This is a genomic window from Bilifractor sp. HCP3S3_D3, assembly GCF_052063915.1.
In the GTDB taxonomy this organism is placed as follows: domain Bacteria; phylum Bacillota; class Clostridia; order Lachnospirales; family Lachnospiraceae; genus Bilifractor.
Map to the genome: position 1 here is coordinate 1 of NZ_JBQHWP010000019.1, position 57,671 is coordinate 57,671.

Sequence of the window (57,671 nt, forward strand, 5' to 3'; positions counted from 1 at the left end):
TTAGCCACGGCCTATCAGTCTGTGCACGTCAACTATTGAAAGCGCCGTATACCGAACGGTACGTACGGTGTTGTGAGAGGACGGCGGTTAGTCACCGCCTCCTACTCGATTGCAGACAGCAGGAAAAGACTTGAAAGCAGAAGATCCTTCTCTTTGAGAAAAGGTAAAGTGAGAAGTATTCATTGTCCTCCTGGGCGCTTTATGGTATGTTCGACTTGCAGGCGCAGTCGCTTGAGGCCGCAAATTGCGACCTCAAGTTTTGAGAGATTGCAAGACCGTGATCACGAGCGTGGTACATGATACATAGTCAGTGTAAGTGAATAGAAAATCAGGGGGTAAATGAATATGTCGTTAAAGGAATCATGCATAATCCTGGACCTGGTAATGGCTGCCATTTTCTTTTTGATTGGGTTCTTGTTTTACAGATCAAACGGGAAAGCAGCGAACTTCTTAACAGGCTATAATATGAAGTCCGCTGAAGAACGCAAAAAATATGATGAGAAGAAAATGTGTAAGGATTACGGAAAGCATATGATGCTATGGTCGATTCCCTTTTTCATTGGAGCTGTTATTGACTTCATTTTTCCTATAAAGGGAACATTGATCGCATGGGTTATATGGTCAGGCATGTTTATCCTTTTACTGATCGAAAGACATAGAAGAGAAAGATAAATCGCAATTTGTCCGGGAGGCCGATGCGATTGTGCAAATGCTTCCCGGGTCTTTTGTCGTCTCCGGTATCATGGTAAACTGAAAAAACAGATAAAAAAATATACATTTGCCAGGCCGGCATTTTTTCCTCTGGGGAAACGGCTCTTGAATGTCCGCAGGATTTGTTTGGTGACCAAGTCACCTGAAAATTACCGCCTGGGGAAAAATCGGTCTCTGATATTTGAAAAAGTTCGGTCGGTGTAATTTTTAAGGCGGGGAAACACAGACAGATGTATAATGGTTGCAGGATCGATCTTTCCTGCAGCCATTTTCTGATGAGCTGACCCGGAAGGATGACAGAACAAGAAAAGGCGTAAGTTTCAATAAAAAAAGGAGGCGCGCAGTGGGAAAACATTTATCAGAAAGCATCCGTGTTCCAATTGAGGCAGACAATCCTGCCATCCGCCGCATAGAAAATCTCTGTATTAAGTGTGGTCAGTGCAGAGACATCTGCCGGGATTATATCAGCGTGCTCGGCTATTATGACCTGTCAAAGACCAACGACACTGCCGTCTGTATCCATTGCGGCCAGTGCGCGAATGTCTGTCCGGTCAGCTCGATAACAGAGACACCGGAGATGGACGCCGTAATAGCCGCAGCAAAGGATCCGGATAAGGTTCTTATCGTCAGTACATCACCATCCGTCAGGGTTTCCCTGGGCGAAGCTTTCGGAATGCAAAGAGGAAGCTTTGTCGAAGGAAAGATGATTGCACTCCTCCGGAAACTGGGCGCAGATTATGTGCTCGACACAAATTTCGCGGCAGATATGACGATTGTGGAGGAGGCCAGCGAACTTGTGGAGAGGCTTACAACGCACAATAAGCCACTTCCTCAGTTCACATCCTGCTGTCCGGCCTGGGTGAAGTTTGCCGAGATCTATTACCCCGAGCTTTTGCCGAATATTTCGTCCGCAAAGAGCCCTATAGGGATGCAGGGCCCTACGATCAAGACCTATTTTGCAAAGAAAATGGGGATAGATCCAAAGAAAATTGTAAATGTGGCGCTGACGCCCTGTACCGCTAAGAAATTCGAGATCCGCCGCGGAGAAATGAATGCTTCCGCCAGGTATCTGGATCTTCCCGGTCTCAGAGATATGGATCATGTCATCACAACGCGTGAGCTCGCAGACTGGGCGAAAAAGGCTGACATTGATTTTTCAACGCTGGAGGATTCAAAATTCGACAAGCTGATGGGAGAGGCCTCCGGCGCAGGCGTAATCTTCGGCAACACAGGCGGCGTCATGGAGGCTGCCGTCCGCACTGCCTACGAATTTGTCACACATGAACCTGCTCCAAAGGAACTGTACACACTCGAGCCCGTCCGCGGCATGCAGGAAATCCGTGAAGCGGCCGTAGAAATCGGAACACTGCGCCTTCAGCTGGCCGTGATCTATGGCACATCGAATGTCCGCAGATTCCTTTCCATGGCAAAGGAATCCGGAAAACATTATGATTTTATTGAGGTCATGACCTGTCCGGGAGGATGCATTGGCGGCGGAGGACAGCCGAAAGCCGATGTGGAAGAGCGCAGAACTATGGTGGATTCCCGTATTGAAAGTCTTTACAAGCGGGATGCGCAGATGAAGCTGCGAAAGAGTCATGAGAATCCAGAGCTGAAGCAGCTGTACGAAGAGTTTTACAGAAAGCCTCTCTCGCCGATCGCTGAAGAAATGCTCCATACATCCTACACGGACAGGAGTGGGCTGCTCGGTGAAGATGCCGGAAAATATAAGACACTACTGACATTTGACGTAGATGGAGCAGAAGCGAAAAACGGTGCAGCAGCCTTTTTCGGAGAAGAAACAGGCAAAAATGCAAGGTCAGAACGCACCGGCAATTATAATTATGAGGAAGTGACAACGCCCGGATCTGCAACACGAAAATGGAAATGTCGTGTCTGCGGTTATATCTATGAAGGAGATAATCCGCCGGCTGAGTGTCCGATTTGTCATATGGACAGCTCCTACTTCGATCCTGTTAAGAAGTGGAAGTGCCGCATTTGTGGTTATATCTGCGAGGACGTCAATCCACCGGCTGATTGTCCGATCTGTCACAAGGACAGCTCCTACTTCGATGAGATCGAATGACACCGTGACCGGCGCGCAGTCACCAGCGCGCCGGTCACAATGTGGTGAATCAACAATGAGGATGACAAAAGAAATGGTCCAGGCAGATTTGGATGCCCTGCCGGAATCTTACAGAACAAAAGCAGTACAGCTCAGGAAGGAAGACGTATGACGGCTTTTTATCATCTGCCTGGTCTCTTCGAGTTTTACGAATTCTATCGTCAATTCCTGCCGCTGTATCTCCATCACAGAGATTGGTTTTATAACTGGTGTGAAATTGGATCCATATACGGGGCGCCATCAGACTGTCTTTGGGCCGGCGGTCGAGTGGAAGAGAGCGGCACGGATCCTCAGAAGGTGCTGACACTGACGAGGCAGTATGGCATTTCTGCACGACTTACTTTCAGTAATGCACTGCTCCGGGAGGAACATTTGTCCGATCACAGATGCAACGCGCTAAGCCGGCTCTTTCACGAACCTGGAAATGGCATCATCATTACTTCGGATCTCCTCCTCTCCTATATGACGAAGGAGTATCCGGATTTTTATTATGTCTCCTCTACAACAAAAGTTCTGACAGAATTTGAAGCGCTGAAAAAAGAATTGGATCGAAAGGAATTCCTTTATGTCGTTCCTGATTTTCGGCTCAATAAGGCATTTTCCAGACTGGCAGCGCTGTCACAGACCGAAAAGAATAAGGTTGAATTCCTCTGCAATGAGTGCTGCTGGATTGGATGCAAAGACAGAAAGCGCTGTTACGAAGCCGTAAGCTTTAGGAATCTTGGAGAAGATGCCCATCCAGGAGAGGACTATTCTGCCTTTCACTGCAATGCACCGGAGGCAGAAAAAGGCTACCGGTTCTTTGCGGCAATGAAAAATCCTGCCTTCATCAGCATAGAGGGCATCCAACAAATTTACCTTCCAATGGGCTTTTCCAATTTCAAGATCGAGGGACGCGGACTTGGCAGTGCTCTTCTCTTGGAATTCATTCTTTATTACATGACAAAACCGGAATACCAGATCGCTGTGCGGGAAGAACTCTATCTGGATAACACGCTGGACCTCTTCTGATTTAAGAATTTTAAATGTTCATTCTCGATTACATATTCTGATTCTTTGCTGAATGCAGTATATCCGGCTCTTCAAGATTGATCATGCATTCAAGGATTATTCTCAATATTATTTTATCAAGGGAGCCTTAAACACAACTATGGGTAAATTTTATTTCGTCCGGCACGGCCAGACAGTATGGAACGTTGAAAATAAGATCTGCGGCGCAACAGACAGTCCCCTGACAGAGCTGGGGCATGAGCAGGCCAGAGAGACAGGAAGAATCCTGAAGCTGAAGATGGATGCCGGAGAAATCACCATCGATGAAATCCTGACATCACCGCTCAGCCGTGCCTATGACACGGCAAAGGAAATTTCTGTGATGACCGGTGTGTCGATGCGGATCGAGCAAAGGCTCATTGAACAGAATTTCGGCAAATGGGAGGGAACCGCCCGAGACGGAAAAGAGTTTGCCAGAGCAAAGCAGAACTTCTGTGACAGCTTTGACGGCGGCGAATCCATGATGCGAATGGCACAGCGCATCTACAATCTGATCGATGATCTGAAAAGGGATCCGGAGAAGACATATCTGCTCGTTGCACACAACGGCATTTCCAGAATTATCGAGTCATATTTTCATGACATGACGAACGAGGAGTTCGCTTCATTCGGTATCCGCAATGCGCAAGTGCGGGAATATGATTTCTGATGCCTTTATCCGTTCAGTTGTCTCGAAAATCAGCAGATTGCAGATAAGTTGTGCAGAATTGAAATGGTATGTGCACAGTGGATTTCAGAGGTATGCAATGATTATCAACACAGGAAGCCGAACGGATATTCCAGCCTTCTTTTCGGACTGGTTCTATAACCGCATTCGCGAGAGATATGCCCTTGTCAGGAACCCATACAATCCGGTCTCCGTGACAAAATACAGGTTGGACCCGTCAGTTGTGGATGTCATCTCTTTTTGCACAAAAAATCCAATTCCTATGCTGAACAGGATCCATGAACTGGACGCATTCCGCACTTTCTTCATGGTGACCATCACTCCTTACGGGACGGAGATAGAGCCGCATGTTCCGGAAAAGAAGAAGGTTATGAAGGCCTTTGCAGCTCTTTCCCGTTACGCCGGCCGAAGGAGTGTCATCTGGAGGTACGATCCGGTCTTTATTTTCGGAAAATATACGGTTGATTTCCACAAACGGACATTCGCTGAGATGGCTGGGAAATTAAAGCCCTATACCGATCAGTGTGTAGTGAGCTTCCTTGATCTGTATGAAAAGACAAAGCGCAATTTTCCAGAGGCATCGGCAGTTCCGCTGTCCGTACAGAATGAGCTGATCGATTCTTTCAATATGACCGCCGAAAGGCTGGGTATGCAGATTCACCTGTGTCTGGAAGACAGATCCCTTGTCAGAAGCCATGTGGATGCAGAAGGGTGTTTTTCTAAGAAGGTCATTGAAAATGCCATAGGAAAGAGACTTCTCGTGCCAACCCATTCCCCTGCACGGCAGGGGTGTTCCTGTCTCCTTGGCGCTGATATTGGCGAGTACAACACCTGCGGACACGGCTGCCTTTATTGCTATGCCAACTACGACCAATCCGTTGTTCTCCATAATATGAGTCAGCATGATCCTTCGTCTCCGCTGTTAATCGGACATCTCACAGAGCATGATATTGTACACACTGCCAAACAGGCGTCCTGGATTGACAGACAGATGAGCATCTTTGACCTTCTCTAGAGCTCCCTCCACACAGCAAAATGATCGTAGATGTAGAGCATTAAACATTGATTATGTTAGCGCCGGGTGATTTCAGCCATTTTGGGTCGGGTTATTCCAGCCCAAAAACGGGGGGACAGATATGCCAATTACTTTAGACCGATTGCTTTTCAACAAGAAAGGCGTCGGTCATTTTTTATGCCAAGGGAAGGGGAGGAGAGAAAATGGCAAAGAGTGAACAGGAGCAGACAACGGATATTATTCCTGCTATAACGGAAATCAAAGAAATTAAGAGCCTGATTTATGTTGTTCGAGGGCAGCAAGTTGGGGTGTTACACTGTAAATGGCTGAAACTGATAATCAAAACGCAGCTGCAAAGTATTCATTTCAATTTTTATCTTCGTCATTTAGATCAAAATGACGAAGAGACGACTTGACAATGATGCAGAGTGACGGTACATTATAGTTGAGTCAATATCTTTGAAATGACGAAGCAGATGCTGCGTATGGAGAAGCATGCATGAGAAATTATGACTATAGAGAAAAATGGAAAAAGTTGCTGACGCCGGAAATTATTTCGCTGCTCACCTCAATTCATGAATATAAAGGAGAGCAACGTCTGATTGCCGAACGTTATGCGGATGTACTGACAGATCTGGTGGATATCGCCAGAATCCAAAGTACAGAAAGCTCCAATAAAATCGAAGGTATTTATACCTCAGACGAAAGGCTGAAAAAGATCGTTCTCGACAAGACGATGCCCCGAAATCGAAATGAGCAGGAAATAGCCGGTTACAGGGATGTTCTGAATACTATTCATGAGAATTACGATTTCATTCCGATTCGTGCAACTCTGCTCCTTCAGCTCCACAGAGATCTTTATAAGTTTCAGGGTGCCGGAACCGGTGGAGTCTTCAAAAATGTAGATAATACGATTGAAGAGGTGGAGGAAAACGGAAATGCAAAAACCAGATTCCAACCGGTTTCCGCCTGGGAGACACCGGAAGCCGTGGATCAGCTCTGTGCTGCTTATAATCAGGTTCTGAAAGAGCCAGCCGTGGATCCGCTTCTGATCATGCCGATGTTCATTCTTGATTTTCTGTGTATTCATCCTTTCCGTGATGGTAATGGAAGGATGAGCCGACTCCTGACGCTTTTGCTCCTCTATCAGGGAGGCTATTATGTCGGTAAGTATATCAGTATTGAAAAGCTGATTGAACGGACAAAGGACTCCTATTACGAGGATCTTCAGGCGAGCTCCACTGGATGGCACGAAGAGATCAACGACTATGCCCCATTTGTGAAATATCTTCTGGGTGTTGTAGTTGCGTCCTATCGTGAATTCTTTGAACGAACCAAGCTGATCACGTCCGTAAAGATGTCTAAGCCGGAGCGGATTGCCCAGGAGATAAAAAATCATATCGGGACAATCACAAAGGCACAGCTGGTGGAGCAGGTGCCGGATGTCAGCCAGACAACTGTCCAGAGGACACTTACTGAACTGACTAAACAGGGCAAGATCATCAAACTCGGCGCAGGCCGCTATATCAAATACAGATGGAACTGGGATCAGGAGGATGAACAGTAATGATTACAGGTGAACTGAAAAACAAGATCGACAGCATTTGGGAGATCTTCTGGACCGGTGGCCTTACAAATCCGCTGGATGTCATTGAACAGATGACTTATATGATGTTCATTCATGACCTGGATGACTCGGATAATCTCCGGGCAAAGGAAGCAGCTATGCTGGGCCTTCCTTATCAAAGTATCTTTGCAGATGAAGTCCAGATTGGCGATCGGACAATCGCCGGAAACCAGCTGAAATGGAGTATCTTTCATGATTTCCCAGCGGCTAAAATGTATAGCGTGGTTCAGGAATGGGTATTTCCGTTTATTAAAAATCTGCATGGAGATAAGGACAGTGCCTATGCAAAATATATGGGAGATGCGATCTTCAAAATTCCGACGCCCCTGATGCTGGATAAAATCGTCACTTCCATGGATACCCTTTATGCTCAAATGGCACAGGTAAAATCTTCAGATATCCGTGGGGATGTATACGAATACCTTCTCTCTAAGCTTTCCACGGCCGGCGTGAACGGACAGTTCCGCACTCCAAGACACATCATCCGTATGATGGTCGATCTGATGGAACCGGAACCGGATGAAGTAATCTGTGAAAATAAGACTGCGTATTTAATACAATTTAATGAAGCCTGTGCGTAGGGGTTTCGTTTCACACTTAGGGGTTTCGTTTTTACGCTCGGCTGCTTTGGCAGTCTAATTTTATATAAGGGAGAAATCACATGCACAGCATTTCGAATAAACAATACGAGGAATACCAACAGTATCTTTACGATAAAGATCACAGTCGGATCATTACGCCAGACTTCATACGGTTTTTGTGTCAGGCAAACAACTTCGAGCCTGAAGCTATCGGTAAGCAGATCCTGGAATACTATGGCAAATACCGGGCAGAAGGGTATTATGATCTGAGAAAGTAATCTATCGAAAATGATAAAATTTCGAACCAATACTTGACAGGGAGATTGTCCCCTTTTGATATAGTGTGATCGAAAGGAGGTGCTGACTATGATACAGGCAAAAGAGCTGTGCGAAAACTGCGGTATTTCATATGAAAACTTAAAATATTTTAAGAAGAAAAAGATATTCTGGCCCGAAGAGGGTAGAAAAGGATATACAGAGAATGACGTTGAAAATCTTAAGCGCATTGTTGTACTAAGGAAAGCGGGCCTTACCTGTGACGACATTAAGAGTGTTCAAGATGGCAAAATGTCCCTCGCTGAGTGTATTGAAAACCGCCGTGAGATATTAAAACAGAAAGACAAACAGATAAACGGTGCCTTGAATTTGTCAGCGAAGATGATGGAAAACCACATTCAATTTGACACAAAGGAGATGTTACGATAACCATCAGCACGGAATAGGTTCCTTTCCCCCTTCAGAACCTCAAGGACGAGAGCAGATTTGAACTTGGCACTAAAGTTTCTTCTTGTACGAGACATGTGCAACTTTCGTGACAGGTTCACACGCTGCCGCTGCTCTTTCAGTGTGATGGTTCGCATCATTTTTCCTTGATCAGCTCCTCACAGATCCTCCGGTATTGACCGGCATAGATACTGCCTTTTTCCCAGATAAAGTCGAGGTCATGCTGCATGGAAAAATCCCGAAGCTTTATTTCGCGCAGCCTGCCGTTTTGGAGCTCTTCCTTAACGGCAATTTTATACAGGAATGAAATCCCGCAGTCCTCTTTCAGCAGGGCTGTGATCGTATGCATATTTTCCACTTCGATGAAATGAGAGAAGTCATGCAGCCGGATGCCCCGGGCGGACAGGCTGCGCTCCATGATTTCTCTGGTACCGGAACCCTTTTCCCGGATCAGTAGCCTCTCCCCCTGAAGATCTCTCAGAGAGGCCGGCGTCCCATTCCTGAAAACATGCTCGGCTGCACATACCGCGATGTAATCCTCTGTGTTGTAAGTCAGATTCTCATACTGATCCCCGGGATAATATCCTTCTACAAGTGCAAGGTGGATCTTGCCATCTTCGAGCAGATGGATCAACTGCTCGGTATTTCCAAATTTCAGGTGTATATTCATATCCGGATGCCGTTTCAGAAACCCGGCCAGCGGATTTACAACCGCATATTCACCGACAGTCATGGTAACGCCGAAGGACAGACATTTTATCCCGGTGTCCTCCGGACGAAGTTCCTGTTTGAGCTGTACCTCGTCATTCTGCATGGTCTGCAGGCGTTCCTTAAGAATTTCCCCCTGCCGGGTCAGATACAGTTTTTTATTCCGGTATAGAAAAAGCGATGTGCCGTAATAATCCTCCAGATAATGGATATGGGAAGATACCGCCGGCTGCGTAATGTTCAGCTGCGCAGCGGCTTTGGTGTAATTCATGGTCTGGCAGACGCACAGAAACGTATTGATTCGAAAGTCCAGCATAAGACACACTTATCAATAAAAAAATAATATCGTAAACAAGAAATAAATAATTTTACATTTTGAATTTACCATTCTATGATGATCCCTGTCAATGAAATTAAACAGAGGGAGGACATATCTATCATGTCATTTATAAGAAAAAACGGCGCGGGAATTCTTCTGTGTCTTGCAATTGCCATTCCGTCATGGATCATCGGACAGCGCTTCCCGGTTGTCGGCGGAGCCGTCATCGGTATTCTGGCGGGAATGGCCGTAACTGTGTTCTGGAAAAACAAAGGACCTGCGGAAGGCGGGATCCGATGGACTTCTAAATATATCCTGCAGACAGCCGTGGTTCTGCTTGGATTCGGGATGGACCTCGGGGTGATCGCCGAAACCGGAAAGCAGTCCCTGCCGATCATCATTTGTACAATCAGCACTTCGCTGATCATCGCATGGCTGCTGCACCAGCTGATGCATGTCCCGGGGAACATCTCCACACTGGTAGGTGTGGGTTCCTCGATTTGCGGAGGTTCTGCGATTGCAGCGACCGCCCCGGTCATTGGTGCGGATGACGATGAGGTGGCGCAGGCAATCTCTGTAATCTTCTTTTTCAACGTCCTTGCGGCGGTTTTCTTCCCGATCCTGGGGCGTGCCATCGGCTTTGATACTACCAGCGGAGACGCCTTCGGAATCTTTGCCGGGACGGCCGTTAATGATACTTCCTCGGTGACCGCAGCGGCATCCACTTGGGACAGCATGTGGGGCCTCGGGAACCAGACGCTGGATAAAGCGGTCACAGTTAAGCTGACACGTACTCTGGCCATCATCCCGATTACGCTGGTTCTTTCGATCGTTCGTGCAAAACAGTCGGAGAAAAACAGCACTGCCCCGAATAGTGAAGCTTTCAGCCTGCGCAGGGCGTTTCCCGTGTTTATCCTGTATTTTGTTTTGGCTTCGGTGATCACGACGGTCTGTGTACAGGCAGGCGTCAGCACGGAGGTGTTCGTACCACTCAAGAACCTGTCGAAGTTTTTCATCGTCATGGCGATGGCTGCGATCGGTTTGAACAGCGACATCGTGAAACTGATCCGGACCGGCGGGAAGCCGATCGTCATCGGCGCGGCCTGCTGGGCGGGAATTACGCTTGTCAGCCTTGGCATGCAGCATGTTATGCGGATCTGGTGATATATCGAATTTAATACGCCAGTTTGACTATAAAAGAAGGCAGGTACTTTTGTCGGAGTACCTGCCTTCTTTATTTACGCGAACAGCGAGCCGCAGCCGAATGCGAAGTATTCGTGTGCGGCGAGCGTCGCGATAGCGAGATAAAACTCGATCCTCAATAATTTCTGATCTTTGTATTTACGCCCTTAAGGGCTGTCTGTAGTTTGGTAGTATCGCCGCCAACCTCAACGGTGATACCCTAGATCCGTCCAGCCATCCATCTCCCTCCTTCCTGATTTTGGGTAAAAGAAAACACCGATCATTTCTGACCGATGTTCTCAAAAACTATGTTTTACTACTTCTTACTTCATTGCCTGTATCTTATCATTCATCTTCTTTGCTTCTGCACGATAATATCTCATGAAAAGGAACCAGATAAGAAACGCAACAGCCAGCTGAATCGCCAAAATTATAATTCCCTGACCGATGGTTGCAGACCCACCTGTCCATCCGACTGCATAAGCAACGATTGTATAAATCACGCAACCAATACCCATGTGTATCAACACTCTAATCGGCATTGGAAGATTTTCCTTCCTGTACACAATGGTCGGAACTCCAAATCCAAGGCCAACCAAAACGCAACCGACAACCATTTTTGTAAACCTGTAATGCTCAAGGCTGAAATTCCCTTTGTATCTTACATCAAATACAATTCCACCCAGACAGAAAATAGCCATTGCCATTCCAATACTGATTACCGTGCTCTTTGCTAAATCTTTTATTGTCTCTTTCATTGCTTTCGCCTCCTATAATCCAAGATATTTTTTGAACTCCGGCAGATATGTTCTCGAAACGTAATCCTTGCATCCGTTCTTCAGCTTCAGCAAAAGTGTTCCGCTGAAGCCCGGCTCGATACTGTCCATATAAGACAGATTGATCAGTGTGGATTTTGATATCTGCATGAACTGTTTTCCTAACTGCTGACCAATCTCATATAGCCTTTTCCGTGAACGATATTTTTGTTTTTCACCATAAATAATCGTATCTCCATCCTCTACTCTGACCATGTATATTTCCTTAGGCTGCAGAACGATAATATCCTCTTCATTCTGCAGAGCAGTTATGGGAGTTTCGTTTGTGCTGAATAGATCAAGCATTCGCTGTATCTGATGTGTCACCTTGTCAGTGTAGATCACTGCATATGGTTCTTTATATTCAGCAGAAATATCAACACTTATCTTCATGCTCCGTTTTCCTTTCTCTTTGATGATGTAATCATACAATATATCGAAAGCTCTGTCCTGACATTTGAGGTAAGTGACAAAAAACAAGAGGTGAAATGCATAAGCTTCAGAGGTTTCCTTTTACTTAAAAAAGGTAACGATTATCAATCATGAGTGTTGCGTAATTAGATAGGCGCAATTAGTAGAGGGGGTGTGGAGATCGAGTGAAAATAGAATTTACATTCTTGCTTATAATTTGTACAATTATAAGCAAAAATGTAAATAAGGTGGTGGCTACATGATCCCTTCACAACAGATTCTGAAACTTGCAGTGAGTTGCAGCTTGAAGCGGAAACCTGGGATAGGGATCCGTATGATTCAAATCGTGACAAAGGGGTTCTCATGAACTGGGCCGTTGATGAAAAGTACGATGGATTATTCCCATATCATCCGCTTTCAGAAATGAGAAGGTTTATAGATTACGTAGTAGAGAACAACTGATGACCTTGGTTTTTAAGGAGTGATCAAGATATGATCGGAGCAATCATAGGCGATATTGCCGGTTCAAGGTATGAAAGAATAAATCACAAATCGAAGGAGTTTGAGCTGTTCGATAAAAAATGCCGGCCGACAGATGACAGCGTGATGTCTCTTGCTGTGGCAAAGGCCATTCTTGATTGTGAGGAGGATGTAGATTCTTTAGGAAAAACGGCAATATCTGCCATGCAGGAGTTGGGCAGAATTTATAAGAACGCTGGTTATGGTGGCACATTTATTAAGTGGCTCTGGGCTGAAGATCCGCAGCCGTATAACAGCTTTGGGAACGGCGCCGCTATGAGAGTAGGGCCGTGTGGGTTTGCTGCAAAAGATCTGGATGAGGCCAGACTGCTATCTGCGAAGGTTACGGAGATAAGTCATAATCATCCGGAAGGAATGAAAGGCGCTGAAGCTATAGCAGTGGCGGTTTATCTTGCAAGAAACGGTAAGAGCAAAGAAGAAATCAGAAATTATATTACTTCAAACTATTATGAAATTGGGTTTTCGCTTGATCAGATCAGAAAATCTTATAAGTTTGATGTCTCATGCCAGGGCTCTGTCCCGGTAGCGCTTGAAGCCTTTTTTGAGGCAGTAGATTTTGAAGATGCCATAAGGAATGCAATCTCAGTCGGTGGAGACAGCGATACAATTGCTGCAATGGCCGGCGCTGTTGCAGAAGCGTATTTCGGTGTTCCGGAAGGTATTATAGACAGTGCGATAAACTACCTCGATGCCAGACAGATGGAGATCCTTTATTATTTTGAGAAGAGATATCCGTCTAAAGCTCTGGATGAGGATGGGGAGGCCACAAGAACTGTCTTTGAAGTCCTTGATGATTCTGTAGATAAAGTGATTCCGGCAGGGGCAGCAGTTGAAGTCGATGGCGAATATCCCGGTGGCGCTGTTCATGCATGGGTTGATCACGAAGCGATGCTGCCGGATCTGTTGTAGGCGGAGGAATGGTGGCAGGCGTTTTTGTGCTTGCTGCGAAGAATAAAAATATTTCTGCTCATTAACCTGACGGCAGTTGTTCTGTCTGCAGCTGGTATACTGACATTTGTTACTGGAGCATTGTGGCATAATTGTGGATCTGTATTTGCGGTAGTCAATGCAGCACTTTTGCTACGACTGGAAGACGAATGATGATTAAGAATATTACAGACAAAGGAGGGCTCACTACTGGCACATCTGCCGGTGATGGGCGCCTCTCTTTTTTTCTTTTTACATCAAGGCGATTTCAAACTTGAATTCCATAACCCAGGCAATGCACTGCTATAAGGTTTCCGGGAAGATGCTCAGTGTTATTATCCTCATCTTATGAAAGGCGTCCTAAAAAGGGCGTCTTTTTATTTACGCGAACAGTGAGCCGCAGCCGAATGCGAAGTATTCGTGTGTGGCGAGCGTCGCGATAGCGAGATAAAACTCGCGCAGCGTGTTTTATCTCGCTTTACCTGAGCAGGCAGAGGATTTCTGGCCGCACCGGAAACGAAACCGGTGCGGCCAATTTTGTCGTAAAAATTTCATCCCCCGAGGGGGCTTCTGTAAAAGGAAAATTTTTGTTACACCAATAATACCGGCCGTTAATTCATCAGGCAAGAAAAGGGGAAGCCAATGATTTCTTATGGTGAATTGTCGGAGGAAGGATGGAAATATGGATGTGAAAATAGAAGAACGTGTGAAGAAATACTGGACACAGCGTTCCCACGATTTTGGAACCGTGCGTAAGAACGAGCTAAGAAATGAAATGGGGCAAAGGTGGCTCCATGAGATCGAACGGTTCCTGCCGGAGCGGAGAAAGCTGGACATTCTGGACGTGGGCACCGGCGTTGGTTTTTTCGCTGTGCTTCTGGCGGAGCAGGGGCATCGTGTGGAGGGAATTGATCTTACCCCTGCCATGCTGGAGGAAGCCCGGATTCTGGCAAAACAGCGGAATCTCGATATCACTTTCCGGGAAATGGACGCTCAGAATTTGGATTATCCCAATGATTCTTTTGATGTGGTCATCAGCCGGAATCTTACATGGACGCTTCCTGATCCGGACAGCGCCTATGCCGAGTGGTTTAGAGTGTTGAAACCCGACGGGGTGCTTTTGAATTTTGATGCGGACTACGCTTCTCATGTGCGCAGCCATAGCATTCAGAACCGAAAGGTTGCCCCGGACAGCCCGTATGGTCATGTGGGTATGACGGATGTCTTACAGAAGGAAAATGACGACATTACGCTTTCGATGGACATTGGGAAATCCCGACCGGCGTGGGATGCGCAGCTTTTGAGAAGAACGGGTTTTGTTAAATGTCAGACGGACACACACGTTGGTCAGCGTCTGTTGGGAGAACTGGATCTGACTGCCGCCCCCATGTTTGGAATTGTAGCTCAGAAATAAGAAATCGGAGGCACTTTTGCCATGAAACAGTTTGCAACCTATGAAGAAGAAAATATCCACTACTGGACAAACAGGGCTTCCGGTTACTCCGGGGTCAATCAGGAGGAGCTGGCAACCAGCCAGAAAACGGTATGGCGAGGGCTGATCTCCCGGCGCATTGCCGCCCGGTTTCCCAATACCAACCCGAAGCGGATCCGCGTGCTGGATGTAGGCACCGGCCCGGGTTTCTTCGCCATTATTCTGGCGGAGCTGGGCTATCAGGTGACAGCGGTGGACTATACCGCCTCCATGCTGGAGGAAGCGAAGCGCAACGCAGGGATGTTGGCTGAGAAGATCGATTTCCGGCAGATGAATGCCGAGGAACTGTCCTTCCGGGCGGCTTCCTTTGATGTGCTGGTGACCCGGAACGTCACATGGAATCTGCCAAACCCGGAGAAAGCCTATGCCCATTGGATGCGGGTGCTGAAACCCGGCGGGCTGCTCCTGAATTTTGACGCTAACTGGTACCGCTACCTCTGGGACGAGAATGACCAGGCAGCACACGCACTGGACAGGAAGAACCTTCAGGATTCAGATGTCCGGGACGAAACTGCCGGAACGGATGTGGATGCCATGGAAGCCATCGCCCGTCAGACCCCGCTTTCCAGGATTCATCGCCCTGCGTGGGATCTGGATGTGCTTCGGGGGATGGGAATGCAGGCAAATGCCGATACGGAAATCTGGAAGCAGGTCTGGACGAGAGAAGAACGGATCAACAATGCCTCCACACCTATGTTCCTGGTGGAGGGCTGTAAAGTGGGGGCTGCAATTTGAAGAAATACGTTTTACGCAGATTCTTACAATTGATACCTGTCCTAATTGGCATCACTTTTCTGTCTTTTGCTATGATGCGCGCGGCCGGCAGCGATGCTATTACCGAGCTCTATGGCGACAAGGGTGCGGTATCACAGGAGATCATTGACGCGAAGCGGGCGGAGCTTGGTCTGGATAAGCCCTTTCTCGTCCAGTACCTTGCCTGGGTGGGCGGTATGATGCGGGGCGATATGGGCGTGAGCTATATATCCGGGAAGGATGTATTTCAGACGTTTATTTCAAAGCTCCCGGCGACGCTGCTCCTTACCGCGCTGTCTATAGCCATGACGGTGGTCATTTCCATTCCGCTGGGGGTTCTGACGGCGGTGCGCCATGATAAGCTGACAGACTACGTTCTGCGTTTTTTCAGCTTCGTGGGAAATTCCCTTCCCAACTTCTTCGTGGCGCTGCTTCTCATGCAGATTTTCTCCATCAAACTGAGAATACTTCCCGTTATTTCCAAGGGACTGAGTATCCAGAGCGCCATGCTGCCTACCCTGACTCTTGCCATTGCCATGTCTGCCAAGTACATGCGGCAGGTGCGGGCTGCGGTGCTGGAGGAACTGAACAAGGATTACGTCATCGGCGCAAAGGCGAGAGGTGTCCGCAGTTCCGTTATCCTCTGGAAAAGCGTGCTGAAATCCTCCATGCTCACCATCATCACGCTGCTGGCTCTGTCCATCGGAAGTCTTCTGGGCGGTACGGCGATTATTGAGAGTATTTTTATGTGGGATGGCGTGGGGAAGCTGGCGGTGGATGCCATCACCATGCGTGACTATCCCATGATTCAGGCTTATGTGGTCTGGATGGCAATCATCTACGTATTGGTCAATCTGATCACAGACCTGCTTTACCATGCCCTTGATCCGAGAATCCGACTGGGGGTGCGTGCGGATGCGTGAAGTTACCATACGGAAGCAGAAAATCAAAAAAGGCAGCGTAAAAATACGTCTTATCGTCTTCGGCACACTCGCTGCGCTGTTAATTGTCTGCTCCCTTTTCTCGGAGTATCTCGCTCCCTATGACCCTTATTTGCAGAATTTGAGCATCGCCAAACAGCCGCCCTGTGCGGAGCATCTTCTGGGCACGGACCGCTACGGACGGGATATGCTGTCCCGGGTTATAGTGGGCAGCCGAACCAGTATTTTTTCCACCCTTTTGCTGGTTGCGATCATCACCGCTTTAGGAACCGCTGTGGGCGTGGTCTGCGGCTGGTACGGCAAAGCATTGGATACGGTGCTTATGCGGATTTCCGATCTGTTTCTTGCTTTCCCCGGACTGGTGTTCGCACTGGCGGTAGCGGGTGTGCTGGGAGGTGGATTACAAAATGCCATTATCGCTCTGGCGGTGATTTCCTGGCCCAAATATGCCCGGATCGCCCGGAGCCAGACCCTTGCCCGGAAGGAAACAGTCTGGATGAAGGCGGCAAAGCTCTCCGGCAGCAGCACGGGCAAGATCATTTTCAAGCACATCCTTCCCAACATCATCGGTCCGATTCTGGTGACGTCCGTGCTGGATATTGGCACCATGATGATCGAGCTGGCGGCACTGAGTTTCTTAGGGCTGGGTGCGAAACCGCCCATTGCGGAGTGGGGAAGCATGATGAGCGACACCCGGGGCCTGATGACCACCTCTCCCTGGATTACCTTTTCTCCCGGTATCGCGATCTTCCTTTCTGTTATGATTTTCAACCTGCTGGGCGACACAATCCGGGACTACGCAGATCCCAAGGGGAGGTAACGGTATGGCAGAATTGTTGCGATATGACCATGTAGGTATCTCCTATAATGGCTTTCTGGCTGTAAAGGATGTGAGCTTCACCCTGGAGCCCGGTGAAATTCTTGGCATTGCAGGCGAAAGCGGCTGCGGAAAATCCACCCTGATTAAAGCCGCCATGGGTCTGTTGGGCGATGCCGGAATGGTGACCCGGGGCGACATCTGGTACAAGGGAAAAAATCTTCCTGATCTGCCCGCTAAAGAACTTCGCAAACTCAACGGACCGGAATTGGGCATGATCTTCCAGAGCGCGGGCAGCTCCTTCTGCCCGATTCGCACCATCGGCGCACAGCTCTACGAGACGATGACCGAGCATGGAAAGATTTCAAAACAAGAATTTCACCGGCGTGCCATGGAACTGATGGGAAAGCTGGGCTTTGAAGACGGAGAACGGGTGCTGGAGAGCTTCCCCTTTGAGCTGTCCGGCGGAATGCAGCAGCGGGTGGGCATTGCGGCGGCAATGCTCTTAAATCCCGGCATATTGTTCGCGGACGAGCCGACTTCCGCGTTGGATGTGACGGTGCAAAAACAGGTATTGGACGAGATGCTGCTGGTGAGAAAGACTTACGGTACGGCCATGATTTTGGTGACCCACAACATAGGGGTTATCAGGGCCATGGCAGATAAGATACTGGTGATGAAGAACGGGGAAGCCGTAGAGTATGGCGACACCCGTCAGGTACTTGGGAGCCCACAGGCAGAGTATACCCGACAGCTTCTTTCCGCAGTGCCGAGACTACGGAGGAAATGAGATGGAACCGATTTTAAAAGTTGAAAATCTCACAAAGATCTTCTCCCGCAGCGGGCAGGAGAATTTTACTGCGGTTAACGGGATTGACTTTGAACTCAGTCCTGGTGAGTGCTTAGGTATTATCGGTGAAAGCGGAAGCGGCAAGACGACTGCAGTGAATTTGATCACCAGGCTGCTGGATGTCACAGAAGGGAGGATTCTGCTGGAGGGTGCGGAGATTACCCATCTGAAAGGCAAGGAACTTCGTAAGGTCTACCGGAAAATGCAGATGGTGTTCCAGACTCCCACAGATTCCTTTGACCCTCGCCGGACTCTGGGCGACGGCATTGGGGAGAGTCTGCGGAATATCGGAATGTCCCGTAAGGAAACACGCAAGGAAGTGGAGCGGCTTCTGGGGAAGTGCGGGCTTTCTGCTGACTTTGCGGATCGCTATCCCCATCAGGTCAGCGGAGGACAATGCCAGAGAGCGGCCATCGCCCGAGCTCTTGCTGTGAAGCCGGGGATTCTCATCTGTGATGAAGCCACCTCCGCGCTGGATGTGACTGTTCAGAAGGAAATATTGGAACTGCTGAATGAGCTTCGTTCCCAACAGGGAAACAGCCTGTCCATCCTGTTCATCTGCCACGACATCTCTCTTGTGCAGCAGTTCTGTGACCGGGTGCTGGTGATGTATCACGGCGGCATTGTGGAGGAGGGTACCCCCAACGAGGTCATTCAACATCCCAGGAATGCTTACACGCAACGTTTGATCGACAGTGTTCTGTAATATCATCCATTGGTACCGGTCCGGTTGACTGGCTTCCATATATTGCACTTGAAGAAAGGAACTATAAAATGAAAAAGCCGTTTTCCCTGATTATGGCTGCCTGTCTTGTCGTTTCTCTGCTGACTGGCTGCGGCAGTAGCGCTCCGGCGCAGGCACCTGCTGCTGACAGTGGCAGCAATGCTTCCTGGCAGAAAGCCTCCGCAGACAGGAAAGTTATGACCATCGGCGACACCACCTTCAACTCTGAAAACTGGGAGGAAACCGTCGATCCTCATCGCACCTACAACGGCTGGGCCTGCATCCGCTATGGTATCGGTGAGACGCTGGTGCATTACACCGACACCATGGAGCTGGAACCCTGGCTGGCAAAGTCATGGGAAAATGACGGTAACTGCACCTGGACCATAACCTTGCAGGATAACGTTACCTTCTCCAACGGACGGAAAATGGACGGCAATGCGGTGAAGCAGTGCCTTGAACATTTACTTGCGAACCACGATCGCGCTCCCAGCGACACAAAGATCACGGATATCAAGGCGGACGGTCAGGTATTGACCATTATCACCAGCGAACCCAACCCCGCCCTTATGAACTATCTTGGCGATCCCTACGGCTGCATCATCGATGTGGATGCCAGCGACTTTGATAAAGGAATCGTTATTGGCACCGGTCCCTATGTGGTGAAGGATATGGTCACGGACGATCACCTGACACTGACCAAGAACGAAAACTACTGGAACGGCACCCCCAAGATCGACGAGCTGACCATTCGCACTCTGTCCGACGGCGATACCCTGTCCGCCGCTTTACAGGCTGGAGACATCGACGCCGCCTACGGTATGGCATACGAGGCTTACCCCAATTTTGAAAACGACGACTATCAGTTCTCCTCCATTCAGACCTCACGGGCGTTTTTTGCCTCCATGAACATGACCAGCCCCATCATTCAGGACGCGGCCGTTCGGAAAGCCATTGCCATGGGCATCAACAAGGAAGGCTTTGTGAAGACCTTGCTGGATGGCCACGGCGTTCCCGCCAATGGCGCATTCCCCAACGGCTTCTCAAATTTTGGCGGGGAGAAGGTTACTACAGAAAACTACGATCCTGAAGGAGCAAAGGAAGTTCTGGAAAAAGCCGGCTGGGTGGACAACGACGGCGACGGCATCCGGGAGAAGGACGGCGTGAAGCTGTCCATTCGATGGCTGACCTATCCCAGCCGTCAGGAGCTGCCTCTGCTTGCCGAATCTGTTCAGGCTGCCCTGAAGGAGATCGGCATGGATGTGGACATCAACTGTACTGCCAACCGTCGGGAGTTCCTTGCTGATATGAACAGCTGGGACATTTATGCCTCCGCTCTGGTCACCGCCCCGTCCGGTGATCCTCAGTATTTCTTTACCACCAGCTGCATGCCCGGTATGAGCTACAACTTTGGCGCCTATGAGAACAAGGAAGTCAGTGCTATGATTGAAGAATTGTCAACCGAGTTCGACACCGCCAAACGGGGTGAGCTGGCCGTACGCCTGCAGCAGGCGATTCTCGATGACAACGCCTTTGTCTTCTGCTCCTTTCTGCAAATGAACATGATTTCCAAGAGCAATGTGACGGGTTATACCGCTCACGCCAGCGATTACTATCAGGTCACTGCGGATCTGGATATCAACTAATTGCGTTTCGTTTGCAGGTGGTGCAAAACGTCAATTTATATAAGATGGACAAAAATGCGGAATCCGCATTTTTGTATCATTATATTTCTGTCCTCTTCCATCGGCTCTCTGACGAATCCAAGCAAGCTGTGTGCAACTTTTAAGAGCGTAAAACATACGACTATCAGTAAGATGACGATCAAACGCTATATCGATTATCTTGAAGACGCTTTCCTGATTGACAGTGCAATTCGCTACGATATAAAAGGTAAGAAATATATTGATACACCATCCAAGTATTATTTCACGGACCTGGGTCTTCGAAATGCCAGATTAAATTTCCGACAGGTCGAAGAAACACACGCGATGGAGAATATCATTTTCAACGAACTGAAAGTCAGAGGATATAACGTCGATGTAGGCGTCGTTGTGATGAATGAAACAGATCAGACAGGTAAAAAAATAAGAAAGCAACTAGAGATTGATTTTGTCTGCAATAAAGGTTCCAAACGTTACTATATTCAGTCGGCATTTGCTATGCATGATGAAAAGAAAATGCAGCAGGAACAACGCTCTCTGGTCAATACAGGCGATGGGTTCAAGAAAATCATAATCACAAAAGATGCCATAGCACCGCTTTACAATGAAGAAGGTGTGTTGGTGATGAGTGTTTTTGACTTCCTGTTGAATCCTGACAGCATGGATTTATAATCAGGCGAAACAAAGCGAGAGTCATAGTCCCGGATTGGTCAACAAAAACCTTCATGTCAGAAATTCTGACACGAAAGTGTTCGGTATTTCCCGTTCGGTCTCTTATAATCAGATATGAAGGTATTTCGCATAATTGGGTTCATATTTCTGTTGATATTCCGAATCATCCTTCTTCCAGTTCGCGCTCTGGTTAGTCTGCTCAGATGGCAGACGATCATGTGGATGCTTCAATTCATGACAGAACTACCGGAATTACGGTGGAGTGTAATTTGACAGATATGCTGAAAGAGGTTCAGAGAGGAGGCAGTTTCGACGATATTGTTTCTCCCGCAGAAAGAGCTGAGCGATGTAGTGCGGAAGATGATCCGGGCAACAAAGGATGACGGCTACATGTATACTTCATTTACGTACGGAGAATTCCATGGATATAGAAACGGAAGATATTTTACAGATTTTACAAGTGAAGGTTTTGCGAAATTCATGATACAATAAGATCCATGAGAAATGGACATTGTTATGGGGGAATTCACATGATTGATAAGATCGCATATCTATATTTGTCAGATGGAAAAATTTTAAGCTCAAGGTCGAAGGGCAAGGACACATGGTATATTCCGGGAGGAAAACGTGAGGGCACCGAGACGGATATAGAAACGTTGGTTAGAGAAATCAAGGAAGAGTTGTCAGTGAACATCAAGCCTGAAACAGCAAAACTCTACGGAGTATTTGAAGCACAGGCCCATGGACATGCCGAGGGAGTAGTTGTTCGCATGACTTGTTACACGGCAGAATTCAAGGGAGAATTAAAAGCAGCTTCAGAAATAGAAGAACTGCGATGGTTGACCAGTTCTGATCAAGACATAATTTCTCCGGTTGATAAGTTGATTTTTTCAGATTTGAAATCAAAAGGATTACTTATGTAACCATCGAGATGCGCAGGCGGTCAATGACTGCGAACTCGGGTAATGGAAAATCCCTCCGACAAGAATCAGAACGGAGGGATTTTCAGCGGCAAATATAGTGGTGAACAGGCGACAGATAACTTGGAATTTCGCTTTAATGCCTGATCATTTTTCCTTTCATGTGGATTCCTGGCTGGCCAGGGCAGATAGGCAGTTTCAGGAGCAGTAAGCTGACTTTATTATGCAATAGGAGGAATGTAAGATGTTGAATATTGGAACAGAAGCACCGGATTTTACTCTGCCGGACCAGAATGGAGAGATGCACAGCCTTTCGGACTATCGTGGAGAGAAGGTAATTCTGTATTTTTACCCGAAAGATATGACGGCAGGCTGTACCAGGCAGGCCTGCGGGTTTGGCGAGCTGTATCCGCAGTTTCGGGAGAAGGGCGCCGTCGTTCTCGGCGTCAGCAAGGACAGTGTTGCTTCGCATAAGAAATTTGAGGAGAAGTACGGCCTGCCGTTCACTCTGCTTTCGGACCCCGAAAAAGAAGTGATCCAGGCGTACGATGTCTGGAAAGAGAAGAAGAACTACGGCAAGGTCTCGATGGGTGTTGTCCGGACGACCTACTTGATCGATGAGAATGGCATCATTGTGAAAGCCTTCGGTAAGGTGAAGGCTGCCGACAATCCTGCACAGATGCTGGACGAATTGTCATGAGGATCATCATCTCTCCGGCGAAGCAGATGCGGGTGGACACGGATTCCTTTACGTGTACAGAGCTTCCGCCGTTTCTTGAGAAAACAGAAAGACTAATGGTCTGGATCAGGGGTCTTTCCTATGAGCAGCAGAAGGTACTTTGGACCTGTAACGATAAGATCGCCCTTCAGAACTCCGAGCGGTTTCATCATATGGATCTGCGGCAGAATCTTACGCCTGCGATTCTTGCTTATGACGGGATTCAGTACACTTATATGGCACCTGCTGTATTCGAAGATGGTCAGTATGCGTATGTACAGGAGCATCTGCGCATCCTGTCCGGCTTTTATGGTGTCATAAAGCCTCTGGACGGTGTGGTACCGTACCGTTTGGAAATGAAGGCAAAGGTATCATTTGACCAATATAAGAATCTGTATGACTTCTGGGGTGACAGTCTTTATCGGGAAGTGCGGGACGAGAGCGGGATCATCATTAATCTGGCTTCGAAGGAATATTCCAGGTGCCTGGAAAAATATCTGAAGCCTGAGGACCGGTTTATTACCTGTGTTTTCGGTGAGCCGGAGGGAGGCAAGATTGTCCAGAAGGGCGTATATGCTAAAATGGCCAGGGGCGAAATGGTTCGATTTATGGCAGGCATCCATGCCGAAGCCCCGGAGCAGATGAAAGCATTTAACTGGAGCGGCTACCATTTTGATCCTGACCGCTCGTCGGATACAGAATTTGTTTTCGTGCGCACAGAAATTCCCGGAAAGAAAGCAGCTAAGAACCATGCAGCTGACAGGGGACACTAGAAATATATCGAAGAGATGCAAACTGTTACCGGATGTTTTACAAATAGACCATACCCAGCATGTTCTGGATGCTGCAAAATCCATATGTCTTCCGGATGATCAGCTTGATCTTGTTGTTGGTTGCTTCGCTCCTTGCGTGGCTCCTGCCAAGCCGTATGGTGTTCAATCTATGGCAAAATACGAGACAAAAGGAAAACGGAAACAGCCTGACGGAAAAAATGGAAAGCCCGTATCGGGTCAATCCTTTACGGAGAAAAGAGGTTAAAATGAGTATACGTGAATCACTGAAGGAAAGAAGAACCGTTTATGCACTGAAAAAAGAGCTTCCCGTATCTGCAGATGAGATAAAAAAACTTGTCGCGGAAACGACGGAACTTGTGCCGGATGCGTTTAATATGCACAGCCAGAGAGTCGTGCTTGTGCTGGGTGAGAAACAGGACAAGCTTTGGGACAGAATTTATGATGTATTTGAAGGAAAGGTGCCGAGGGAGAAAATAGATGGATTCCGCGCGGGAGCCGGAACCGTTCTGTTCTTTTATGATGAGGCGGTGGTAAAGGGCTTGCAGGAGCAGTTCCCTCTCTATGCGCCCAATTTCCCGGTATGGGCAAATCAATCCAATGGTATGCTGCAGCTGGCTGTATGGGCGGGTCTCAGAGAACTGGGAGTAGGAGCTAATATCCAGCATTACAATCCGGTTATTGATGATGCTGTGCGCGAGATGTTCCATCTGCCGGACAGCTATAAGCTGGTTGCGCAGATGCCTTTCGGTGGTATTGCGGAACTTCCGGGGCCCAAGGATCCGGAAGATATTTCAAAGAGAGTATTTTTTGAAGAATAAAAATCCGGTGAAGATGCGGAGAATCGGTTACCCTGTACTTTGCTGACATTTAATCTTTAATAAAAGCGGGCTTTTTTCGAAAGAGGTCAAAAGATCTTTCGAAAACAGCCCGCTATTTTGTTATTTGTTTTGAAGGTTTTGCCGGAATGGAATCTCTGCTCCTCTTCCCGGCGTCCGCATTCAAGAGACAAATCCTGACATGGGCTGCATCAGGGCGCTCGGAAGCAGCGTGGAAAAATTAATGATTTTGCAGGCGATTTGATGTGAAAATGGATTGATATTTTTTGGGTGATACACCTGCGGTACGTTTGAACACAGTAATGAAATAGTTATAATCCTTATATCCACACTGAGAGGCGATTTCAGCCAGAGGAAGACTTCTGTCTTCCAGAAGCTGTTTCGCCTTTTCCATTCTTAAGATCCGGATATGTTCTGCAATCCCTGTACCATAATTCTGTTTTGCAATCTCATATAATTGCGTTCTGCCAATTCCAAATTTCTCAGCGATATCCTTAGCCGTCAGGTCTTCCAGAAAATGAGCCTGAATATATTCGTCAATTTGTACGGGAAGTTCCTGCTTGCGCAGGCTCGCCATGCGCTCCAGACAGAGGTAACTTGCAACTGCCTCGAGAATGTGGGAGGCAGAGGTAATATAAGCCTCTGAGTGAAGCGGCATGGAAAAGCACTCTTTTTTCAGAAGTTCTTTATCCACCTTGTAATTCCTGCACTGTTCTTCGATTATTTTCCATCCCGTTTCATGGGAGGGATAAGCAAACACATGACCAAACAGAAGGTAGCCGATGATAATGTTTCCGAGATATAGCGGTGTGATGCTTTCCGTGAGGCCCGCATGGCAGCGGTAGGTGTATGGGGATCGCTGCTTCGCGGCGCGCAGGCAGGCTTGTCTGTCACATTTTTTACAGTTCTCATATCCTTCTTTATCCGTGCGGATGATCTGGCAGAACGGCGCAATGTGCTCCGGGTAGGAGGCCAGCTCTGTAAACTGATCATCAAAGACGGTAATACGGATTGGCGTGAGCCGGTAAAAATCCTGGAGAAGGGAATTCAGCTTTGTCCGATTGAAAGTAGAAATCATGCTTTCCTTAACCTCGCTTTTCATAACAGATATCATTTATCAATTGAATATTTTGGATATCGGCGAACTTATTTTATTATATCAGCGAACAAATTCAAAGTAAAATGAACAGACTTCTATATAAAACCGGCGCCGGAAAAGCTATGATGAGGATAACAAACCACAGAAAAAAGTTTACAGGAGGAGGTTCTCATGTTAGCAACATTAAATGATGTAATGAAAATAGCAGAAGAAAAAGAAATTGCTGTCGGCTCTTTTAATACACCGAATCTTGAGGCGTTACAGGCAGTGACAGAAGCGGCAGAGGAGCTTGATCTTCCGGTCATCATTCAGTTCGCGCAGTGCCATGAACCGTGGATCCCATTAGACCTGATCGGACCGATTATGATAGAAGTGGCGAAGAAATCCAAAGTTCCGGTGTGTGTGCATCTGGATCATGGTGAGACTCTGGAATATCTGCAGCAGGCGCTTGATCTGGGCTTTTCTTCCATCATGTATGACGGCTCGACGCTTCCATATGAGGAAAATCTGAAGAATACGAAAAAGGCAGTAGCCATGGCAGCCAGGACAGGCGCATCCGTAGAAGCTGAACTTGGGTCCATGGGAAGGAGAGAGTCCGGAGCAGGAGATGATACGGGAGAAGCGGATGAAACCAAGATTTATACCGACCCGGAACAGGCGAAGATATTTGTGGAGGAAAGCGGAATTGATGCGCTGGCATGCTCTTTCGGTACCACACACGGCATTTATCTGACAGAGCCGAAGCTGGACTTTGATGTTGTGAAAAATGTCAGAGCTCTTACGAACAACATTCCGGTAGTCATGCACGGCGGCTCCGGGGTGAGCAGGGAAGATTACGGAAAGGCAGTAAAAGCCGGCGTAAGAAAAGTAAATTATTTCACATACATGGATAAATCCGGCGGAAGCGCGGCCGCGGCCTATCTGAAAACACTGAAATCGGATGAACCGATTTTCTTCTCATCCATCAGCATGGCAGGACGGGATGCCATGAAGGAAAACGTAAAGGCCGCAATGAAAATGTTCGCGTTGATGGATTAAAGAGCTGACCGATGAAAAGGTTAGCAGATTAAAGGCTTAAACGCTAAAGGTTAAGGATGAAAGTATTCATGGATGAAAGGGTTCATGGATTGAAGGTTAATGAATGTAATGGAGGACAGAGTGATGGGAAAAAAGATGACATTTGCGCTGGCGTTCTGTAACAGAGGTTTCATGCCGGGAGAGTTAATCTACGGCGCAAGAGAGGATATGATCAAAGCTGTCACAGACGCGGGTTATGACTATATCGCGATGGATGCCGGACTTACCCGGTTCGGCGGTATTGAGACAAGAGACGAGGGAATGCTTTATGCAAAATGGTTAAAGGAGCATGAGGGAGAGTACGACGGAGTGATCTTCTCTATGCCGATCTTTGCGGATGAGAACGGGGCGATCACTGCGCTGCGGGATGCCGGAGTGCCAATCTTAATGCAGGCATATCCGGATGAGATCGGGAAAATGGATTTTGCCCACCGAAGAGACGCGTTCTGCGGAAAATTCTCAGTTACCGATGTATTCACGCAGTATCAGGTACCGTTTACCGTATTGAAGCCACATGTCGTTCATCCGCTTTCTGAAAAGTTCCAGGAGAATTTACGTGACTTTGCCGCGATCTGCCGTGTGGTGAATGGAATGAAAAGATTCACGATCGGATGCATCGGGGCGAGAACCACTGCCTTCAAGACAACCAGATTTGATGAGATCGGTTTGCAGAAAAACGGCATTACTGTAGAGTGCTTTGATCTTTCAGAACTGATATATAAAGTAAATAACAAATCCGATACGGATGCTGCCGTTCTGGCTAAGAAAGAAAGCCTGATGAAATATGCGGACTTCAGCAAAGTTCCGGAGAAAAACAAGAATACTCTGGCTAAGATATCGGTTGTCATTGATGAATACATCAAAGAGTATCATCTGGATGCGCTGGCGATTCGCTGCTGGAATGAGATGGAGACAATTCTTCGTGTTTGTCCGTGTGTACTCCTTTCGGAGCTGAATGACCGCGGCATCGTGACCTCCTGTGAGATTGATCTGACTTCCGCGATATCCATGCGGGCAATGGCTCTCGCAAGTGAGCAGCCTACGGCAGTCCTTGACTGGAACAATAACTACGGAGATGATGAGAACAAGGTAATTCTGTTCCACTGCGGATCGACTGCCCAGAGCCTTATGGTAAAGAAAGGTACGGTTACCGAACACAAGATGTTTGCGAAAGGGGATCCGGGATCCGGATGGGGAACAAACGAAGGCCGTATCCGTCCGATGAAAACAACGCTTTCCAACTGCTTAACCGTGGATGGAAAGGTGGTTATCTACGCCACAGAGGCAGAATTCACCGATGATCCGATCGAGGATGCATACTTCGGATGCGCGGGCGTCTGTGCCATAGATAATATGCAGGATAAAATGATTAAGCTTGCGAAGGGCGGCTTCAAGCACCATACCTGTGTAGGTGTCGGCCATATGAAGGAGATCTTAAAAGAGGCTTTCACTACATATCTCGGTTATGAGTGGGTTGACATTGATCAGTAAATCGCATCCGGTCTCTTACGCGCGCTTCGCGCGCGACGAGCCCTGTCTGCGTTTTCGAAGAGGTTATCAACCCCATATAATAAATGGTGACATATACTGTATAAGCTACGGATTGCTCCGTGCTTCGCACTCCCGCAATCCTACAGGCATTCGGATTTCGCGCATTCGCGCTTCATCCTCATACCTGTTGCCTTCGAAATCGCATCCGGTCTCTTACGCGCGCTTCGCGTGCGACGAGCCCCGTCTGCGTTTTCGAAGAGCTTATACAGTATTTTGAGTGAGGAAATCGTATGAAGATAGCAGGATTAGACATCGGAACGACCGGATGCAAGTGTACGGTATTCGATGATCAGGGAAAGTATCTGGCGAAAGCTTATCGCGATTACCCGGTGACGCGCGCGGTCACCGGTCATGAGATTGACGCTTCGGCCATTATGGGCGCCGTGTATGCATCCATTCGGGAGATGGCTGAAAAGTACCCGGATATTGCGGGAATCGGTGTGACAAGCTTTGGAGAGACGTTTGTCTGCGTGGATGAGGCGGGAAATCCGCTTCATCCGGCAATGCTGTATACAGATCCGAGAGGGCAGGAAGAGTGCCGGGAACTGATCGAGAAGCTTGGCGGGCATAATATTGCGCATATTACAGGACTGAGACCGCATGAGATGTATAGCATTTCCAAGATAATGTGGATCAAAAAACACTGTCCGGAGATTTACGCTTCAACCAGGAGAATCTTTCTGATGGGAGACTATGTGGTTTATCATCTGACCGGAAAGGCGCAGATTGACTATTCTCTTGCCACCCGCACGATGGCCTTCGATATAAAAAATCTCTGCTGGAGCAGGGATATATTTGAGGCGGCAGACATTGACAGCAATCTGATGTCTGAACCGGTACCTTCGGGCACCATAGCAGGAGTGATTACACAGAAATCCGCACAGATGACGGGCTTGTCGACGGATACGAAAATCGTATCCGTCAGCCATGATCAGGTGGCTGCGGCAGTCGGAGCAGGAGCATTTGACGGGACGGTTGCGGTTGACGGAGCCGGAACGGTAGAGTGTCTGACTCCGATTTACGATGAGCTGCCGGACATTGATGTGATGTATGAGGGATATTTTTCCGTTGTACCGTATGTCATACCGGGAAAATATGTGGCTTATGCATTTTCGTATACCGGCGGTGCGCTGATGCAGTGGTGTGTAGAGACCATTGCGAAAGAGGAGAAGAAGCTGGCAGGGGAACAGGGAATTTCGGTAAATGAATACCTTGAAAAAATGTATGACGGCCTTCATCATGAGGAACCGAGCGGACTGCTGGTTCTGCCGCATTTTGCGGGAGCCGCGACACCATATATGGACACGGGTTCAAAGGGCGCGGTATTGGGGCTCACAACGGCCACTACCGCAGCGGACATCTACCGCGGCTGTATGGAGGGTGTAGTTTATGAAATGTACCTGAACCTGCAGGCACTGAAGCATTCCGGAATTCATTTTCAGAAATTACATGCGACAGGCGGCGGCGCGCACTCTGCTGTCTGGATGCAGATGAAGGCGGATATGCTGAACCTTCCGATGACGGCATTGAAAACTGCAGATGCGGGAACAGTTGGAAGCGCCATGCTGACAGGAGTGGCGATCGGCCTGTTTTCTGATCTTGCGGATGCGGCTGCTCACATGGTAGAAGAAACTGTGACTTATGTGCCGAGAAAAGAGATGCATGAGAGATATCAGAAGATATATGAGAGATATCGACAGGTATATCATGCAGTCAGACCATTGATGTAGGAGCGGATAAGAATGAATCCATATATCGGACATGATTCCCAGCTATATGGGATTGAAGAACACCGTCTGTCAGGCGGAAAGGGCGATGGAATGCGCCTGTTTGAGGTGAATAACGGAAAGGGACTGGAGCTTGTCATTTCTCCGGACCGAAATGGGGATATTACAAGACTCCGCTTCAAAGGAATTAATATGAGTTATATGTCTCCGTGCGGCTATGTGGCACCGGCCTACTATGACCGTACAGGCAGTAACTGGCTGTCCTCTTTTACTGCCGGATTTCTTACCACCTGCGGGCTGCAGGCGGTAGGGAGTCCGTGTACGGACGAGGGAGAAGAACTGCCTCTGCACGGGTCCATTGCGAATTGCCCCTGCGAACAGGCATATTTTTTTGAAAAAGGCGGAGAGTTGGTTGTTCATACGGTGACAAAGGATGAGCAGATTTTCGGCAGAAAACTGAGACTGGAACGGGAGATCCACGTGTCCACGGAAACGAATGAGTTTGAGATCTGCGATAGTATCACAAATACCGGTGACAGGGTGGAGCCGATGGAAGTTCTGTATCATATGAACATGGGTTATCCGCTTCTGGACGAGGACAGTGTGATTACAATTCCATCTGTGGAAGTGAAGCCGAGGGACGCTCATGCAGCGGATGATATTGCAAACTGGATGCATATGGAGAAGCCGACAGCAGGGTATCAGGAGCGCTGTTATTATCACAAATTTTCAGATGAGAACGGAATCGCGGAAATCTACCAGCCAAAATTGCATGCGGGACTCCGCATCAGCTTTGACGCATCGGAGCTTGACGGCTTTGTAGAGTGGAAAATGATGGGCGTCAGAGATTATGTGCTTGGCCTGGAATGCGGAAACTGCTATCCGGATGGCAGAGATGTCATGAGAAAAAATGGGATGCTGAAATTCCTGCAGCCGGGCGAGAAGAAAATCTACCATGTGAAGGTTCGCATGATTGAAGATTAAAAGATGAAAAGGCAAAAAGCTGTTGTGAAGGATTATTGTGAATGCCATATTGTATATTGCGACGAACAATGTGAGGGTGCTGAACATAGAAGGAAAAGCTGAAGGAAAAATAGAAGGTATCGAATGACAGGAAACGAGGTCCCGGAAAGCAGAAAACTACTTTCCGGGGCTTTTTCTGTATTCCTTAGGTGGGGAGATAATATAAAAAATTTTGGTTGACAAGTAAGCTTCTTTCCTGTATTTTAAATTTAGAATAATTCTAATTCAGAACGATTTCTGATTCAGGAGAATTCTAATTCAGAATAATTCTGATTTGGAATAATTCTAGGATTCTGATTCAGGAGGGTGTTTTGGCCAGATATATGAAGAGTATCCTGGAAATTGTGTGTTCCGCCGGGAAACACATGACAGCAGAGCAGATTTTCTTCCTGCTGAGGGAAAAATATCCATCCGTGGTCATTGCAACGGTCTACAACAACCTTAACGCCCTTACGGCGAAGGGCCTGATCCGGAAGATCAGTGTGGAGGGATTCCCGGACCGCTATGATACGAGTGCAAGACATGACCATCTGGTCTGCATGAATTGCGGAAGGCTTACTGACCTGACACTGCCGGACATGACGGGATGGCTCTCGGAAAAGGCAGGGATCCCGGTCTCCGCTTACGATCTGAAACTTTATCATCTGTGCGATGCGTGCAGGAGCAGACAGGAGACGCCGCAGAAAGCACAGGATCCGCAACACTTATAATTTGTATTGAATCAGGCAGGTGTCTGAGACATCTGCCTTTCAATAAAAGCAATAGTTAGACAAAACTAATAATTTTTAGATCGATATTACAAAGGAGGAAACACACATGTCATTAATCAACAAGGAAGTAGCCGATTTCTCTGTACAGGCGTATGTGAATGGAGAATTCAAAACCGTCACGAAAAAAGATATTATGGGAAAATGGAGCGTATTCTTCTTTTATCCGGCAGATTTTACATTTGTCTGCCCGACGGAACTTGAGGACCTTGAAAACAGATATGCGGATTTTAAGGCGGCTGGCTGCGAAATCTATTCTGTTTCCTGCGATACCCATTTTGTACATAAGGCATGGCACGATCATTCTGATCGGATCGGAAAAATCACCTATCCGATGCTGGCGGATCCGACGCATGCTCTTGCGAAGGATTTTGATGTATTGATTGAAGCGGATGGAATGGCAGAGCGTGGCAGTTTTATCGTTAATCCGGAGGGAAAAATCGTTGTCTATGAGGTAAATGCCGGGAATGTCGGACGTAATGCGGATGAACTTCTCCGCCGTCTGCAGGCGAGCCAGTTTGTTGCGGAGCACGGAGATCAGGTATGCCCCGCAAAATGGCAGCCGGGAGCGAAGACTCTCAAACCGACCCTTGACCTGGTTGGAGCATTGTAAAGGAGGCGGATGCCTGTGGAAAAGAAAAACTTTTATGATGCGGTTGTAATCGGCGGAGGGCCTGCGGGCCTGACCGCCGGCCTTTATCTGGCACGTGCCTGTTATCGGGTTCTTGTAGTGGAAAAAGAGACCTTCGGCGGACAGATCACGATAACGTCAGAGGTCGTTAATTTTCCGGGAAGCGGACCGGTAAGCGGAAGGGAACTGACAGAGCGCATGCGAAAACAGGCGGAGGCCTTTGGATGTGAGTTCATGAGCGCGGAAGTGACATCCCTCAATTTTTCAAGCAAAATCCGCAAGGTGGAGACGGATAAGGGAACGCTGGAATGTCTTGGTGTAATTCTGGCCACGGGTGCGCACCCGAGAATGATCGGCTTCCGTGGTGAAGCTGAGTACAAGGGACATGGTGTCGCATACTGTGCGACATGCGATGGTGAATTCTTCAGCGGGAAGGAGATCTTCGTGATTGGAGGCGGCTTTGCTGCCGCAGAAGAATCTGTATTCCTGACTAAATACGCTTCGCATGTAACAATATTGATCCGTGAGGATGATTTTACCTGCGCAAAATCTGCAGCGGATACGGCACGCAGCAACAACAAGATCACCGTCCTCACAAATACGGAAGTGGAAAGCGTGACGGGAGATTCGGTTCTGCGAACCATTAGCTGGAAGAATATAAAAAACGGTAAGAGAACTGTCTATACGCCGGAAAACGGGGATACTTTCGGTGTGTTTGTGTTTGCCGGATACCTGCCGTCCACAGAATTAATCCGGAATCTTGCCGAGCTCAATGAACAGGGATATGTCGTAACCGACAGAAACCAGAAAACAAGTGCAGAAGGTCTGTATGCGGCGGGAGATGTCTGCATCAAACCGCTGCGGCAGGTTGTGACGGCCACCGGAGATGGTGCTCTGGCAGCAACCGAGCTTGAGAAGTATATCTCAGTCATGCAGCAGAAAACCGGAAGAAAGGCAGAACGCCCGGCGGCAAGAGCCTCCGTGCATAAGGTTGTCGATTCCGGCACAGATTCCGGGGAAGGCAGCGGGGTTTCAAGGCAGACTGGACTTTTATCCGATGAGATCAGACAGCAGCTTTCAAGTGTCTTTGCCAAAATGGAGAAACCACTGATTCTGGAGCTCCATTCAGACAATCGTCCGGTTTCTGAAGAGCTGAAATCCTATATGGACGAGCTTGCAGGTCAGACGGATAAGCTGTCGGTGATCGTATCGGATGAAAAATCAGAAGACACCCCGTTTGTCCGGATTCTGCAGGAGGATCATTCCCCGACCGGTCTTGCATTCCATGGCGTCCCGGGCGGACATGAGTTCACCTCTTTTGTTCTCGGGCTCTACAATGCATCCGGGCCGGGACAGGCAATCGATCCGGAGCTTCGGGAAAAGATCGCCGGGATAAAACGTGACATACACATGCAGATCCTGGTGTCTCTCTCCTGCACCATGTGCCCGGAACTGGTAACTGCTGCGCAGCGGATCGCGTCGCTTAACCCGCTTGTCAGTGCCGAAGTGTATGATCTCAATCACTTCGGAGAGTTAAAGCAAAAATATAATGTGATGAGCGTCCCCTGCCTTGTCATAAATGGTGGAGAGAAGATTCTCTTCGGTAAGAAAAACATTCCGCAGCTGCTGAATGAGCTGTAGAAATCGTTCTTTGAGAGTGCTTTGTCGGGCAGCTGCTGTGCCCCGGTTCCAGCGGTGCACAGGCTGTCCGGGCTCTATTCCATGTCCGGGCCCTATTCCATAGGAAACAACTCCTTTACACTCCGCTGATAATAGTCCGAGAGACGCATCGCGGTATAGACATTCGGGCATTGTGTTCCGTTTTCATACCGGTAGAGCGTTTTCGGGTCAAGCTGGAGATCCTCAGCGGCCCTGGTTCGGGAAAGACCGGTGGATTTTCGGGCTTCCAACAGGTTGTTCGGTTTTTTGAGCATAATGCAACACCTCATTCTTGAAATTCTGACGGATTAATCCTTTTGGCAGAGTGCCGCGTCCATAGCATGTGAAGCGGCACATGCATGCGGATGAATGCTGAAACGGACCCGGCTTTTCCCCTTTCGGTGTGTCATGTTACCGGATGGCACGGCAGACCCTTCCGAAGATGCGGAAGGAATCACGGTCAAGATGAACCGGAATCGGCTCGTACTTCTGGTTCAGGGAAATCAGGAAGGTCCCCTCATCGTCGTTCTTCAGCTTCTTGATATAGGCATTGTCGTTCAGCGAGAAGATCCCGATTTCTCCATCCGTCAGCGTTTCCTGCCGGTGCACGTAAACCATGTCGTGATCATGGAAAACCGGTTCCATACTATCCCCGTGGATCGTAACGGCAAAGTCTGCATCCCCCGCTTCCGTGGCGGGTACCTCGATGGTCGTGTAATAATCGGAATCGAGAAAATCTCCGCGACCGGCGGACACCCTTGCGTCGTAGAGGCGCAGCCGGATCATGGAAAGGCTGTCGGAAGGAGCCGGCGGGTACGGTATTACATTTGATTTCCTGGCGTAGCTGACCGGATGAGTCAGAAGATCAATGTAGGAGAGCGCCTTCTGCTTTCCCTCGTCGTTCAGCATGGTCAGTGGGTTATTCGGATTGCTGCCGAAGTATTCCTCGAGACAGTCCGGAATCTTCAGGATCCGGCACACATGCAGGAAAATCCGCGCGGAGATCTCATTCCTTCCGGTTTCCCAGGCGGAAATACTTTTGGAGCTGACATCGATGCCGTCTTCCTGAAGTCTGTCCGCAAGTTCAATCTGTGACATGTGCGCTTTCTTCCGGTAGGAAGTGATGATTGCGCCGATATTTTCCATGTGACACCTCTTTCTTTTGCTTTCCCGGTTCTGAAATCTGTCAGTTTATCGCGGAGACTGCCGACAGACAGTCTGTTTCGTATGTCTACATAGTATCACCATTCCCCACATATAGCAAGCAAAAATCTATTCATAAAAGAAAAACGGGCCGAAACGACCATTTATTTCCGCTCAAAATAGTGCTATATTGGCTGTGCAGGGCAACAGGTATGCCGTTATATTGGATGTACAGAGAAAAAGCGATGCTATTATACGGATCGGTAGTTTTCTTTCCCGGTAACAGGACCGGGAAAAGACAGGGGGGAGTGAGAAAAGGTGTCAGATCGGATTATTCTGCATGTGGACTGCAATTGTTTTTACGCATCAGTGGAGATGCTGTATCATCCGGAGCTTGCCGGAAAGCCGCTGGCCGTCGGAGGGGATCCGGAGGAGCGGCACGGCATTGTCCTTACCGCAAACTACATCGCGAAGCGGCAGGGAGTGAAGACCGGCATGGCGCTCTGGCAGGCGAGGCAGTGCTGCCCGAATCTTGTCTTTGTTCCGCCGAGAATGTATCTCTATCTTCGTTTTTCCCGGATGGCGAGAGCTATTTATCAGGAATACTCCGACAAGGTGGAGAGTTTTGGACTGGATGAATGCTGGATCGATCTGACAGAGAGCTGTGCGATTCTGGGAGATCACACGAGGACGATTGAAAACGGATACCGGATCGCTCAGGAGATAAGCAGAAGGATTCGCAGGGAACTCGGCATTACGGTCAGCATCGGCGTTTCCTGGAACAAGATTTACGCGAAGCTCGGCAGTGACTACAAGAAGCCGGATGCCATTACGGTTTTTGACCGTGATAATTACAGGAAGCTGATCGATCCTCTCCCGGTGTCGGATCTCCTGTATGTCGGGAGAAGGACCGGTCAGAAGCTCGCAAAGTATGGCATACGCACGATCGGACAGCTTGCAGAAGCAGATCCGCATTATCTTCAGAACTGGTTTGGAAAGATCGGCGCAATGCTTTCTGTATTTGCCCGGGGACAGGATCAGACGCCGGTGAACAATGTCGGGATCGAGGCACCGGTCAAGAGCGTCGGGAACAGCACAACCACGCCCCGGGATCTCGTGAATAATGAGGATGTCCGGCTGGTGCTGTATCTGTTATCGGAGAGCGTATCGGAGCGGCTCCGGAAGAATCATTTTGAGGGACAGGTGGTCTCGGTTTACGTTCGGGATAAGGATCTCTGGGGATACCATCAGCAGAAAAAGCTTGCGGTGCCCACCAATATCTCCGGCGAGATAGAGGAGGCGGCTTTTTTGGTTTTCCAGCGCCTGTACCGCTGGGAGAAGCCGATCCGGAGTATCGGAATCAGCGTCGGTGATCTGAAACCGGAGAACGGGCCGCGTCAGCTCTCCCTGTTTGTGAACGAGAAATCCCGCGAGCGGCAGATGCGGGCGGACCGCATGGTCTCCGATATCCGCAGCCGCTATGGATATGCCGCGGTGCAGCGGGGAATCATGCACGAGGACCGGTATTTGTCTTCATTGGATGCGACTGCAGAGGACCACATGATTCATCCGCATTCGTATTTTGAGAACGGGAACCGGACCGGATATGAAACGGTTCTTGTCGCGGAAGGCAGGTGATCAGAGTGGGTGTTTATGATTATCATCATGATTCGGGGCGCTCGGACCGTCCGAAGGCGCGCTGTGACGTGCCGCTTGCGGAAAATGTGCGGGAAACGTCCGACGTCAGCCCATACAAAGCATACGTTGAGGTTATCGCGGATTTTTCCTCTGACGGGAGAATGAAGCCGCTCCGCATCATATGGGAGGACGGTCACAGATACGATATTGACAGTATTCTCCGTGTGGACCGGTGTGCCAGTCTCAAGGCGGGAGGCGCGGGGATCCGGTATGTCTGCCGGATTCTTGGACAGAGAGTTGAATTGTACTACGAGGAGAACGGCTTCTGGTTTGTGAATCGGAAGACTCCGGGGGTATAGGAAGGTTTTCCGGACTGAGGAAGAGTTCTCTGTCTCTGAACTGGCCCGAATGTCAGGGGAAAATGATATTGGGCTATTTTAGGTTGTCTTTTTCTGCTGCTTTCCATTATAATCAGAAGGTAAGCGTATATAATTAAAGACGGCAGAAAACTACAGGACAGATGTGAAAATAAAATACGGGAGGAAATTGCATGATTGCCTGGATTGTCATTGGTGTGCTTGTATTGATTGTATTAATTATCGTGATCTTTCTGATTGGCACGTATAACGGGCTGGTGAAGAGCAGAAACCAGGTGGAGGAAGCGTTTTCCACCATGGATGTATATCTGAAGAAGAGATATGACCTGATTCCAAATCTCGTTGAGACGGTCAAGGGCTATGCGGCGCATGAGAAGGCAACGCTGGAAAAGGTGATCCAGGCCAGAAACACAGCCGCACGGGCGAAGGATGCGGCAGATGTCATTCGAAGCAATGAAGCATTGGGCCAGAGTCTGCGCGGTATTTTCGCTATCGCGGAGAATTATCCGGATCTTAAGGCCAATGCGAATTTTATGGAGCTGCAGCAGCAGCTCCGGCAGGTGGAGGAGGATATCGCCAACGCCCGCAAGTATTATAACGGGTGTGTAAAGCTTTATAATGATAAGACGATGATGTTCCCGTCCAACCTTGTAGCGGGAATGTTCGGTTTCCGCAAGGCTTCTATGTACGAGGTAGGAAATACCGCAGAGCGTGAGAATGTGAAGGTTTCTTTCTGAGGCGCTGATTGATATGGCATCGTGACAGTGCGGCAGCCTGCTTACTGTGGCATCGCGACAGTGCGGCAGCCTGCTTATTGTGGCAGGACGACAGTGCGGAAACCTGCTTGCTGCGGCATGGCAGGTTTGCCAGGACGCAGGTTCGGCTGTTTTGTCCGGCTGCATGGCAGTCCGATGTATATGCGACAGTCAGATGAGATGACGGAGGGTCAGATTTATGCGTATTCTGTCTGCAATCAGAAAATGGGCACATACCTGGGCTGTGATGCTGGCGGTCTTTGCTTTGCTGTTTGTCCCGGCTGTTCCGGTTCATGCAGAGGAGGAAACATCAGCAGATATCTCCGCGTCATCGGATCATGCCGCGGAGACGTCCGGGGCGTCTGCCGATGCGTCGGAAGATATCATCGCGCAGGAGACGGATTATTATATCAAATCTCTGTTTGTGGATATCACGGTGCGGGAGGACAACGTTTTTGATGTCACAGAGACTTGTGTCTACGATTTTATACAGCCGCATCACGGCCCGGTGAGGGAGATTCCGGAAAATCATTACCGGTATTATGCGGATGGAACGAACTGTTATGTGATTGCGCGCGTTTCGGATTTTCAGGTGACAAGTCCGGACGCGAATACCGACGTCAGCAAAGAGAACGGCGCATATTATATCGGTTCGTCCGATGAGACCTACACGGGAGAGCACACCTATGTGATGAGCTATACCTACAGCATCACGAGTCCGGACCCGCTGGAGGATGCCGATGAGCTGTACTACAATATTGTCGGTACGGGATGGGCATGTCCGATCGAATCGGTTTCCTGGAAGATCACGATGCCGTCTTCTTTTGATGCCGGAAAAATCGGCTATTCTGTCGGAACTTCCGGAAATGCAGGATATAATCCGGATCAGCTGACCTCGTCTGTCAACGGGCTTGTGATCAGCGGTTCGTATGATACGGCGCTGTATCCCTACGAGGGAATTACGATCCGCTGTGAGCTCCCGGAGGGATATTTTGTGTTTCATTCGCACAGAACGGCGGCGTGGACCGCGATCGTGATTCTGCTGCTGATTCCACTGATTGCTGTTCTGCGGAACTGGAAGCGCAGCGGACGGCGCGCGGTGCCGGTTGTGAATTTTTATCCGCCGAAGGGTATGAATCCACTGGATGTCGAAGAAATATGGAACGGCACAACGGAACATAAGGTGGCTCTGATTCCGTATCTGGCTGACCAGGGCTATTTCACGATCGAGGAGCCGAAAAAAGGTAAGGTCCGCTTCAGGCTTCAGAATAATGATTTCACGGCATTGAAAAAAGACGAGAGGGCGTTTCTCGAGGGAATGTTCCCGGGCAAGAGAGAAATCGGGACGGTTTCCTCTGTCAGTGATCTGGAATACAAGTTCAACAGGACGCTGGACAGGGTCGGCGAAATGCACAAAGAAAGTGCTGCAAGGCAGATCCGCGGCAAGAACTTGAGAGGACTGATGTATCTTCTCGCATTCGTCGAGATGACGCTCTGCCCGGCTGTTTACACGGCCTATGTGGTCTATATGGATGACATGGGCAGCGCCGTATGGTTCGGCATGATCGCTGTGGCTGTCATGGTATTCGGCATGATTATTGTGTACCAGAAGGGAAAATACCAGGAGCACCGCAAGAAGAGTGTGGCTGTGATGGCTGTCAGTACAGTGTTTCTGGCCGGCCTTTTTCTCTTTACCCGCCGGCTGTATTCGGTACCTGCCGCACTAATTATGCTGTGTGCAGGATTTCTGAACTTCCTTGCGGCGGACCGCGCGGTGTACCGGACAGAGGAAAACCTGAAGTACTATGGCGACGTGCTCGGCTATCGGAATTTCATTGAGAAAGCGGAGCTTGAGCAGCTGAAGATGCTGAGCCGGGAAAATCCATCGTATTTTTATTTTACGCTGGCTTACGCATATGTGTTCGGTCTGGAGAACAAGTGGATCTCGCAGTTTGAGAAATACAATATTCCGGTTCCGGAGCCGACGTGGTATTACGGATATCATCCTTTCGTTTTTACAACGTTCCGGGAGGATTTCGGTCATGTGATGCAGGCATCATCGACAGCGCTGAGCGCAGCCCCTCCTTCCGAGAGCGGTGTCGGTTCGGGTGGCTTCTCCGGCGGCGGTTTCAGCGGAGGCGGCTTTTCCGGAGGAGGATCCGGAGGCGGAGGCGGCGGAGCGTGGTAAGAGCAGGATCCTGAGAAACGTGGATAATGAGCGCGGTCTGTACGGACGCACAGGAAAGGAATATTTGTATTATGCAAACGAAAAACGAACTGCTTCGCGCATTGCGGAGCATTGATCACCGGGGATATCCGGCGTATAAGTCACTGAGAGGGAGCTACGATTTCGGCAATTATGTGCTGCATATCGTCCATGTGCAGGGAGATCCTTTTGCCAGTCCGTCTGAACTGGCTGTTACGGTGAAGGCGCGGGATGCGCAGTGGCCGGCGGCATTCTGCAGCAGATATGAGACGAGAGTCGCTCTTCAGGATATGATTCTGCGGCGCTTCAGTTCCAGGCTGCGCGAGGTGTCGGGAAAGGCCGGCGGATCGGGAAAAAGCGGAAACATGAGTGCCAGCCGGCCTGGCCAGGAGATTCTGGACAGAAGCGCATGCCAGCTTGGCGGAGATGGCGATGTGACGCTCCGTTTTTATGCGGGATTTCCGGCCGCCGGGCGGACAGTGCTGGCAGGTGAGCTTGAGAAGATGCTTTTTCACTTTCTTCCGGATATTGTCCGGGATACTGCCGTTGCGGACGCATGGCAGGAGAAGATAATCAGAGATGTAATAAATCTTGCGGAAGATCAGGCTTTTCTCAGAAGCGAGCTTGACAGGCTGTCACTGTGTGCCTTTGTCGCAGACGGTGCCGTTCTTCCCAGAGAGAGCGGAATCTCGCAGAAACCGCTGAAGGATGCACTTCCCTTTCGTTCTCCGGAGGAGGACAGGATCACTCTGAATCTTCCCCATCATGGAACAATCAGCGGTATGGCAGTAAAGAGAGGGATCACACTTATCATTGGCGGGGGCTACCACGGAAAATCCACGCTGTTAAAAGCCTTGGAGCGGGGCGTTTACAATCATATCGCGGGAGACGGCCGGGAATATGTTGTGACGGATGAAACAGCGGTTAAGATCCGGGCGGAGGACGGGCGCTGTGTGAACGGCGATGACATCTCGCTGTTTATTAACCGGCTGCCGAATGAAAAGGACACGACTGCATTTTTTACCGAGAATGCCAGCGGAAGCACTTCTCAGGCGGCTTCCGTTGTAGAGGCTATGGAGTGCGGATCGAGAACGCTGCTGATGGATGAGGATACCTGTGCGACGAATTTTATGGTGCGGGATGCTTTGATGCAGAAAATTGTTTCAGCAGACGAGGAGCCGATCACACCGTTCTCTGACAGGATGCGTGCGCTGTATGAGAATGCCGGCATCAGCACGGTTCTGGTAGCGGGCAGCTCCGGCGCGTTTTTCAGTCGTGCAGACACGATCATTCAGATGGACCGCTACGAGCCGAAGGACGTGACAGAAAAGGTGCGGAGAATTGTTCCATGCTTCTCCGGTTCTTCTCGTGAAGAAAAGGATCGTGGATCTGGCGCCGCTTATCGTCCGGATCAAAGCAGACGTTTTCCGCGTCCGGGCAGTGATTTCCAGGAGCAGAGAGGCCGTGTAAAGCATAAAAATCTTGGGACGGAAGGGTTTGTGATCGGACGAGGGGAGACGGACCTGAGGCTGGTGGAGCAGCTGGCGGACCGGGAACAGAGCGAATGCCTTGCCCGGACATTTTTGCTGATGGCAAAAGGAGATATGAACGGACGTGTGAATGTGCGTTCGCTTGTAAATGACTGGGAAGAAACCTTCCGGAAAGAAGGCTTCGGGATGTATGGAGAACACGGTCAGGTTTCCGGAGACATGGCGAAGCCCAGGAAAGAAGAACTGGCGGAGGCAATCAGTCGCTGCAGAGGGCTGGTGTGGAGGTAATCCGGCCGGGCGGATGGACTGGTATGGAGAAATTCCGGCCGGGCGGATGGACCGGAACGGAGATAATTTGCCGGGCAGATGGACTGGTATGGAGATAATGTGTCCGGGCGGATTGAGCCGCCCGGATCGAGCATGAAGTTTTCACGCTTCTTCAGCCGCCCAGCTCGATCATGTGATCGATGCATTTCCGCGCGTTGCGGATGGTCTGAGCAGTGAGAGTAATTTCGTCACCGCCGATTCCTTCGACGGCATGGAGCACATCCGGAAGAGTGGTCATCTTCATGTTGTGGCAGACACATTGCTTTGAGAGCAGATAGAAACGCTTTTCGGGACAGGAAAACTGCAGGTGCGAGACTATGCTGCTCTCTGTACCGATGATGAATTCATTGGCATCGGAGGATTCGGCATATTTCATGATGCCGGTAGTGCTGCCGACGTAGTCGGCGAGATCCACGACCTCCTTCCGGCATTCAGGATGAACCAGAAGCAGAGCCTTCGGGTGTGCGGCGCGGGCGGCCAGCACATCCTGTCTGGTCATTCGCATGTGAGTCGGGCAGCCGCCCTGAATCATATGCAGTTTTTTGTCCGGGAGCTGTTCGGCAATCCATCCGCCCAGGTTGCAGTCCGGAATGAAAAGCATTTCCTTTTCAGGCATGCGCCCAATGATCTTCACAGCGGATGACGAGGTGACGACGACATCACAGACTGTTTTCAAACTGGCTGTGGTGTTTATATAGGCTACGAGAGGAAGTCCGGGATTCGCAGCTTTCAGCTGGAGAGCCTGGTCGCGGTTCATCTGCATCGCCATGGGGCAGCCGGCCATCGGATTCGCCAGCAGGACTTTTTTGTCCGGAGAAAGTATCTTACAGGTCTCTGCCATAAAACGGACTCCGCACATCAGAAGAGTGCTTTGCGGCGCTTTTGCTGCCTGCACACTCAGACCATAGGAGTCGCCGATGAAATCTGCTACCTCCCAGATATCATGACTCTGGTACGCGTGTGCCAGAATACAGACATCCTTTTCGCGCTTCAATTCTATAATCCTGTCCTGCATTTCTCTCGTTGTCATGATAACTATCCTTTCTCATTAATATACTGTATAAGCTCTTTGAAAACGCAGACAGGATCGTCACGCGCGAAGCGTGTGTAAGAGACTGTATGCGATTTCGAAGGCAACAGGTATGAGGATGAAGCGCGAACGCGCGAAATCCGAATACCTGTAGGATTGCGGGAGTGCGAAGCACGGAGCAATCCGTAGCTTATACAGTATGTGTCACGACTTATCGTACGAGGTGTACTGTATAAGTCCAGTCGCAATGTTCTTGGCCCACGGGGAGCCTGCTCACCACAGTCCTTCTTGAAGCTTTAAGCTTTATAGTTTTCTGAAGTTACAAGTCAGGGAAGTTTCCTGCCCGCAAGTATAACACGATCTGAAAATGTGTCAAGACATATGTAAATATATGACTTGTCATGTGTAAAATCAAGTGCTATACTCCTCTGCGAATAGTTTGACAGAGAATCGCGGCTGACTGCCGCAGAAAGAAGAGACTATGAAGAAGACAGACATACTGATCGTCGGCAGTGGCTGCGCAGCCCTGTATTTTGCACTGCAGGTTCCGGAGAACCGGAAGGTAATGCTCATAACAAAGGCGGATTTTGAAAGCAGCGATTCCTATCTGGCGCAGGGCGGAATCTGCATGCTACGCGATGAGGCAGATTATCAGTCGTATTTTGAGGATACGATGCGGGCGGGACATAACGAGAACGATCCGGTATCAGTGGATATCATGATCCGTTCATCTCAGGATGTGATTCGTGATCTGATCGGATACGGAGTCCGTTTCGCCAGGGATGAGAATGGAGCTCTGGCGTTCACGAGAGAGGGCGCTCACAGCCGGAAGCGTATCCTGTTCCATGAGGATATCACGGGAAAGGAAATTACGAGCCATCTCATGGAGGCAGTGCGCCGCCTGCCGAATGTGACGATGATGGAGTATACAACCATGGTGGATATTGTAACAGACGACGATCCCCATGGTGCATCAGGGCATCAGAAGGAAGACGCGGCGGGCAGATGCCGGGGCGCGGTCGTTCGCTATCCGGACGGAAAACTGGGGATCATTGAGGCAGATTACACAATCTTTGCGACGGGCGGTATCGGCGGGCTCTACAGTCATTCGACGAATTTCCGTCAGCTGACGGGCGATGCGGTTGCAATTGCGCTGAAGCATGGCATTGAGACGGAGCATGTGAACTATATCCAGGTGCATCCGACAACCTTTTACTCGGGACACGAGGAGGACCGGAGCTTCCTGATTTCTGAATCTGTCCGCGGCGAGGGAGCGAAGCTCTATGGGAAGAATATGCAGCGCTTTACGAATGAGCTTCTTCCGCGGGATCTTCTGACACAGGAGATTCTGAAGCAGATGAAAAAAGACGGGACGAAGTTTGTCTGGGAGGATCTCAGGACGATTCCCCATGAAGAACTCCTCCGTCATTTTCCGAATATTGTTCAGCATTGCGCGGAGAACGGCTATGACGTGACGAAGGAATGCATACCGGTGGTTCCGGCACAGCATTATTTCATGGGCGGGGTAAAGGTGAACCATGAATCCGGGACGAGTATGCCGCATCTCTATGCGGTCGGAGAATGTGCCTGCAACGGAGTTCACGGAAAAAACAGGCTGGCATCCAATTCTCTTCTGGAGTCCCTTGTCTTTGCAAAGCGGGCTGCGCGGGACATGATGAATGACTACGAGGGAATCCGTGACAGTATGCCGGATGTATCCCTTGCGGAATACCGGGATCCGTTGTCTGTTGAGAGGCGTTACGCAGCCATGATCCGGAAGGAGATTGAAGCGGAGGGAGGACCCTCTTCCGTCAGGATCGCTTATCGTGACAAGTTCGCAGCGGAACCTGGAGCGGAAGCCGTATAATTGCCGTACCAGGTGATGCGTCGTATACCGTTGCAGAAATTGCCGCGCGAGTCGATGAGGCGCATGGCGGTGCAGATGCTGTGTTGTACAGATGAAACCGGTTAATATGAATGAACCCGGTCATGCGAATGAATATAGTTATACGGATGAAGCCAATCCTACGAAGAATTGAGTAGGTGAAAAGCACATACATATCCTGTGGATGAAATTGCAAAAGCATTGAGCATGGAGTAAAATTCTATAATACGGCAGTGAAAACGGTGCGGCACGGGGATATGACATTATTGTGCGACAGTCAATAGTGGAGGAAAAGGAAATGTTGGATCCGATTACAATGAAACTGCAGGTCGATCCGCTGATCGAGAGCGCGCTCAGAGAGGATATCACAAGCGAGGATGTCAGCACCAACTGTGTGATGCCGGAGGCAAAGATCGGAGAGGTGGATCTGATTGCGAAGGAGAAGGGAATCATCTGCGGACTTCCCGTTTTTGAGCGGGTGTTCACGCTTCTGGACCCGAAGACTGAGGTGGAATTCTTCGTTCGGGATGGGGACGAGGTGAGAGAGGGAATGCAGATGGCGAAGGTGCGGGGAGATATCCGCGTGCTGCTTTCCGGCGAACGGACGGCCCTTAATTATCTTCAGAGAATGAGTGGTATCGCGACCTGTACCCGTCAGACCGCTGCACTTCTTGAGGGCACGGATATCTGGCTTCTCGACACACGGAAAACCACGCCGAACAACCGTATCTTCGAAAAATACGCGGTTCGCGTGGGAGGAGGTCACAATCACAGGTATAACCTGTCAGATGGCGTTCTTCTGAAGGATAATCATATCGGCGCAGCGGGAGGCGTCAGACAGGCTGTTGAGATGGCCCGCGCCTATGCGCCTTTTGTGCGGAAGATCGAGATTGAGGTGGAGAATCTGGATCAGGTCCGGGAGGCTGTCGATGCCGGCGCTGATATTATTATGCTTGATAATATGAGTCACGATCTCATGGCTGAGGCAATGCGGATCATTGCCGGAAGAGCTGAGGTTGAGGTTTCAGGCAATGTGACCCGGGAGAAAATCGCTTCGCTGACGGATCTCGGAGTCAATTACATATCGAGCGGCGCACTGACACACTCCGCTCCGATTCTGGACATTTCCATGAAGCATCTGCATGCAGTCTGAAGCTCTGACGTACAGAAATACAAAGATGATGGAATTTTTCATGCTGAAGGCATCTGCATGCGGTCTGAACCTCTGACGTACAGAAACGGCGATCCGATAGTTGTACTTCAGAATGGATCAGAAGCAATTTATATGCGGAGAAGCGAGAAAATTTTTTCAGAAGCAATGGAACAGGATATATATTTTTCCAGATGCGATGGAACAGGATATTTTTTCAGATACGATGTAAGAGGATATATACTCTCTCATATGCAATGAGCAGGTAAGGCAGGTGAAACATGTTGACGGGTACAGAGCGCCGTGAGGCTATTCTGGATATTTTGAAAAAAAACGAAGGGCAGGTTTCCGGAGGTGCGCTTGCAAGACGATTTTCTGTGAGCAGGCAGGTGATCGTACAGGACATAGCTCTGCTCAGAGCAGAGGGACAGCCAATTCTTTCTGCCGCGCGGGGCTATGTCCTTGACCGGAAGGAAAAGTCGAAGCTGAGCCGCGTATTCAAGGTTTGTCACACGCCGGAGCAGGCGTGCGAGGAGATGAATCTGATCGTTGACTGCGGTGGAAGAATCGAGGATGTCTTCGTTTATCACAGGGTGTACGGGATCATTCGTGCCGCCATGCATATCCGTTCGCGTCTGGATGTGAAAAAGTATGAGGAGGAACTTTCCGGAGGAAAAAGTTCACCGCTGTCCGGCATCACATCCGGGTACCATTATCATACCGTGACTGCGGACAGCGAGGAGACGCTGGATATTATCCAGAGGGAACTTGCGGATCACGGATTTCTGGCAAAGCTGCAGGACTACGAGCCGGTGGATTTCTGGTCTAAAAGGAGTTAGAATATTCTCCAACACAGAAAAAATTATCCGGGAGGTACGATATGGCAGAGAAACGACCGAAGATCAGGATCACAGTGATTGACCGACGGGGAAAGATGGGATGCCACCGCGGACATCATGTGGGTGAGGTGTTTGATTTTGACGAGGACAGAGGGAGGATCTGTCCGATGGCTATGCACTGTGCCTTCCCATATATCGACATCCTTCGCTACGGCGGAAGCATTCCCGGACAGCCTGCGGGGACCGCGGAATTCTGCTGCTCTGACGCAGATACCATCATGGTCTTCCGGGCAGAGATTGCAGAGACGGGTGAAGGGGAGAATTGAATGAATGAGAAGAAACAGAGACGGCAGCTGATTGTGACCGGTGTACTGATTCTGCTGGCAGGGTTGGGAATACTCATCAACGAAGCAGATTTCATGGGCAGCAGTCACACGAAGGTGCTTCAGTATCTGGAGGTATACAGCGCATTTCTTCCGCTTCTGATATATATTGTACCCTTTGGGATTTTTGTGAAACAGATCGGTGCAAAGGGCGAGATGAGCAGCCGGGAACTGCTGATGGCGGTTTTCTGTGGAGCATTCATTACAAGTCCGTTTGCCGGAGAAGTGAACGACAGCTTTGATAATCTGATGAAATCCATGATGGGACATTCCTATTCCGAGGCGTGGATGGGCTCACTCGAAGCGGGAATTGCAGAGGAGCTTCTGAAACTGGGCACAACAGCACTGCTGGTGTATGTGTGGAACAGAAAAACGTTCAGACAGTACCTTCTTATTGGAATGTGCGTGGGCATGGGCTTTCAGATCGAGGAAGATATCTCGTACATTACAGAAAGCGGATTCAAAAATGTAAACGACGCGTTTCCGACGGCACTGGATCGAATCTCCGGCGCGCTTGGGTCGCACTGGTGCTATGCCGCAGTGACCGCAGCCGGACTCTATCTGATTGTCAGAGCCAGCGGAAGAAACCACAGAAGAAAGGGTATCGGCTGGATTCTCCTCGTTATGGCAGACCACTTTCTGTATGATTCTCCGATCGGAAATATAAATTTGTTCAATGCGGTTTTGACAGCGGCGGTCGTACTGCCTGTGGTCATTTTTTTCAGAAGTCCGGAAGTGTATGCAGCCAGAGCATCAGAGACTGGAGAAAGTGGGAAGATGAATAGTTACACAATGGTGAAGATCAGAAGAGCCGAGGATAAGGACATACCGGCATTGCTGAGGCTGCTGAACCAGGTGCTGGAGATCCATGCCGGTATCCGGCCGGATATTTTTATTCCGGGAACGACGAAGTACACGGTGGATGAACTGAGAGAAATTTTGAAGGATGACAAAAAACCGGTTTACGTGGCGGCTGACGGGCAGGATCATTGCGTTGGCTATGCATTCTGCCAGATGAGGGAGCAGCCGTTCTCCAACAATATGGTTCCATTTACCTCACTGTTCATCGATGATCTGTGCGTGGATCAGAGCGCGCGGGGCAGACACGTGGGCGAGGCGCTTTTTGAGCATGTGAAGCAGGAAGCGAAAAAAATGGGCTGCTACGAGGTGACCCTGAATGTATGGGCAGGCAACACTTCCGCGGAGAAGTTCTATGAAAAAATGGGGATGAAGACCAAGGAAAGTCAGCTGGAGTATATCCTGTAATGTGAAGCAGGAAGAAGGACAGCTGCAAGAAGAGGATCTCCGGCTAAAGGCCAGGCCAGAAGATTCTGCCGGCTGCAGGAAGTAAAGCCGATAGATTCTGCCGATTACTGGAAGGACAGCCGGGAGACTCTACCGGTTACAGGAGGCAAAAGACCGGCGCAGTGCTGCTCTTCTCCGCTTTTTCCAGTCAGATAGGACATACAGAATCAGTGCGCACAGGGATATAAGACTGACCGCCGCTCCGGCGGAAAGCCCCGGGGTCGTGTAACGGAAGGAGATTCTGTGTGCGCCGGCGGGAACGCGGATCAGCATCATGCCGCCGGAATTGATGATCTCTGTCTGCTGTCCATCTATGAATGATTTCCATCCTCTGTCGTTCGGGACAGAGAAATAGACGAGACTGTCACTGGAATAATCACTGTCACAGACAAATCCGTCAGAGGTTCTGCGGAAATTTTTCACGGCGCGGCTGGAATCACTGGCGACACGTTCCGCAGCGACTTCCTGAAGCTCGCCGTCGGTCAGATCAACCTTCTTTCCCGGACTGCTCTTTGAGAGATTATCCGCCTCACGTCCGGAAGGACTGTAGCCCTCCTGATCGCTGTCAAAGACAAGCCCTGCATTATCGGAGGGATCTAAATGACTGTTTCCGGCGGAGGCGGTCCGGGCTGTCTCCAAATCCGTCTGAATGGCGTCCAGCGCATCGCGATAGGAAACACAAGGGGCCAGATCGCTTACACTCTTGCGGTCATCGGGCTGAATCACAGCTGCCCGCAGGAGAACAAGGCCTCTTTCACTCACATCAATTTTCTTCAGATCACGCTCTGTGATCACTTGATCGACCGCAAAACCGATCGGGCAGGCATTCCTTTCCACAACATAATAATTTTTTCCATTTACCTGATACGTCCGGAGCGGTGTTCTCCCCTTCGGGTCCGTTGTTACATCGTATTTGCCGCCGAACAGCTCGGCCAGGCCGGCGTAGGAGGTCTTGTCCAGTCTGCGCGCCTGCTTGTAAAAGTCAAACAGACTGTCAAAATGCACGATGGAATCCGAAACCGTAGAACTGAAAATGCGCAGACCGGATGCTCCCTCTGAATAAAGCATCATGTTCTCATCGATGTAACGGTACTGGTCGTCAATCGGCTCAAGCTGACTGTAGAGACGTATCTTCTGCGTGCAGGTCTCGCGGATTCCGTCTGCGAACCGGTAATAGCCAAGCACATATGCAGTGGTGAGAAGGGCAAAAACAGCAGTCCAGGCGGTGATGGACAGACAGAAATGGCGTGCGCCGGACGAAAGCCTGCGCAGGATGAGCAGGCCGGCCAGAGACACGGCAAAAATCAGGAAAAAGAATCCTCTGTGGCAGACCAGGCTCTTTTCGGAGTCGCTCCATTTCATGAGATTCAACGCGAGATAATAGACGACAAGAACGGCCATATTGACGAAAAGAGCCGTTTTCAGCACGTCGTTGTTTTTTTCTCCGGCCCGCTGTTCCAGCACAACTGCAGATGCAGACGCCATCAGCAGGATCAGCATATACCACCAGCGCTGATTGGCTTCTGTGAACAGAAGAAACGCAGAGGTCAGAAGGGGAGAAAAGGCAGCCGCTATGAGAACGAGCAGCATTCTGGAGAGCCAGTCGCTGCGCTTTTGGTGCAGGTATGCAAGGACGCCGCTCATGCCGATCAGAGGCAGGTAAGCGGAGGTGGATGTCCACCTCTGGTTGTACACGGCACTGCTGTCATACATTGCCTCGCCCGGGAACAAAAAACCCTTGAGCAGATACAGGAGCATTTTCGGCTCGGGGAAGAGCTGTGACAGCAGGAGCTGAATACTGCTTCGCTTGTTTCCGGAAATGAACAGGATGTTCGGGAGGAACAGGACTCCGGCGATCATCACGCCCCAGAGGCCTGCAATACCGCAGAGGAGGAGATTCCTGAGGGTAAGCCTCAGATTCCTTTCTCCGTATCGCAGAAAGAAGTAGAGAAGCAGAAAAACAACCTGTCCGACAAAGAAAAAATAGCTGTTGAGGCAGGAAAGTGCCGTCACAAGGATGAAAGGCTTTCCGTCACGAAGACGGCATTTTCCCGATTTCATCATCCGGTCAAATTCCAGAAGGAGCAGAGGAAAGAGGATTGTGACATCGTGGAAGGTGTAAAATTCGAGATTTACGGCCTGATAGCCGGAAAACGCGTAGAGCGTCGATCCGATCACGGCGTAATTGTCATCGCGGGTGAACTGACGGATGTAGAGGAATGATGTTATTCCCGCGGCAATATATTTCAGAATATAGAGCCACCCCATCACACACGGCGTGGCGCTTACCGGGAACAGCATCGTGATCCAGAAGGAAATGCTGCCGAGACCGTAAAAACTGTACGCACCGACAGTCTGAGTTCCGAGGTCGATTCCCCATGACCACGACTGACCGTTCAGAATGGCCTTGTGCATCCCGACACTGAAAGGAATTGCCTGCGCATTGTAATCTCCGCACAGCGTAAATACTCCTTTATTCATCAGAATCAGCCAGAGGAAGGACAGAAGTGCGACAAGGGAGTTAACGGCAATACATCGCCCGAGTGCTCTGTCTTTTTTCTCCGGACATGAGGATAACGATTTTTTGAGGTCAATTTTTCTGAACATAAGCCATCCCGAAATTTTAAAGCACCATGTTCCGCAGACGGGTGTCAGAATATTTATAACTCGCCGCGGCACTTCGCTGATCATACCGGTTGTCTTCGAAATCGCATCCAGTCTCTGATGCGCGTTTCGGGCGCGCCGAGGCCGGAGGCTTCATCAGGTAGTACGCTTGATCTCCAGTCTCTTACGTGCGTCTCGGGCGCGCCGAGCCCTGTCTGCATTTTCGAAGAGTTGATATGTAATGCCTATATTATAGACAGGATGGAGGCCGAATACAATTAATTCGGCGTTAAATGATCGGAGATGACGGTTTGGAATCTAAGAATGGTTATCTGAAGACAGGAACGCCTGTATGCCGTAGAACATCTGGTGTGTTGTATGCCTGCCTGATTATTAATTCTGCTCAAGACCGAACGCATAGCCGGTCATCGCGATTGCGCCGAGTTCACAGTGGTTGTTGAAGACCTGTGGTTTTTCACCTTCGGATGCACCGAGCATGTAGAGGAGCGGAAGAAAATGTTCCGGTGTAGGAGCGGCATATCCGGCGTTCGGTACGGATTCATATGCGATCACGCGGTCATCCTGGCGATTCCGGACATATTCCGTGATTGCCTTATTAAATGCAAGACATTCCGGGGATCCGTCCGGGTTGTCCCAATCTACCAGGCGCAGATTGTGTACAACGTTTCCGCTTGCAAGGATCAGATAGCCTTCATCACGAAGGGGCGCGAGTGCTTTTCCGAGATTGTAGATTTCATCCGGGGAAAGCGTGCCGTCAACGGAAAGCTGAACGACCGGGATATCCGCCTCCGGGAACATATGACAGAGCACGGTCCAGGCACCGTGATCAATGCCCCAGTCATCGTTGACGGACACCCGGTTACCGAGAAGCGCGGCCACGCGTTCGGACAGGTCAGGATATCCTTTGACCGGATATTTGAAGTCATACAGCGCTTTCGGGAACCCGTACATGTCGTAGACCTGTTTTGGATTTTCCGTGCTCTGCACAAAAGTTCCCTTTGTATACCAGTGTGCGGATACGGCGAGGATTGCCTTCGGTTTTCCGAATTGTTCTCTGATTTGAGAGCCGATGCTGTGCAGACCTTTCGTCACAGATGTGTTCTCCAACGCCAGCATTGGACTTCCATGGCCGGAAAAAATAACCGGCATTCTTTTTTTATTCATAGTACACCTCCGTAAATTTCATTCAAGATCATCAAATGCTGTCAGGGACAAATGTTTTTTGCCCCGAGATGAGGCCGGGAACTGCTTCGTTATTTTGAGGCTTCTTTTGAAACTCTCCGACCTCATCGAAGATGGATAATGTCAGGAACGTGAATAATTCATACTCATAAGTTTAATTATCCGAGTTGCGAAAATAATACGACCATAGTAGAATGCAGTCAAGCAGGATTTTTTCCTTGAGCAGGTATGTTTTGCTTGAGTATTCAATCCGCCGCGTGAAGCGGGATCGGGAATGATGAATGAAGGAATTGCTTCTATGAGACGGAGCAGCAGGTCGGTATTGGTATATAAGAGCAGGTGGTATCATGAAAAAAGAAACATGTAAAAGAGCAAATCAATTCGGTATGTGTCCGTATGCGACAGCGCAGCAGCTGTTGTCGGGGAAGTGGGCGATTCTGATTCTGCATGCTCTCGCGGGCGGGCCGAAAAGGTTTAATCAGCTGCAGAAGGAAATTCACATTACGCAGGCTACTCTTGCAACACATCTCAGGAATCTGGAGAAAGAGGGGCTGTTGACCAGGACGGTTTATCCGGAGGTGCCTCCGCGGGTGGAATATGAGCTTACGGAGATTGGGTACGAGTTCAAACCCGTTCTTGACAGCATTGAATTGTGGGGAAGAAAGTATATCAGGCATCTTGAACAGACGAACTCGTCTTCTGATCGGCTCTGATCCATGCAATAGTTATCTCTGTTGAGTCAGGGAAAACAGTCTGAACTACCCGGGTGTCCGCTGACAGTGCCGGGTAGTTGGAAATGGCCTATCAAGTGGAAATCACTTGTTTGACCACAAACGGATCAGTGTTATCATTGCGTTTATATCGATATTCAATTCCCATTATTCATCGAAATTGCTCAATGATTTTTTGAACCCTCTGTTTTCCCTCACTGAAAGGCATGTAGATCCTGTCATCCAGATTCGAAAAATAATCCCAGAAGCAGGAGGTAGTCGAGGGCTCCTTGGAAAAGAAAATATGATAGCTGTTCTCGCGGACGAGCGATATGATGAAGAATGTTGGCGATGAAGTGAGAGTGAGCCCGGAGTTCACCAGACAACTGTCTTCTTTCAAAAAATGTACATTGTCCGGGGAGAGGCTTGCCAGCCAGCTCCGGACAATCTGCAGGCGATCTTCCTTTGAGAAAGGTGTGTAATACGCCTCCGGAATCTCATGGATTCTACCGGTAGCCAGGAATTGGCGGACACCGTCGATTGACACGATGTCTTTGGTAAGGTTGCGTATGTGTTTTCTCCACCAGGTCAAATAGGTGAGATACTGCTCGACAAAGGGGCGGATTTCTGTATGATCACGGCACATGTAGCGTTCGCAGATATCGTTGGTCAGAAAGGGTGTCAGACAAGGCTGAGTGCCGATCACAATCTCTCTGCTATGCGGTACTGTTTTTTCAGCAATACTGTAGTATGACTGGAAATCTTCAATGATCCTGGATGGTGAGTCCGGGCGAATGACCATTGGCCGCGACTCTTTCATTAGAGAATCAAAGTGCATATTGAGATCGGCGATAAATCTCGGATCTTTTGTGAAGATACCGGTCATTGCTGTGTCACCGTTACCGAAAAGAAACGCACAGCTGTCTGTTACGATATAACTTGACGTGAGTGGCCATTTTTCCTGCTCTACATAGTCCGTGTAATAATAGTAGGAGGTATATCTGTCTGATCCAAGTGCCAGTTGCAGAGTGTTCTGCAGAATGGACAGATTTTTCCGCATGATGTCTGCATAATGGTCACCTCGCTGTCTCATTCGGATGATATTCTGGATTTTCGATTGATTTGCCGATTTTTCCGCAATAGAGAGACACTCCAGAATATGAGGGTCATCCGGCTGAACGACAGCATGGATGGTCCCTTCGTCAGCGGTCGTCAGGATGGCGAGCAGAACCTGCTGAACGTTCAGGTCGCCGCGTATGTAGCTTATGGAATGGTCAAGCAAGCTGTCCGGGAGTCTCTGCTCGAACATATAGGATTCTGTTGCGTCCGGCGTGATACGGAAATGCTGCAGCATTGTCTCGATCTCTTTCCAGAGTGCGATACGCTCCTTTCCGAAGTGTTCGATGCGCCAGTAATCGCGCAGCTTGTGGCGGTCCTCATTTGACATATTCATATAATCCGAAATCAAATCCACAACGCCGGGCTCGGACGGCAGCCTGGAACCGCGCACATACTTATAAATATTTGATCCGATGCCAGTGCCTTCACCCAGCTCCTTCGCAGAAATGCCCGATCTTTTTTTGTAGACACTGATTAAGTCGCTAAAATCACTCATTCTGTCCCTCCAATTTCAATGCCATTTTCCTATTTCAGCTACAGTGTTCACGTTGTAATCATGTCTTGTACTCCGTATCTCGCAGGATTGACATCTTCTTTCTCTCTTTATTAAGTCTGATGTTTTCATTTTCTCTATATATTAAGTTTGATGTTTTCATTCTATTAAATCCCTACATGGACAACAATATCATATTTTGAAAACCCCCTGTCCAGACGATTGTCCAATTATATGGGGAACAAGTTCAGCTCCTTTGAGCGGGAGCGTGATAGAGAGTGACTTTTGTCGGACATTTAGTTGGACACAGACAAGGATCTATCTATATTGCGAAAAATATGCACGAAAAAATATAATAGTCTTAAAATCCGTGCTGCATACAACAGTTTATGTGAAATTATGGCGCGGATAGCAATTACCGGAGAGAGAAAATGTATCCTGAATGGTAATTGCAAGAGGCCGGTAAAAAGAATGAGGAGGGATGAAAAACATGAAGAAGAAGCAATTTCTAGCTGCTATTATGGCGGTTGCGATGGCGTCATCGCTTGCTGTGACAAGTCCTAGGACGAGCTATGCGGCAGATAATGGCGCTGGAGATCAGGCCGTAGAGGAACAAGCAGACGTGGTTGGAAGTGACAGTACATCTGTGGAAGATGAAGCGGTGTCCGAATCGCAGAATAATGTGGAATCAGAAGAAACGACTGATAGCCAGGAGTATGAAGCATATTCAGTTCCAGAGGACACTGACGAAAGCATTATTGCGGAAGAATCAGCTGGCCAGCAGGATGTTTCTGTCACACAAAGCGATAATGGAGTAGATGAGGCATGGGACAGCGATGAGGCATTAATGGGCGTATCTGCTGGTGCGAGCACAGAAGCACAGAGCGGTGATGAAGACAAAACTTATGGCAACTTTAAATATGAAATAAATAGTGACAATAATTCGGTTACGATTACCGAGTATATTGGACAGGAAGAGAATGTTACGATACCGGAAGCGATAGACGGCCGGCCGGTGACTAGTATTGGAGAATATTCTTTCGCAGGTTGCACATCGATTGGAACGGTTGAGTTCCCGTCCGGATTGGAATCAATCGGTAGGGATGCATTCTCTAAGTGTAATAATCTCAGGAATGTACAGTTGCCTGAAGGGATTAAAACGATTGCCGTAGGTGCTTTTTCAAGTCCATTGATTACAAGTATAACAGTACCCAAAACAGTGACCAGCTTGAACGCTTCCTATTCCTTCACTTTTACAGAACCATCGGCATTTTCAAATTGTCAAAACCTTGAAACCGTGATATTTGAAGACGGGACTACGAGCATTCCGGACCATGCATTATACTCTTGTAAAAAAGTTAAAAACATCATCATCCCGGAGTCTGTTACGGAAATCGGAGATACAGCGTTTCAGGATTGTACATCATTGAAAACGATCCAGTTACCGAAAAAATTAAGGAAAATCGAGGATAGTTTATTTGCCAATTGTACCTCACTTGAGAACGTTGGAATGCCCTCAAAATTAAAAGAAGTTGAATATAATGCGTTTTGGGGATGTACATCACTTAGTACAGTTCAGTTTCCGTCAGAATTAAAAGAAATTGGCTCTGCTGCGTTTTGGGGATGTACATCACTTAGTACAGTTCAGTTTCCGTTCGGATTGGAATCAATCGGTAGTAATGCATTCTCTAAGTGTAATAATCTCAGGAATGTACAGTTGCCTGAAGGGATTAAAACAATTGCCGTAGGTGCTTTTTCAAGTCCATTGATTACAAGTATAACAGTACCCAAAACAGTGACCAGCTTGAACTATTCCCTCAATTATGGAGAACCATCGGCATTTTCAAATTGTCAAAACCTTGAAACCGTAATATTTGAAGACGGGACTACGAGCATTCCGGACCATGTATTATACTCTTGTAAAAAAGTTAAAAATATCATCATCCCGGAGTCTGTTACGGAAATCGGGACTGCAGCGTTTCAGGATTGTACATCATTGAAAACGATCCAGTTACCCAAAAAATTAAGGGGAATCGAGGATCATTTATTTGACAAATGTACCTCACTTGAGAACATTGGAATGCCCTCAGAATTAAAAGAAGTTGGATATTGTGCGTTTTGGGGATGTACATCACTTAGTACAGTTCAGTTTCCGTCCGGATTGGAATCAATCGGCGATTATGCATTTTCTACGTGCACATTATTAAGTACCATTATGCTTCCTGAAAGCGTGACATACATTAGCGACAATGCATTTAAGGGATGCAATTATAATATTTTGACTATCTATGGCGTTCGTAATTCATACGCAGAACAATATGCTAAGGATAATAACATCGCATTTTCTCATGTAGATGCATCTACGTATGTTGATTTGAAGAAAAGAGAAACAACATCTTATTGTGGCACAGTAGTCTCTGGGCAGGCAGAGGAAGTATTTTCCTCATTGTATAGTGATTGGTATAGTGCTTACAACTCTTACATAGACGCTGTTGAGAATACTTTGAAAAATGCCGTAACTGACAGCTCGATAAAGCCTCAAAGAGATAGTATTGTTGAAGAAGAAAAAGAAACATTGATGAAAGATATTTTCTTACACCCAAGCGACCTTTCAGCCCCTCAGGAGGTAAGAAATGCAGCGTATGAAGCTTTGGCTGAATTTTTCTTTGACAAAATTATTTCTATGCCAGATCTTGACCTTAGTAAAGTGTCACCATCCAATAAGATGCAGATTGTAAAGAAAATAGCGAGTCAGCTGATCGGAGAAACAGCAACCTACAAAATTGGAATAATGAAGGTAGAAATATCGTGGACGGGATTTGGAAAGAAATCAGGTTACGGTACATTGACAGTAAAAAAATATGGCAGATATTATAACTTTATGATAGGTACAACCAT

General features: G+C 48.8%; 52 protein-coding genes and 4 pseudogenes (1 of these 56 running past the window's edge). 44 read left to right on the forward strand and 12 right to left on the reverse strand.

The features are described 5' to 3' along the window. Positions 1 to 345 precede the first annotated feature (345 nt). The 10 genes and pseudogenes from ACTNDI_RS11105 to ACTNDI_RS11150 all read left to right on the forward strand — a co-directional run bounded on the left by ACTNDI_RS11105 (position 346) and on the right by ACTNDI_RS11150 (position 8,481). Positions 346 to 672: a DUF3784 domain-containing protein gene (locus tag ACTNDI_RS11105; RefSeq protein ID WP_441101051.1), complete on the forward strand. Its 327-nt coding sequence runs from the start codon at positions 346 to 348 to the stop codon at positions 670 to 672. Between the two features lie 382 nt (positions 673 to 1,054). After that, positions 1,055 to 2,797: a [FeFe] hydrogenase, group A gene (locus tag ACTNDI_RS11110; protein ID WP_441101052.1), complete on the forward strand. Its 1,743-nt coding sequence runs from the start codon at positions 1,055 to 1,057 to the stop codon at positions 2,795 to 2,797. Positions 2,798 to 2,944: 147 nt separating this feature from the next. Continuing rightward, a complete protein-coding gene (locus ACTNDI_RS11115) occupies positions 2,945 to 3,847 on the forward strand; it encodes a hypothetical protein (RefSeq protein WP_441101053.1) in 903 nt (300 codons plus the stop codon). A gap of 139 nt (positions 3,848 to 3,986) precedes the next feature. Further along, positions 3,987 to 4,535, forward strand: a complete 549-nt coding sequence (locus ACTNDI_RS11120; protein ID WP_441101054.1) for a histidine phosphatase family protein — start codon at positions 3,987 to 3,989, stop codon at positions 4,533 to 4,535. Positions 4,536 to 4,632: 97 nt separating this feature from the next. Next, a complete protein-coding gene (locus ACTNDI_RS11125) occupies positions 4,633 to 5,568 on the forward strand; it encodes a DUF1848 domain-containing protein (protein ID WP_441101055.1) in 936 nt (311 codons plus the stop codon). Between the two features lie 203 nt (positions 5,569 to 5,771). Then, a complete protein-coding gene (locus ACTNDI_RS11130; protein WP_441101056.1) occupies positions 5,772 to 5,984 on the forward strand; it encodes a hypothetical protein in 213 nt (70 codons plus the stop codon). A gap of 83 nt (positions 5,985 to 6,067) precedes the next feature. Next, positions 6,068 to 7,135 (forward strand): Fic family protein, encoded by a 1,068-nt coding sequence (locus ACTNDI_RS11135; RefSeq protein WP_441101057.1) that lies wholly within the window; start codon positions 6,068 to 6,070, stop codon positions 7,133 to 7,135. Beyond that, positions 7,135 to 7,731 (forward strand): annotated as a pseudogene (locus tag ACTNDI_RS11140) (type I restriction-modification system subunit M N-terminal domain-containing protein); the annotation flags it as partial. The gene ACTNDI_RS11135 and the pseudogene ACTNDI_RS11140, both read left to right, overlap by 1 nt. Positions 7,732 to 7,856: 125 nt before the next feature. After that, complete coding sequence (locus ACTNDI_RS11145) at positions 7,857 to 8,054, forward strand: cytochrome C (protein WP_279198556.1); 198 nt, start codon at positions 7,857 to 7,859, stop codon at positions 8,052 to 8,054. A gap of 88 nt (positions 8,055 to 8,142) precedes the next feature. Further along, the gene (locus tag ACTNDI_RS11150) at positions 8,143 to 8,481 is read left to right on the forward strand and encodes a helix-turn-helix domain-containing protein (RefSeq protein WP_279198557.1); all 339 of its coding nucleotides are present in this window, start codon (positions 8,143 to 8,145) and stop codon (positions 8,479 to 8,481) included. A gap of 154 nt (positions 8,482 to 8,635) precedes the next feature. Here the strand turns inward: ACTNDI_RS11150 and ACTNDI_RS11155 are convergent, their stop codons facing one another. After that, positions 8,636 to 9,523, reverse strand: a complete 888-nt coding sequence (locus ACTNDI_RS11155; protein ID WP_441101058.1) for a LysR family transcriptional regulator — start codon at positions 9,521 to 9,523, stop codon at positions 8,636 to 8,638. 123 nt (positions 9,524 to 9,646) lie between these two features. Here ACTNDI_RS11155 and ACTNDI_RS11160 point away from each other — a divergent pair, with 123 nt between their 5' ends. After that, entirely contained in the window at positions 9,647 to 10,690 is a 1,044-nt protein-coding gene (locus ACTNDI_RS11160; protein WP_279198559.1) for a YeiH family protein, read from the forward strand. A gap of 160 nt (positions 10,691 to 10,850) precedes the next feature. Here ACTNDI_RS11160 and ACTNDI_RS11165 read toward each other — a convergent pair. The 3 genes and pseudogenes from ACTNDI_RS11165 to ACTNDI_RS11175 all read right to left on the reverse strand — a co-directional run. Then, a pseudogene (locus ACTNDI_RS11165) lies at positions 10,851 to 10,925 on the reverse strand (phage tail tape measure protein); the annotation flags it as partial. A gap of 106 nt (positions 10,926 to 11,031) precedes the next feature. Next, on the reverse strand, positions 11,032 to 11,466 hold the full coding sequence (locus ACTNDI_RS11170; protein WP_441101059.1) for a DUF3021 domain-containing protein: 435 nt from the start codon (positions 11,464 to 11,466) through the stop codon (positions 11,032 to 11,034). 12 nt (positions 11,467 to 11,478) lie between these two features. Then, positions 11,479 to 11,916 (reverse strand): LytTR family DNA-binding domain-containing protein, encoded by a 438-nt coding sequence (locus tag ACTNDI_RS11175; RefSeq protein ID WP_279198561.1) that lies wholly within the window; start codon positions 11,914 to 11,916, stop codon positions 11,479 to 11,481. Between the two features lie 510 nt (positions 11,917 to 12,426). On the opposite strand from ACTNDI_RS11175, the gene ACTNDI_RS11180 reads away from it, so the two are divergent. The 12 genes and pseudogenes from ACTNDI_RS11180 to yaaA all read left to right on the forward strand — a co-directional run bounded on the left by ACTNDI_RS11180 (position 12,427) and on the right by yaaA (position 23,725). Then, entirely contained in the window at positions 12,427 to 13,383 is a 957-nt protein-coding gene (locus ACTNDI_RS11180; protein WP_441101060.1) for an ADP-ribosylglycohydrolase family protein, read from the forward strand. Between the two features lie 700 nt (positions 13,384 to 14,083). Continuing rightward, the gene (locus ACTNDI_RS11185) at positions 14,084 to 14,815 is read left to right on the forward strand and encodes a class I SAM-dependent methyltransferase (protein WP_441101061.1); all 732 of its coding nucleotides are present in this window, start codon (positions 14,084 to 14,086) and stop codon (positions 14,813 to 14,815) included. A 21-nt stretch (positions 14,816 to 14,836) separates the two neighbouring features. After that, positions 14,837 to 15,628 carry a class I SAM-dependent methyltransferase gene (locus tag ACTNDI_RS11190; RefSeq protein WP_441101062.1) on the forward strand — a complete coding sequence of 264 codons (792 nt, stop codon included), beginning with the start codon at positions 14,837 to 14,839 and terminating at the stop codon, positions 15,626 to 15,628. Continuing rightward, on the forward strand, positions 15,625 to 16,569 hold the full coding sequence (locus ACTNDI_RS11195; protein ID WP_441101063.1) for an ABC transporter permease: 945 nt from the start codon (positions 15,625 to 15,627) through the stop codon (positions 16,567 to 16,569). The genes ACTNDI_RS11190 and ACTNDI_RS11195 overlap by 4 nt, the downstream gene beginning before the upstream one ends. Further along, a complete protein-coding gene (nikC, locus tag ACTNDI_RS11200) occupies positions 16,562 to 17,407 on the forward strand; it encodes a nickel transporter permease (RefSeq protein WP_441101064.1) in 846 nt (281 codons plus the stop codon). Before ACTNDI_RS11195 ends, nikC begins: the two co-directional genes overlap by 8 nt. 4 nt (positions 17,408 to 17,411) lie before the next feature. Further along, positions 17,412 to 18,194 carry an ABC transporter ATP-binding protein gene (locus tag ACTNDI_RS11205; RefSeq protein ID WP_441101065.1) on the forward strand — a complete coding sequence of 261 codons (783 nt, stop codon included), beginning with the start codon at positions 17,412 to 17,414 and terminating at the stop codon, positions 18,192 to 18,194. A gap of 1 nt (position 18,195) precedes the next feature. Next, on the forward strand, positions 18,196 to 18,960 hold the full coding sequence (locus ACTNDI_RS11210) for an ABC transporter ATP-binding protein (protein ID WP_441101066.1): 765 nt from the start codon (positions 18,196 to 18,198) through the stop codon (positions 18,958 to 18,960). A 68-nt stretch (positions 18,961 to 19,028) separates the two neighbouring features. Further along, positions 19,029 to 20,624, forward strand: coding sequence for an ABC transporter substrate-binding protein (locus ACTNDI_RS11215; protein WP_441101067.1), 1,596 nt, complete (start codon positions 19,029 to 19,031; stop codon positions 20,622 to 20,624). A 75-nt stretch (positions 20,625 to 20,699) separates the two neighbouring features. Continuing rightward, positions 20,700 to 21,314: pseudogene (locus ACTNDI_RS11220) on the forward strand (ATP-binding protein); the annotation flags it as partial. 530 nt (positions 21,315 to 21,844) lie between these two features. After that, entirely contained in the window at positions 21,845 to 22,237 is a 393-nt protein-coding gene (locus ACTNDI_RS11225; protein WP_441101068.1) for an NUDIX hydrolase, read from the forward strand. Positions 22,238 to 22,478: 241 nt separating this feature from the next. Beyond that, a complete protein-coding gene (gene bcp / locus ACTNDI_RS11230) occupies positions 22,479 to 22,934 on the forward strand; it encodes a thioredoxin-dependent thiol peroxidase (RefSeq protein ID WP_279198689.1) in 456 nt (151 codons plus the stop codon). Further along, positions 22,931 to 23,725 carry a peroxide stress protein YaaA gene (gene yaaA / locus ACTNDI_RS11235; protein ID WP_441101069.1) on the forward strand — a complete coding sequence of 265 codons (795 nt, stop codon included), beginning with the start codon at positions 22,931 to 22,933 and terminating at the stop codon, positions 23,723 to 23,725. Before bcp ends, yaaA begins: the two co-directional genes overlap by 4 nt. Positions 23,726 to 23,762: 37 nt before the next feature. Here the strand turns inward: yaaA and ACTNDI_RS11240 are convergent, their stop codons facing one another. Beyond that, complete coding sequence (locus ACTNDI_RS11240) at positions 23,763 to 23,966, reverse strand: transposase (protein ID WP_441101070.1); 204 nt, start codon at positions 23,964 to 23,966, stop codon at positions 23,763 to 23,765. Positions 23,967 to 23,991: 25 nt separating this feature from the next. Between ACTNDI_RS11240 and ACTNDI_RS11245 the strand changes: the two genes are divergently transcribed. Continuing rightward, complete coding sequence (locus ACTNDI_RS11245) at positions 23,992 to 24,564, forward strand: nitroreductase family protein (RefSeq protein ID WP_441101071.1); 573 nt, start codon at positions 23,992 to 23,994, stop codon at positions 24,562 to 24,564. Between the two features lie 238 nt (positions 24,565 to 24,802). Here the strand turns inward: ACTNDI_RS11245 and ACTNDI_RS11250 are convergent, their stop codons facing one another. Beyond that, positions 24,803 to 25,684 (reverse strand): PocR ligand-binding domain-containing protein, encoded by an 882-nt coding sequence (locus ACTNDI_RS11250; protein WP_441101072.1) that lies wholly within the window; start codon positions 25,682 to 25,684, stop codon positions 24,803 to 24,805. A gap of 168 nt (positions 25,685 to 25,852) precedes the next feature. Here ACTNDI_RS11250 and ACTNDI_RS11255 point away from each other — a divergent pair, with 168 nt between their 5' ends. The 7 genes from ACTNDI_RS11255 to ACTNDI_RS11285 all read left to right on the forward strand — a co-directional run bounded on the left by ACTNDI_RS11255 (position 25,853) and on the right by ACTNDI_RS11285 (position 34,098). After that, positions 25,853 to 26,719: a class II fructose-bisphosphate aldolase gene (locus ACTNDI_RS11255; protein WP_441101073.1), complete on the forward strand. Its 867-nt coding sequence runs from the start codon at positions 25,853 to 25,855 to the stop codon at positions 26,717 to 26,719. A gap of 123 nt (positions 26,720 to 26,842) precedes the next feature. Continuing rightward, a complete protein-coding gene (locus ACTNDI_RS11260; protein WP_441101074.1) occupies positions 26,843 to 28,249 on the forward strand; it encodes an L-fucose/L-arabinose isomerase family protein in 1,407 nt (468 codons plus the stop codon). A gap of 290 nt (positions 28,250 to 28,539) precedes the next feature. Beyond that, on the forward strand, positions 28,540 to 30,039 hold the full coding sequence (locus ACTNDI_RS11265) for an FGGY-family carbohydrate kinase (protein WP_441101075.1): 1,500 nt from the start codon (positions 28,540 to 28,542) through the stop codon (positions 30,037 to 30,039). 12 nt (positions 30,040 to 30,051) lie between these two features. Continuing rightward, positions 30,052 to 31,020: an aldose 1-epimerase family protein gene (locus ACTNDI_RS11270; RefSeq protein ID WP_441101076.1), complete on the forward strand. Its 969-nt coding sequence runs from the start codon at positions 30,052 to 30,054 to the stop codon at positions 31,018 to 31,020. A gap of 350 nt (positions 31,021 to 31,370) precedes the next feature. Next, the gene (locus tag ACTNDI_RS11275; RefSeq protein ID WP_441101077.1) at positions 31,371 to 31,769 is read left to right on the forward strand and encodes a Fur family transcriptional regulator; all 399 of its coding nucleotides are present in this window, start codon (positions 31,371 to 31,373) and stop codon (positions 31,767 to 31,769) included. Positions 31,770 to 31,875: 106 nt separating this feature from the next. Then, on the forward strand, positions 31,876 to 32,439 hold the full coding sequence (gene ahpC / locus ACTNDI_RS11280; RefSeq protein ID WP_441101078.1) for an alkyl hydroperoxide reductase subunit C: 564 nt from the start codon (positions 31,876 to 31,878) through the stop codon (positions 32,437 to 32,439). A gap of 9 nt (positions 32,440 to 32,448) precedes the next feature. After that, entirely contained in the window at positions 32,449 to 34,098 is a 1,650-nt protein-coding gene (locus tag ACTNDI_RS11285; protein WP_441101079.1) for an FAD-dependent oxidoreductase, read from the forward strand. 92 nt (positions 34,099 to 34,190) lie between these two features. Here ACTNDI_RS11285 and ACTNDI_RS11290 read toward each other — a convergent pair whose 3' ends face one another. Together ACTNDI_RS11290 and ACTNDI_RS11295 are read right to left on the reverse strand one after the other, a co-directional pair. Next, positions 34,191 to 34,391 (reverse strand): helix-turn-helix transcriptional regulator, encoded by a 201-nt coding sequence (locus ACTNDI_RS11290; protein ID WP_441101080.1) that lies wholly within the window; start codon positions 34,389 to 34,391, stop codon positions 34,191 to 34,193. 136 nt (positions 34,392 to 34,527) lie between these two features. Beyond that, positions 34,528 to 35,262, reverse strand: a complete 735-nt coding sequence (locus tag ACTNDI_RS11295) for an XRE family transcriptional regulator (protein ID WP_441101081.1) — start codon at positions 35,260 to 35,262, stop codon at positions 34,528 to 34,530. Between the two features lie 315 nt (positions 35,263 to 35,577). Between ACTNDI_RS11295 and dinB the strand changes: the two genes are divergently transcribed. The 5 genes from dinB (at position 35,578) to ACTNDI_RS11320 (ending at position 42,013) form a co-directional block, all read left to right on the forward strand. After that, entirely contained in the window at positions 35,578 to 36,897 is a 1,320-nt protein-coding gene (dinB, locus tag ACTNDI_RS11300; protein WP_441101082.1) for a DNA polymerase IV, read from the forward strand. Between the two features lie 5 nt (positions 36,898 to 36,902). Next, positions 36,903 to 37,256 carry a hypothetical protein gene (locus tag ACTNDI_RS11305; protein WP_441101083.1) on the forward strand — a complete coding sequence of 118 codons (354 nt, stop codon included), beginning with the start codon at positions 36,903 to 36,905 and terminating at the stop codon, positions 37,254 to 37,256. A gap of 191 nt (positions 37,257 to 37,447) precedes the next feature. Continuing rightward, entirely contained in the window at positions 37,448 to 38,011 is a 564-nt protein-coding gene (locus ACTNDI_RS11310; protein WP_441101084.1) for a LemA family protein, read from the forward strand. A 217-nt stretch (positions 38,012 to 38,228) separates the two neighbouring features. Continuing rightward, positions 38,229 to 40,217, forward strand: a complete 1,989-nt coding sequence (locus tag ACTNDI_RS11315) for a DUF2207 domain-containing protein (protein ID WP_441101085.1) — start codon at positions 38,229 to 38,231, stop codon at positions 40,215 to 40,217. 71 nt (positions 40,218 to 40,288) lie between these two features. Beyond that, positions 40,289 to 42,013 carry an ABC-ATPase domain-containing protein gene (locus ACTNDI_RS11320; RefSeq protein ID WP_441101086.1) on the forward strand — a complete coding sequence of 575 codons (1,725 nt, stop codon included), beginning with the start codon at positions 40,289 to 40,291 and terminating at the stop codon, positions 42,011 to 42,013. 151 nt (positions 42,014 to 42,164) lie between these two features. On the opposite strand, the gene nadA is transcribed toward ACTNDI_RS11320, so the two are convergent. Continuing rightward, a complete protein-coding gene (gene nadA, locus ACTNDI_RS11325; protein WP_441101087.1) occupies positions 42,165 to 43,082 on the reverse strand; it encodes a quinolinate synthase NadA in 918 nt (305 codons plus the stop codon). 481 nt (positions 43,083 to 43,563) lie between these two features. Between nadA and ACTNDI_RS11330 the strand changes: the two genes are divergently transcribed. The 6 genes and pseudogenes from ACTNDI_RS11330 (at position 43,564) to ACTNDI_RS11355 (ending at position 48,605) form a co-directional block, all read left to right on the forward strand. Further along, positions 43,564 to 44,949, forward strand: a complete 1,386-nt coding sequence (locus ACTNDI_RS11330; RefSeq protein WP_441101088.1) for an L-aspartate oxidase — start codon at positions 43,564 to 43,566, stop codon at positions 44,947 to 44,949. Between the two features lie 319 nt (positions 44,950 to 45,268). Further along, positions 45,269 to 46,120, forward strand: a complete 852-nt coding sequence (gene nadC / locus ACTNDI_RS11335) for a carboxylating nicotinate-nucleotide diphosphorylase (protein ID WP_441101098.1) — start codon at positions 45,269 to 45,271, stop codon at positions 46,118 to 46,120. A gap of 278 nt (positions 46,121 to 46,398) precedes the next feature. Continuing rightward, positions 46,399 to 46,956, forward strand: a complete 558-nt coding sequence (locus ACTNDI_RS11340) for a transcription repressor NadR (protein WP_441101089.1) — start codon at positions 46,399 to 46,401, stop codon at positions 46,954 to 46,956. Positions 46,957 to 46,997: 41 nt separating this feature from the next. Beyond that, on the forward strand, positions 46,998 to 47,282 hold the full coding sequence (locus ACTNDI_RS11345) for a TIGR04076 family protein (RefSeq protein WP_441101090.1): 285 nt from the start codon (positions 46,998 to 47,000) through the stop codon (positions 47,280 to 47,282). A gap of 234 nt (positions 47,283 to 47,516) precedes the next feature. Continuing rightward, a pseudogene (locus tag ACTNDI_RS11350) lies at positions 47,517 to 48,044 on the forward strand (PrsW family glutamic-type intramembrane protease); the annotation flags it as partial. A gap of 90 nt (positions 48,045 to 48,134) precedes the next feature. After that, a complete protein-coding gene (locus ACTNDI_RS11355; RefSeq protein ID WP_441101099.1) occupies positions 48,135 to 48,605 on the forward strand; it encodes an N-acetyltransferase family protein in 471 nt (156 codons plus the stop codon). 129 nt (positions 48,606 to 48,734) lie between these two features. On the opposite strand, the gene ACTNDI_RS11360 is transcribed toward ACTNDI_RS11355, so the two are convergent. Both ACTNDI_RS11360 and ygiD read right to left on the reverse strand, forming a co-directional pair. Beyond that, positions 48,735 to 51,251, reverse strand: coding sequence for a YfhO family protein (locus tag ACTNDI_RS11360; protein ID WP_441101091.1), 2,517 nt, complete (start codon positions 51,249 to 51,251; stop codon positions 48,735 to 48,737). A gap of 390 nt (positions 51,252 to 51,641) precedes the next feature. Next, positions 51,642 to 52,433: a 4,5-DOPA dioxygenase extradiol gene (ygiD, locus tag ACTNDI_RS11365; RefSeq protein ID WP_441101092.1), complete on the reverse strand. Its 792-nt coding sequence runs from the start codon at positions 52,431 to 52,433 to the stop codon at positions 51,642 to 51,644. Positions 52,434 to 52,798: 365 nt separating this feature from the next. Between ygiD and ACTNDI_RS11370 the strand changes: the two genes are divergently transcribed. Next, on the forward strand, positions 52,799 to 53,164 hold the full coding sequence (locus ACTNDI_RS11370; protein ID WP_441101093.1) for a winged helix-turn-helix transcriptional regulator: 366 nt from the start codon (positions 52,799 to 52,801) through the stop codon (positions 53,162 to 53,164). 169 nt (positions 53,165 to 53,333) lie between these two features. Here ACTNDI_RS11370 and ACTNDI_RS11375 read toward each other — a convergent pair whose 3' ends face one another. After that, the gene (locus ACTNDI_RS11375) at positions 53,334 to 54,776 is read right to left on the reverse strand and encodes a helix-turn-helix domain-containing protein (protein ID WP_441101094.1); all 1,443 of its coding nucleotides are present in this window, start codon (positions 54,774 to 54,776) and stop codon (positions 53,334 to 53,336) included. A gap of 487 nt (positions 54,777 to 55,263) precedes the next feature. On the opposite strand from ACTNDI_RS11375, the gene ACTNDI_RS11380 reads away from it, so the two are divergent. Continuing rightward, positions 55,264 to 57,671, forward strand: partial view of a leucine-rich repeat protein gene (locus tag ACTNDI_RS11380; protein WP_441101095.1) — the 5' portion only. It continues 1,921 nt past the right edge of the window; only the first 2,408 of its 4,329 coding nucleotides appear in the window; it begins with the start codon at positions 55,264 to 55,266; the stop codon falls past the right edge of the window.

Excerpts from the sequence above, each read along its gene's own strand:
- ACTNDI_RS11215 (WP_441101067.1), top strand. The coding sequence starts at position 19,029 with ATGAAAAAGCCGTTTTCCCTGATTATGGCTGCCTGTCTTGTCGTTTCT.
- yaaA (WP_441101069.1), top strand. The coding sequence starts at position 22,931 with ATGAGGATCATCATCTCTCCGGCGAAGCAGATGCGGGTGGACACGGAT.
- ACTNDI_RS11310 (WP_441101084.1), top strand. The coding sequence starts at position 37,448 with ATGATTGCCTGGATTGTCATTGGTGTGCTTGTATTGATTGTATTAATT.
- ACTNDI_RS11295 (WP_441101081.1), bottom strand. The coding sequence starts at position 35,262 with ATGGAAAATATCGGCGCAATCATCACTTCCTACCGGAAGAAAGCGCAC.
- bcp (WP_279198689.1), top strand. The coding sequence starts at position 22,479 with ATGTTGAATATTGGAACAGAAGCACCGGATTTTACTCTGCCGGACCAG.
- ACTNDI_RS11160 (WP_279198559.1), top strand. The coding sequence starts at position 9,647 with ATGTCATTTATAAGAAAAAACGGCGCGGGAATTCTTCTGTGTCTTGCA.
- ACTNDI_RS11270 (WP_441101076.1), top strand. The coding sequence starts at position 30,052 with ATGAATCCATATATCGGACATGATTCCCAGCTATATGGGATTGAAGAA.
- ACTNDI_RS11250 (WP_441101072.1), bottom strand. The coding sequence starts at position 25,684 with ATGAAAAGCGAGGTTAAGGAAAGCATGATTTCTACTTTCAATCGGACA.
- ACTNDI_RS11255 (WP_441101073.1), top strand. The coding sequence starts at position 25,853 with ATGTTAGCAACATTAAATGATGTAATGAAAATAGCAGAAGAAAAAGAA.
- ACTNDI_RS11375 (WP_441101094.1), bottom strand. The coding sequence starts at position 54,776 with ATGAGTGATTTTAGCGACTTAATCAGTGTCTACAAAAAAAGATCGGGC.
- ACTNDI_RS11155 (WP_441101058.1), bottom strand. The coding sequence starts at position 9,523 with ATGCTGGACTTTCGAATCAATACGTTTCTGTGCGTCTGCCAGACCATG.
- nadA (WP_441101087.1), bottom strand. The coding sequence starts at position 43,082 with ATGACAACGAGAGAAATGCAGGACAGGATTATAGAATTGAAGCGCGAA.
- ACTNDI_RS11225 (WP_441101068.1), top strand. The coding sequence starts at position 21,845 with ATGATTGATAAGATCGCATATCTATATTTGTCAGATGGAAAAATTTTA.
- ACTNDI_RS11125 (WP_441101055.1), top strand. The coding sequence starts at position 4,633 with ATGATTATCAACACAGGAAGCCGAACGGATATTCCAGCCTTCTTTTCG.
- ACTNDI_RS11340 (WP_441101089.1), top strand. The coding sequence starts at position 46,399 with ATGTTGACGGGTACAGAGCGCCGTGAGGCTATTCTGGATATTTTGAAA.
- ACTNDI_RS11360 (WP_441101091.1), bottom strand. The coding sequence starts at position 51,251 with ATGTTCAGAAAAATTGACCTCAAAAAATCGTTATCCTCATGTCCGGAG.
- ACTNDI_RS11175 (WP_279198561.1), bottom strand. The coding sequence starts at position 11,916 with ATGAAGATAAGTGTTGATATTTCTGCTGAATATAAAGAACCATATGCA.
- ACTNDI_RS11115 (WP_441101053.1), top strand. The coding sequence starts at position 2,945 with ATGACGGCTTTTTATCATCTGCCTGGTCTCTTCGAGTTTTACGAATTC.
- ACTNDI_RS11330 (WP_441101088.1), top strand. The coding sequence starts at position 43,564 with ATGAAGAAGACAGACATACTGATCGTCGGCAGTGGCTGCGCAGCCCTG.
- ACTNDI_RS11130 (WP_441101056.1), top strand. The coding sequence starts at position 5,772 with ATGGCAAAGAGTGAACAGGAGCAGACAACGGATATTATTCCTGCTATA.
- ACTNDI_RS11370 (WP_441101093.1), top strand. The coding sequence starts at position 52,799 with ATGAAAAAAGAAACATGTAAAAGAGCAAATCAATTCGGTATGTGTCCG.
- ACTNDI_RS11285 (WP_441101079.1), top strand. The coding sequence starts at position 32,449 with ATGCCTGTGGAAAAGAAAAACTTTTATGATGCGGTTGTAATCGGCGGA.
- ahpC (WP_441101078.1), top strand. The coding sequence starts at position 31,876 with ATGTCATTAATCAACAAGGAAGTAGCCGATTTCTCTGTACAGGCGTAT.
- ACTNDI_RS11205 (WP_441101065.1), top strand. The coding sequence starts at position 17,412 with ATGGCAGAATTGTTGCGATATGACCATGTAGGTATCTCCTATAATGGC.
- ACTNDI_RS11105 (WP_441101051.1), top strand. The coding sequence starts at position 346 with ATGTCGTTAAAGGAATCATGCATAATCCTGGACCTGGTAATGGCTGCC.
- nikC (WP_441101064.1), top strand. The coding sequence starts at position 16,562 with ATGCGTGAAGTTACCATACGGAAGCAGAAAATCAAAAAAGGCAGCGTA.
- ACTNDI_RS11185 (WP_441101061.1), top strand. The coding sequence starts at position 14,084 with ATGGATGTGAAAATAGAAGAACGTGTGAAGAAATACTGGACACAGCGT.
- ACTNDI_RS11345 (WP_441101090.1), top strand. The coding sequence starts at position 46,998 with ATGGCAGAGAAACGACCGAAGATCAGGATCACAGTGATTGACCGACGG.
- ACTNDI_RS11245 (WP_441101071.1), top strand. The coding sequence starts at position 23,992 with ATGAGTATACGTGAATCACTGAAGGAAAGAAGAACCGTTTATGCACTG.
- ACTNDI_RS11150 (WP_279198557.1), top strand. The coding sequence starts at position 8,143 with ATGATACAGGCAAAAGAGCTGTGCGAAAACTGCGGTATTTCATATGAA.
- ACTNDI_RS11120 (WP_441101054.1), top strand. The coding sequence starts at position 3,987 with ATGGGTAAATTTTATTTCGTCCGGCACGGCCAGACAGTATGGAACGTT.
- ACTNDI_RS11260 (WP_441101074.1), top strand. The coding sequence starts at position 26,843 with ATGGGAAAAAAGATGACATTTGCGCTGGCGTTCTGTAACAGAGGTTTC.
- ACTNDI_RS11265 (WP_441101075.1), top strand. The coding sequence starts at position 28,540 with ATGAAGATAGCAGGATTAGACATCGGAACGACCGGATGCAAGTGTACG.
- ACTNDI_RS11290 (WP_441101080.1), bottom strand. The coding sequence starts at position 34,391 with ATGCTCAAAAAACCGAACAACCTGTTGGAAGCCCGAAAATCCACCGGT.
- ACTNDI_RS11190 (WP_441101062.1), top strand. The coding sequence starts at position 14,837 with ATGAAACAGTTTGCAACCTATGAAGAAGAAAATATCCACTACTGGACA.
- ACTNDI_RS11180 (WP_441101060.1), top strand. The coding sequence starts at position 12,427 with ATGATCGGAGCAATCATAGGCGATATTGCCGGTTCAAGGTATGAAAGA.
- ACTNDI_RS11170 (WP_441101059.1), bottom strand. The coding sequence starts at position 11,466 with ATGAAAGAGACAATAAAAGATTTAGCAAAGAGCACGGTAATCAGTATT.
- ACTNDI_RS11135 (WP_441101057.1), top strand. The coding sequence starts at position 6,068 with ATGAGAAATTATGACTATAGAGAAAAATGGAAAAAGTTGCTGACGCCG.
- ygiD (WP_441101092.1), bottom strand. The coding sequence starts at position 52,433 with ATGAATAAAAAAAGAATGCCGGTTATTTTTTCCGGCCATGGAAGTCCA.
- ACTNDI_RS11315 (WP_441101085.1), top strand. The coding sequence starts at position 38,229 with ATGCGTATTCTGTCTGCAATCAGAAAATGGGCACATACCTGGGCTGTG.
- ACTNDI_RS11320 (WP_441101086.1), top strand. The coding sequence starts at position 40,289 with ATGCAAACGAAAAACGAACTGCTTCGCGCATTGCGGAGCATTGATCAC.
- ACTNDI_RS11210 (WP_441101066.1), top strand. The coding sequence starts at position 18,196 with ATGGAACCGATTTTAAAAGTTGAAAATCTCACAAAGATCTTCTCCCGC.
- ACTNDI_RS11145 (WP_279198556.1), top strand. The coding sequence starts at position 7,857 with ATGCACAGCATTTCGAATAAACAATACGAGGAATACCAACAGTATCTT.